Below are 57,671 nucleotides of genomic sequence, written 5' to 3' on the forward strand. Positions count from 1 at the left end.
CTGCTGGTGCCATTGCTCAGCGGCGCACGGGTGGTGCTGCGCGCCCAGGGGCAGTGGGGCGCCGAGGAAATCTGCACGCTGATCCGCCAGCAGCAGGTCAGCGTGCTGGGCTTCACGCCGAGCTACGGCAGCCAGCTGGCGCAATGGCTGGCCAGCCGCGACGAACAGCTGCCGGTGCGCCTGTGCATCACCGGCGGCGAAGCACTGACCGGCGAGCACCTGCAACGCATTCGCGAGGCGTTCAAGCCGGCGCAGTTCTTCAATGCCTACGGCCCCACCGAAACCGTGGTGATGCCGCTGGCCTGCCTGGCACCACCGGCCCTTGAAGCGGGCGCCGGCAGCGTGCCGATCGGCCGGGTGATCGGCGCCCGCGTGGCGTACATCCTCGATGCCGACCTGGCGCTGCTGCCGCAGGGCGCCATCGGTGAGCTGTACATCGGTGGCGCAGGCCTGGCCCAGGGCTACCATGATCGACCTGGGCTGAGCGCCGAACGCTTCGTCGCCGACCCGTTCAGCCAGCGGGGCGGGCGCCTGTACCGCACCGGCGACCTGGTGCGCCAGCGCGCCGATGGGCTGGTGGAGTACATGGGGCGTATCGACCATCAGGTGAAGATCCGCGGCTTCCGTATCGAACTGGGTGAGATCGAAAGCCGCCTGCTGGAACATGCCGACGTGCGCGAGGCCGTGGTGCTGGCGCTGGACATGCCCGGCGGCAAGCAACTGGCTGCCTACCTGGTGTGCGAGCAGGCACAGGCCGGCGCCGAACAGCAGGCGGCGCTGCGCGACAGCCTCAAGGCGCAACTGCGGGTGAACCTGCCCGACTACATGGTGCCCGCCCACCTGGTGCTGCTGGATCAGATGCCGCTGACCGGCAACGGCAAGCTCGACCGTCACGCGTTGCCGCTGCCGGACAGGGAGCAGGGCCGCGAGCACTACGAGGCGCCACGCAGCGAGGTGGAGCAGCAACTGGCCGCGATCTGGCGCGATGTGCTCAACGTCGAGCGCGTGGGCCTGCAGGACAACTTCTTCGAACTGGGCGGCGACTCGATCCTGTCGATCCAGGTGGTCAGCCGCGCCCGCCAGCTGGGCCTGCACTTCAGCGCCCGCGACCTGTTCCAGCAGCAGACCGTGCAGACCCTGGCCACGGTGGTCAGCCGCAGCCAGGCCACGTTGATCGAACAGGGCCCGCTCAGCGGCGCCGCAGCGCTCACGCCGATCCAGCACTGGTTCTTCGACAGCGACGTGGTGCAACCGCAGCACTGGAACCAGGCCGTGCTGCTGGCGCCTGCCGAACGCCTGGCCGGCGAAGCGCTGGAACAGGCTCTGCAGGCGCTGGTGGCGCATCACGATGCACTGCGCCTGCGCTTTTGCGAGGGCCGCGCCAGCTACGCCCCGGCCGATACGCGCGCACTGCTGTGGCAGGCTTCGGTGGCCGATCTGCAGGATTGCCAGGCCCTGTACAGCGATGTGCAGCGCAGCCTCGACCTCGCCGACGGCCCGCTGCTGCGTGCGCTGCTGGTGGAGGACGGGCAGGGCGCCCAGCGCCTGCTGCTGGCGATCCATCACCTGGTGGTGGATGGCGTGTCGTGGCGCGTGCTGCTCGAAGACCTGCAGGCGCTGTACCGTGGCCAGCCGCTGGCAGCCAAGACCAGCGCGATGAGCCACTGGGCCGCACGCCTGGCCACCTATGCCGGCAGCGACTCGCTGCGTGACGAGCAGCACTGGTGGCAGGCGCAGCTCAGTGCCGCCACCCGCGAGCTGCCGTGCGACCACCCCCAGGGTGCCAACCTGCACCGCCAGGCGCACACCGTCAGCGTGCAACTGAGCCAGGGGCAGACGCGCCAGTTGCTGCAGCAGGCCCCCGCGGCCTACCGCACCCAGGTCAACGACCTGTTGCTGACCGCGCTGGCCCGGGTGCTGTGCCGCTGGAGCGGCGATACCTCGGTGTTGGTGCAGCTCGAAGGGCATGGCCGCGAGACCCTGTTCGACGAGATCGACCTGAGCCGCAGCGTCGGCTGGTTCACCAGCGCCTACCCGCTGCGCCTGAGCCCGCTGAACATCGAGGAGGCCGCCGGGCAGGCGGCCTCGATCAAGGCGATCAAGGAGCAACTGCGCAGCGTGCCGCACAAGGGCCTGGGGTATGGGGTACTGCGCTACCTGGCCGATGACGCCACCCGCGAAGCCATGGCCGCGCTGCCCCAGGCGCGCATCACCTTCAACTACCTGGGCCAGTTCGACCAGCAGTTCGGCAGTGCGGCGCTGTATCAGCCGGTGGACGAACCCGCGGGCCTGGCCCACGACCTCGACGCACCGCTGCCCAACTGGCTGAGCGTCGACGGCCAGGTGTACGGCGGCCAGTTGCAGCTGCGCTGGACCTTCAGCCGCGAGCGCTTCGACACCCAGACCATCGAAGAGCTGGCCCGCGCCTACCTCGGCGAGCTGGCGAGCCTGATCGTCCATTGCCTGGATGACGCCAACGGCAGCTTCACGCCGTCGGACTTCCCGCTGGCGCGCCTGACCCAGGCACAGATCGACAGCCTGCCGGTGCCCGCCGCGCAGATCGAGGACGTATACCCGCTGACCCCGATGCAGGAGGGCATGCTGCTGCACACCCTGCTCGAACCGGGCACGGGCATCTACTACATGCAGGACCGCTACCGCATCAACAGCGAGATCGACCCGCAGCGCTTCGCCCAGGCCTGGCAGGCGGTGGTGGCGCGGCACGAAGCCCTGCGCGCCTCGTTCTGCTGGAATGCCGGCGAAGGCATGCTGCAGATCATTCACAAGCCCGGCACCACGCCCATCGACTATCAGGACTGGAGCGCCGACCCGCAGGCCGATCACGAAGCACGCCTGCAGGCCCTGCACAAGCAGGAGCGCGAGGCCGGTTTCGAGCTGTTGCAGCAGGCGCCGTTCCACCTGCGCCTGATCCGCGTGGGCCAGGCGCAGTACTGGTTCATGATGAGCAACCACCACATCCTCATCGATGCCTGGTGCCGCTCGCTGCTGATGAACGACTTCTTCGAGCTCTACCTGGCCCTGGGCGAGGGCCGTGAGGCGCAGCTGGCGACGCCGCCGCGCTACCGCGACTACATCGGCTGGCTGCAGCACCAGAGCCTGGACGAGGCGCGCCAGTGGTGGCGGCAGAACCTGCAGGGCTTCGAGCGCACCACCTACCTTCCAAGCGACCGCCCGCTGCTGCGCGAGCACGCGGGCGATCACGGCGGCATGCAGGTGGGCGACTGCTACACGCGCCTGGCGGTGGAGGACGGGGTACGCCTGCGCGAGCTGGCCCAGGCCCATCAGCTGACCGTCAACACCTTCGCCCAGGCGGCCTGGGCGCTGGTGCTCAGCCGCTTCAGCGGCGAGCGTGACGTGGTGTTCGGCGTGACCGTGGCCGGGCGCCCGGTCAGCCTGCCGCAGATGCAGCACACCGTGGGCCTGTTCATCAACAGCATCGCACTGCGTGTCACACTGCCGGCCCCCGGCGAGCGGTGTTCGGTGCGCCAGTGGCTGCAGGGCCTGCTGGAACGCAACATGGAGGTGCGCGAGTACGAGTACCTGCCGCTGGTCAACATCCAGGAATGCAGCGAACTGCCCAAGGGCCAGCCGCTGTTCGACAGCCTGTTCGTGTTCGAGAACGCCCCGGTCGAAGTGGCGGTGCTGGACCGCGCCCAGAGCCTGAATGCAACCTCCGACTCGGGCCGCACCCACACCAACTTCCCGCTCACGGCGGTGTGCTACCCCGGCGACGACCTGGGCCTGCACCTGTCGTTCGACCAGCGCTACTTCGACCGCGCCACCGTCGAACGCCTGCTGGGCGAATTCAAGCGCCTGCTGCTGGCGCTGATGGAGGGCTTGCACGGCGATGTGGCGCAGCTGGCACTGCTGGGCGAGCAGGAACAGCGCTTCCTGCTGCAGGACTGCAACCGCAGCGAGCATGCCTATCCGCTGCAGCAGAGCTACGCGGCGTTGTTCGAGGCGAGGGTGGCGGCGCATCCCGATCGGGTGGTCGCACGCTGCCTCGAACAGCAGTGCAGCTACGCCGAGCTGAACTGCCAGGCCAACCGCCTCGGGCATGCCCTGGTGGCGGCCGGGGTGCAGGTCGACCAGCCGGTGGCACTGCTGGCCGAGCGCGGGCTGGCGCTGCTGGGCATGATCGTCGGCAGCTTCAAGGCCGGCGCCGGCTACCTGCCGCTGGACCCGGGCCTGCCCGGCGCGCGTCTGCAACGCATCGTCGAGCTCAGCCGCACCCCGGTGATCGTCTGCACCCGGGCCTGCCTGGCCCAGGCACAGGCCCTGCTCGACGAACTGGGGTGTGCCGGGCGGCCGCGCCTGCTGGTGTGGGAGGACATTCAGGCCGGCGACGGCAGCGAAGCCAACCCGGGCATCTACAGCGCGCCGGAGAACCTCGCCTACGTGATCTACACCTCCGGCTCCACCGGCCTGCCCAAGGGCGTGATGGTCGAGCAGCGCGGCATGCTCAACAACCAGCTGAGCAAGGTGCCGTACCTGCAACTGGGCGAGGCGGACGTGATCGCGCAGACCGCCTCGCAGAGCTTCGATATCTCGGTGTGGCAGTTCCTTGCCGCGCCGCTGTTCGGCGCGCAGGTGGCCATCGTGCCCAATGCCATCGCGCACGATCCGCAAGGGCTGCTGGAGCATGTGCAGGCCGCCGGCATCACGGTGCTCGAAAGCGTGCCGTCGCTGATCCAGGGCATGCTGGGCAACGAGCGCCAGCACCTGAGCGGCCTGCGCTGGATGCTGCCCACCGGCGAGGCGATGCCGCCGGAGCTGGCCTGGCAGTGGCTGGAGCGCTACCCGCAGGTCGGCCTGGTGAATGCCTACGGCCCGGCCGAGTGCTCCGATGACGTGGCGTTCTTCCGCGTCGATGCGGCCTCCACCCAGGGCAGCTACCTGCCGATCGGCACGCCGACCGACAACAACCGCCTGTACCTGTTCGGTGAAGATCACGAGCTGGTGCCGCTGGGCGCGGTGGGCGAGCTGTGCGTGGCCGGCACCGGGGTAGGGCGCGGCTACGTGGGCGACACGCTGCGCACGGCCCAGGCGTTCATCCCGCACCCGTTCGGCGCCCCGGGCGAGCGCCTGTACCGCACCGGCGACCTGGCACGCCGGCGTGCCGACGGGGTGCTGGAGTACGTGGGGCGCATCGATCACCAGGTGAAGATTCGCGGCTACCGCATCGAACTGGGCGAAATCGAGGCACGCCTGCATGAACAGGTCCAGGTGCGTGACGCGGCGGTGGGCGTGCAGGAGGGTGCAAACGGCAAGCACCTGGTCGGCTACCTGGTGGCGGCCGACAGCCGTGCCGACACGGCGCCATTGCTGGAACAGGTTCGCCAGCGCCTGCGCGCCGAACTGCCGGAGTACATGGTGCCGCTGCACTGGGCGTGGCTGGCCGAGTTGCCGCGCAACGCCAACGGCAAGCTCGACCGCAAGGCGCTGCCGGCCATCGAGTTCGGCCAGCAGCACAGCCAGGCCTACCTGGCGCCGCGCAGCGAACTGGAGCAGCAACTGGCTGACATCTGGGCCGATGTGCTCAAGGTCGAGCGGGTGGGGGTGCGCGACAACTTCTTCGAGTTGGGCGGGCATTCGCTGCTGGCCACCCAGATTGCTTCGCGGGTGCAGAAGGTGCTGCAGCTGAACGTGCCGCTGCGGGCCATGTTCGAATGCAGCAGCGTGGAGGAACTGGCGATCTATGTGGAGGGCCTCGAGGCCACGGTGCTGAGCGACGACAAGGTCGACCGGCTGAGTGACCTGATGGCTTCGCTGGAGGCGTTGTAGGCAGCCGAGCGGGGCATTTTGGTTTAGCATCCATGCTTCGCTCATGCGCGCCAGCCTTCGGGCTGGCGCGCTGCTGTTCATCTGCACACGGTCGGTATCGATGCGCCTTTTCCCTGCTTTGTTTCGTGGTTGTTCCTGTCTGTCGCTGCTGGCGGCCCTCTTGTTGCTGTGCCTGCCGGGCATCGCCAGCGCCGCCGAGGTCGATGGCGCGCGCATGGGCCTGCTGTGGGGCGTGCCGTTTGCCGGCATCCTGCTGAGCATCGCCTTGCTGCCCATCGTGGCCGCACCGCTGTGGCATCACCATTTCGGCAAGATCACCCTGGGCTGGACGCTGCTGTTCGCGCTGCCGTTCTGCTTTGCCTTCGGCTGGCACGCCAGCCTGGGGCTGGGCGTGCACGTACTGCTGGCCGAGTACCTGCCGTTCATCATCCTGCTGTTTGCGCTGTTCACCATTTCGGGCGGGATCGTGGTGGAGGGCAACCTGCATGGCTCGCCGTGGCTCAACACGCGGTTGCTGGCGCTGGGGGCGGTGCTGGCCTCGGTGATGGGCACCACGGGGGCGGCGATGCTGCTGATCCGCCCGCTGCTGCGTGCCAACGACAACCGCAAGCACACCGCGCACGTGGTGGTGTTCTTCATCTTTCTGGTGGCCAACGTCGGCGGCGGCCTGACCCCGTTGGGCGACCCGCCGTTGTTCCTGGGTTTTCTCAAGGGTGTGAGCTTTGCCTGGACCCTGCAGCACATGGCCTTGCCGGTGGTGCTGCTGGCGGTGCCGTTGCTGGGCGTGTTCTACCTGATCGACCGCTACTACTATCGCCGCGAAAACGAGATGCTGGCCGAAGACCCGACGCCGGATGCGCCGTTGCGCCTGCTGGGCAAGCGCAACTTCCTGCTGTTGGCGGGCGTGGTGCTGGCGGTGTTGATGTCGGGCCTCTGGAAGCCGGGGATTGGCGTCGAGCTGATGGGCACTCGGGTCGAGGTGCAGAACCTGTTGCGTGACGGCCTGCTGGTGGTACTGGCCTTGCTGTCGTTGTGGTTCACCCCGCGCGGCCTGCGGGTTGCCAACGAGTTCGACTGGGGGCCGATCGTCGAGGTGGCCAAGTTGTTTGCGGGCATCTTTCTCACCATTGCCCCGGTGATTGCGATATTGCGGGCCGGCAGTGACGGCCAGTTGGCGTGGTTGGTGGCGAGCGTGAGTGGTGCGCAGGGCGAGCCGATCGACAGCATGTACTTCTGGTTGAGCGGGACCTTGTCGAGCTTCCTGGACAATGCGCCGACCTATTTGTTGTTCTTCAACATGGCGGCTGGGGATGCGCAGGTGTTGATGGAGCGCATGCCGCAGACCTTGCTGGCGATCTCCATGGGTTCGGTGTTCATGGGGGCGATGACCTACATTGGCAACGCGCCGAACTTCATGGTCAAGGCGATAGCTGAGCAGCGCGGGGTGAAGATGCCGAGCTTCTTCGGGTACATGGCGTGGTCGTGTGCGGTGCTGTTGCCGTTGCTGGTGGTGTTGACGCTGGTGATGCTGTAGCGCCACCCCAACCCCCAAAGGCCATGATGGCCCTACTGCGATCTTCGGCCGAACAAACAAGGCTGACAACACCGATCCTGCAGGCCATGGCCTGTGGGATTTGCATCGCCAGCCCTGGTGCCCGGCTTCAGGTTTTTGTCGTCCCAACAACCTCAACGCTTGCCCAGTATCTTCCCCAACATCTCTGGCCGCGGCGCACCCTGCTGGGTCTGCAGCTGCCCCTTGTCATCCAGGTAGAAGATCGCCGGCGTAGCCGACAATCCCAGCTCCTCCATCAGCGCCAGGTTCGCATCCAGCTTGGCCTGCACCTGCGCCGGAATCTTCGCCAGCGGCTTGAGGGTGCTGGCCTTGCCCGCGCTTTCATGGGTCTGCAAGGCCTTCTGCGGGTCGGCGCTGGCCAGCAACGCGGCCGACTTGGCCGGGCTGTCGGCGCGGATGATGCCGACCATGATGTGGCGCAACTGCACCTTGCCCGAGTCCACCCACGGCCGTGCCTGCTGCCAGAACATGTTGCAGTACGGGCAGTTGGGGTCGCTGAACAGGTACACCACCCGCGGTGCATCGGCCTTGCCATCGGCAATCCACGCGGTCTTGTCGAGCTTGGCCCACACCTGCTTGGCCATGGGTGCATACACCAGCTTCTCCAGCGGCGCCTCGCTCAGGTCCTGGCCCTGTTCGTCGAACAGGCTGCCAACCAGCACGTGCTTGCCGTCCGGGGTCAGGTACAGGGCCACGCCACGGTTCTGGAACTGCGCGGCATAGCCTTTCAGGCCATTGGGCGCATCGAAGCTGCCGGTGACCTTGGCGCCCTTGGCCTCGATCTGCTGCACGGCCTTGGGCAATTCTTCGGCGACGGCCAGTTGGGTGGCGAACATGCCCAGGGCGAGGGTAATGGCGGAAACTTTCATGGTGTCGTCCTTGCTGGAACGGTGGGAGCGAGCGCGGTATCGCGGTCGAAGGATTCGAGGGCATGGCGCAGGCTGGCACGGGACAGCTCCCCCAGGTGGCTGCCCACCAGGCGCCCCTCGGCGTCGTAGAACAGGGTGGTGGGCAGCGCCATGGAGCCGACCTGCTGGGCCAGCTGGCCACCGGTATCGAACAGTACATGGGACAGGTTCAGGCCGGTGGTGGCCAGGAAGTTGGTGACGATCTGCGGGGTTTCGCCCTGGTTGACGAACAGGAAGGTCACGTCCGGATAATCATGCTGGGCCTGTTGCAGCACCGGCATCTCGCGCCGGCACGGCGGGCACCAGGTGGCCCACAGGTTGATCACCAACGGCCGGCCGCGGTGGCTGTGCAGCGCCACCGAATGGCCCTGGGCATCGCGCAGGGCCAGGTCCGGCAGTTGCGTGCCCTGTTCGTAGAGGTGGCTGGCCCAGCTGGCCAGCAACCAGAACAGCGTGCCGCTGAACAGGCCCCAGCCCAGTGGCCGGCGCAGGCTCGCCTGGCGCCAGGCGTACCAGGCCGCCCCCAGCAGCACCGCCACCAGGCCGGCCCAGGGCAAAAAGCCGCCATCGCGGATGTCGATGATCTGCACCGGGTCTTCGGCATACATCGACCAGTAGCGCGCCACGAACCCCAGCCGGGCGCACAGCAGGCCGAGCAGGAACAGGCGAAACAGTGCGGCCTCGGGGTTGTCGCCGCCGCGCCTGGCCACCCGCCAGCCCACCAGCGTGGCCAGGCCCAGGGCGCAGAGCAGCAGCAGGTGGTCGAGGGCGATGGTCAGGGGGCCCAGGTTAACGGTCAGCATCAGCCTTGGCTCCGGGTGGCGGTCCAGTGTTGCAGGAAGGTGGCGGCGTTGACTTCACCGGTGATGCGCCTGGCCCGGCGCTCGTCACCCTCGGGGCCGATCCACAGCATGCTCGGCGGGCCGGGCACCTGGTAGCGCTGCAGCAGCTGCTGGCTGGCCGGGGCATCGGCGGTCACGTCCAGGCGTACCAGGCGCACGCCTTCCAGCGCGGCGAGCACGTCGGGGCGGGCGAACACCTGTTTTTCCATGACCTTGCACGACACGCACCAGTCGGCGTAGTAATCCAGGAACACCCACTGCCCCTGGGCCTTGGCGGCGTCCAGCTGCGCCTGCAGCTCGGCCGGGGTGCGCACCGTGGTGAAGGCGTCGGCGTGGGGCGCAGCCACGGCATTGCCGGTGCCACCGGCATAGGGTTGCAGGGGCTGCAGCAGGTTGCTCGCGCCACCGGCCGCGCCCACCACCAGCAAGGCGCCCCACAGGCCCGCCAGCAGCACGGCCGGTTGCAGGGCGCGCAGGGTGTGGACCGCGGGCCAGGCGCCCCAGGCCAGCGCGATCAGCCAGGCCCCGCACAGGCCCAGCCACAGCGCAGGGTCGAGCACCGCGCGCAGGGTGTACAGCGCCATGCCCAGGAACACGAAGCCGAACACCGCCTTGACCCGGTTCATCCAGGCCCCCGGACGTGGCAGGTAGCGGTTGCCCACGGTCACCAGCAGCAACAGCGGCAGGCCCATGCCCAGCCCCAGGCTGAACAGCACCAGCGCCCCATGCACGGCATTGCCGCTCTGCGCGATGTACAGCAGCGCGCCGGCCAGCGGGGCGGTCATGCACGGCCCCATCAGCAGGCCCGACAAGGCCCCCAGCAGTACCGCGCCATACAGATTGCCGCCACGGGTGTTGCGGCCTGCGCGCTCCAGGCGGTCGCGCACGAAGGTGGGCAGCTGCAGCTCGAAGGCGCCGAACATCGGCAGGGCCAGCAGCACGAACAGCGCGGCCAGGCTGCCCAGCAGCCAAGGCTGCTGCAGCCATGCCTGCAGGCTGGCGCCAAGCAGTGCGGCGACCACGCCCAGGGCGGCATACACCAGCGCCATGCTCAGCACGTAGGCGCCTGCCAGCACCAGCCCGCGGCGGGTGCTGGCGCCGTTGCCCATCACCAGCCCGGCCAGGATCGGCAGCATCGGCAACGAACAGGGGGTAAAGGCCAGCAGCAGTCCCAGGCCGAAGAAGGCCAGCAGGCTCCAGGCCAGCGGGTGTTCGCCGAGGCTGCCGGCCAGGGCCTGGTCGCTGGCCTGCTCGGCGCCAGCGGCCTGCCCGCCCAGGTCGACCGGGCTGGTTTGGGGCGGGTAGCACAGCCCCGCGTCGGCACAGCCCTGCCAGCCCATGCGCAACTGGCCGGTGGCGTTGGCCGGTATCAGCAGCTCGAGTTCGCCGCGGTACACCTGGGTTTCGCCGAAGTACTCGTCGCTGTGGGGCAGGGCCGGCGGCAATGGTGGTACCGCCTCGGGGGCCAGGCCGTCGAACTTCAGACGCTTCTGGTACAGGTAGTAGCCGTCGCTGATCTGCCAGTGCAGGCGCATCTGCCCCGAGGGCAGGCGCTCGCTGCTGAACACGAAGGCCTTTTCCACGGGCAGGAATTCGCTCTGGGCAAAAGGGTTGTTGAAGGGCTGGGCCTGGCTCAGCGAACTGAACAGCCACAGCAGGGCTAGCAGAAATACGCGCATGTCGACGCCTTGGCAGTGCGATAAGCCCGCAAGACTGACCGGCATGGATTAACCCAGGGTTAACCGATGGGCAGCCGTCGCCTCGCAGGCGACGTGTGCGCCTGGGCGCGGCATAATCCCCGGTTAATCCGCCTGTGGCCCACTGGGCCTTTCTGCCAACGACCGAGCCCGCCCCATGCACGTACTGCTCTGTGAAGACGATGACCTGATCGCCAGCGGCATCATTGCCGGCCTGAGTGCCCAGGGCCTGACCGTCGACCGCGTGGCCAGCGCCAGTGCGGCGCGGGCGATGCTGCAGGCCGCGCATTTCGACGTGATGGTGCTGGACCTGGGGCTGCCCGACGAAGACGGCCTCAAGCTGCTGCAACGCCTGCGCCAGCAGGGCCACAGCCTGCCGGTGCTGATCCTGACCGCGCGCGATGCGGTCACCGACCGGGTCGACGGGCTGCAGGCCGGCGCCGACGACTACCTGCTCAAACCCTTCGATCTGCGCGAGCTGGCCGCGCGCCTGCACACCCTGCTGCGCCGCGTGGCCGGGCGCTGTGTCAACGTCATCGAACACGGCCCGCTGAGCTTCGACCCCTCCAGCTGCGAAGCGCACCTGGCCGGTCAGCCGGTGGACCTGTCGCGCCGCGAACAGGCGCTGCTCCAGGCCCTGCTGCAGAACCGCGGCCGGGTGCTGTCCAGCGAGCAGCTCAAGGACAGCGTCTACGGCTTTGGCGACGAGGTCGAAAGCAATGCCCTGAACGTGCACATCCATCACCTGCGCCGCAAGCTGGGCAACGGCATCGTCGAGACCGTGCGCGGCCTGGGTTATCGCCTGGGGCCGGCCCAGGTGCCGCAGGCGTTGCAACGATGAGCCTGCGCCTGCGCCTGAGCCTGATTCTGGGCACTGCCTTCATCCTGATCTGGGCCCTGGCCGCGACGTGGATGCTGTGCGACCTGCGTCAGCAGATGATGTTCTCCCTCGACCAGCGCCTGGTGGCGTCGGCGCGCATGGTCGCCGGGCTGATCGACCAGTTGCCGCAGCCGCTGACCAGCAAGGGCGAGGGCACGCGCCTGAGCACCGACCAGTTCAGCATCCCCGACGGCATGGCCTGCCAGGTCAGCTCGCTGCGCGGCGAGATCCTGGCGCGCAGCCACAACCATGCCGACCAGACCCTCGACGATCAGCGCAGCGGCTTTCACGACCAGATGATCGATGGCGCACTGTGGCGCAGCTTCACCTATGCACGCGGTGATGTGCGCATCACCACTGCCGACCGGCACCTGGAGCGCGAGGCGCTGAACCGCTCGATCCTGCTGGCGGCCTCGGCACCCGTGCTGGTGGCGTTGCTGGGCAGCCTCGGGCTGCTGTGGCTGGGGGTGGGCAAGGGCCTGGCGCCGCTCAACCGCATGCGCGACGCACTGCGCAGGCGCAGCCCCGATTCGCTGGAGCCGTTGCAGGTGCGTGCCCTGCCCAGCGAATTGCAGCCGTTGCTCGAAACCCAGAACCAGCTGTTCCAGCGCATCGGCCAGACCATCGAGCGCGAACGGCGCCTGACCGGCGATGCCGCGCATGAACTGCGCAGCCCGCTGACGGCGATCAAGACCCACCTGCAAGTGGCCCGCATGACCGATGGCAAGGTGCGCGAGCAGGCCCTGGAGCATGCCGAGCAGGGCGCCGATCGCCTGCACCGTACCCTGGAGCAGCTGCTGTTGCTGGCGCGGGTGGAGGGCAGCCTGTCGTTCGATGATGGCGTGCAGTACAGCGCCGAGCAGATCGCCCGCCAGGCCATCCAGGATGCGGGCCTGGGCGACAACCGGCGCATCGTGCTGCAGGCTGCGGCGCCGGCGGCCCAGGTGTTTCCCGACATGCCCGCGGCGCTGGCGGTGGCGGCCTTGCGCAACCTGCTGGACAACGCCCTGCGCCACAGCGCCGCCGATGCGCCGGTGGAGCTGCAGGTTCAGGTCGAGGCGAACACCGTGGGCTTTCTGGTACGCGACCATGGGCCGGGCATCGATGCACAGAACCTGCAGCATGTGACCCAGCGTTTCTGGCGCAATGGCCATAGCGAAGGCTGTGGCCTGGGCCTGGCGATCGTGCAGGCGATCGTGCAGCGCTGCGCCTGCTCGCTGACGTTCGACAGCCACGCCGACGGCTTGCGCGTGTTGCTGCAGATGCCGTTGCGTGCACATCAAATGTAACCCCGCCGGCCTCGTCAGGCGCCGGTCGCCCCCGTAAGGTGTGGACCGCACAGCACCAGGGAGCACTCATGGACGAACGGATTCGCATTGCCAGGGCCCGGCCGGCCGAGGCCGCCCTGATCGAGCGGCTGATGCAGCAGAGCATCGCCACCGCAGCCGACCAGGACCATCACGGTGACCTGCAGGTGATCGACGCCTGGTCGCGCAGCAAGCAGCGTGCGCAGATCACCGACTGGCTGGGCGACCCGGCCCTGTACCTGAACCTGGGGCGCTGGCAGGGTCGCCCGGTGGCTACCGCGCTGGCCTTGCGCAGCGGCGAGATCTGCCAGTGCTTCGTGCAGCGCGACTACACAGGGCATGGCATCGGTCGGGCACTGGTGCTGGACCTGGAACACGCCTTGCGCCGCTGGGGCTGTACCCATGCATCGCTGTACAGCACCGCCTCGGCCCAGGATTTTTTCGCACGCCTGGGTTATTCGCCCAGCGGTGAGGCGCTGGGATTTCATGGCCTGCACCTGCAACTGATGCACAAAACCTTCTAGAAGACCGCCCCGCGCGCTAAATCCGCAGGGCGTTGGTGCGTCTTTCAAGCGAGTACACATCCCGACACAACGCTGGCCATCGGCGCGTGGCGGGACCATCCGCTTGCTTGCGAGGGTTACTTCCGATGTCAGTCGCTACCTGCCTTGCCCAGGCACAGCCGGCTTCTTCAGCCGACGAGCCTGGCGAAACGCTTTATCACTTCGAAGATTCGCCGCTGCTGACGCGACAGAAGCAGCAGGAGTCCAATGCACGCAGTTACCCGCGGCGCATTCCGCTGGCGCTCAAGCGTGCCCAGGGGCTTTACGTCGAAGACGTCGAGGGCCGCCAGTTCATCGACTGCCTGGCCGGCGCCGGCACCCTGGCCCTGGGCCACAACCACCCGGTGGTGATCGAGGCGATCCAGCAGGTGCTGGCCGACGGCCTGCCGCTGCATACCCTGGACCTGACCACGCCGGTCAAGGACCAGTTCGTGCAGGACCTGTTCGGCCTGCTGCCACCGGCCTTCAGCGCCCAGGCCCGGATCCAGTTCTGCGGGCCGACCGGCACCGATGCGGTGGAGGCCGCGCTCAAGCTGGTACGCACTGCCACCGGGCGCAGCACGGTGCTGTCGTTCCAGGGCGGCTACCACGGCATGAGCCTGGGCGCGCTGAGCCTGATGGGCAGCCTGGGGCCGAAGAAACCGATGGGCGCGCTGCTGGGCAACGGCGTTCAGTTCCTGCCATACCCCTACGACTACCGCTGTCCGTTCGGGCTGGGCGGCGAGCAGGGCGTGCAGGTCAACCTGCGCTACCTGGAAAACCTGCTGAGCGACCCCGAAGGCGGCGTGCAGTTGCCGGCGGCGGTGATCGTCGAGGTGGTGCAGGGCGAGGGCGGCATGATCCCGGCCGACCTCGACTGGCTGCGCGGCGTGCGGCGCATCACCGAGCAGGCGGGCGTGGCGCTGATCGTCGACGAGATCCAGAGCGGCTTTGCCCGTACCGGCAGGATGTTCGCCTTCGAGCACGCCGGCATCGTGCCGGACGTGGTGGTGCTGTCCAAGGCCATCGGCGGCAGCCTGCCGCTGGCAGTGGTGGTGTACCGCGACTGGCTCGACACCTGGCTGCCGGGTGCCCACGCCGGCACCTTCCGTGGCAACCAGATGGCCATGGCTGCAGGCTCGGCGGTGATGCGTTATCTCAAGGAACACGACGTGGCTGCCCACGCCGAGGCCATGGGCGCACGGCTGTGCGAGCACCTGGCGGTGCTGCAGCGCGACTTCCCGCAACTGGGCGACATTCGCGGTCGCGGGCTGATGCTCGGCGTCGAGGTGGTGGACCCGCAAGGGGCCGCCGATGCGCTGGGGCATGCGCCGGGGTTCGGCAAGCTGGCCTCGCTGATCCAGAACGAATGCCTCAAGCGCGGGCTGATCATCGAACTGGGTGGGCGCAACGGTTGCGTGGTGCGCTTTCTGCCGCCGCTGATCATTACCGCCGCGCAGGTGGACGACGTGGCCGAGCGCTTCGCCCGCGCCGTGCCGGCGGCCCTGCAGCGTCTGTAAGGCGCGCGGGTGCGATCAGCCCTGGCCGGTGCGCAGGGCCTCGATGTAGCGCATCACCGCGGGCGCCTTCTCGAAACGCCGATGCAGCACGGTGAGGCACGAGGTGGGTTGGCTGTCGGCGATGCGCCGGTAGCTGACCTGCGGCAGGGTGATGTGTTGCAGCACCGACTCGGGCACCAGCGCCACGCCCTGGCCCAGCGAAACCAGGGTGATGACCGCCACCAGGCTACCCGGCTGCGGCCCCAGGCGCGGCACGAAGCCACCCTGGGCGGCGACGGCCAGGGTGCCGGAGATCTGCTCGGGCAAGATGAAGGTTTCGGTGGCCAGGCGTGCGGCCATGATCTGCGGCAGCTCGTTCAACCGCGAGCTGGCCGGCAGGGCCAGGACAAAGCCTTCTTCGTGCAGGTCCATCGCGACCAGTTCGTCGGGCAGGTCCATCGGCGTGCGCACGTAGGCGATATCCAGCACACCGTCACGCACCAGCGCGGGGGACTCGGCCATGGGTTGCTCGCGGATGTTCAGCACCACCCCCGGGTGCGACTGGCTGAAGCGCGTCACCTGCTGCTGGAGCAGCCCCGAAAAGGCTGCCGAGGCCACATACCCCAACTCGATACGCCCCACGTCACCGCGCCCGGCCCGTTGTGCGCCCAGCTGCGCGGCATCGAACTGGCGCACCGCCTGTTCGGCCTCGGGCAGCAGCGCCTCGCCGGCGGCGGTCAGGCACACCTCGCGCTGGCTGCGCTCGAACAGGCGCACACCCAGCTGCCTTTCCATGTCCTGGATCTGCCGGCTCAGGGTCGGCGGGGCGATGCCCAGTTGCTCGGCGGCGCGGGTGAAGTGGCCGAGGCGGGCGACGCTGAGAAAATAGCGGAAATGGCGGATTTCCATGGGGTCTCGTTAGCTGCAGGCTAATGACGCAGGCGATCCTGGCTAACAAGGCCAGGCCGTTGCGGCGGTAATGTGTAGTAACACTACAAGATGCGTGACGTGGCGGCAAAGCCGCTGCGCCTATGAGCATCCGGTGGCTACACCGGCCCTGTCGCGGCAGCCTGCTCGGACACCGCGACACTGGCCCCAGATCGCCTTGCACGGGAGCCTTGCAATGTCCTCCGCCCGTTTCACCCTGTTCACGGCTTCGGCCGTGTGCGCCCTGATCATCCTCGACACCAATATCGTCGCCGTCAGCCTGCCTAGCATCGCCCGCGACCTGTCCGGCTCGTTCGCCGACATCGAATGGGTGGTCAGCGCCTACCTGCTGGCCTTCGCCGCACTGCTGCTGCCCGCCGGCAGCCTGGCCGACCGCTTCGGGCGCCGGCGCATGCTGCAACTGGGCCTGGGCCTGTTCGGCCTCGCCTCGCTGGCCTGCGGCGCGGCGCCCACCCTGGTGTTCCTCGACATCGCACGGGCCGCCAAGGGCGTGGGCGCGGCGTTGCTGCTGACCTCGGCACTGGCTGCCATCGGCCACCGCTTCCACGAGCCCGAGGCGCGCATGCGGGCCTGGGCGTTCTGGGGCGCGTGCATGGGCGCGACCATCACCTTCGCGCCGCTGCTGGGCGGGCTGATCGCCAGCACCCTGGGCTGGCGCTGGATCTTCTACATCAACCTGCCGCTGGTGGCGGTGCTGGCGGTGATGGTGCGGCGCAGTGTCGAGGAGTCCCGCGATAGCGCCGCCGCGCGGCTGGACCCGTTTGGCAGCCTGACCTTCGCCGGCAGCCTGGGCTACCTGATCTGGGCGCTGATCGATGCCAACCAGGTCGGCTGGGGCAGTGCCCAGACCCTTGGGCGCCTGGTGATCGCAGCGTTCCTGTTCGGCCTGTTCATTCTGGTGGAGCGCAATCAGGCGCGGCCGATGATCGACCTGCAACTGATGCGCAGCGCACGCTTCATCGGTGCATTGCTGGGCATGTTCGCCTACGCCGCCTGCGCCCAGGTGATGATGACCCTGCTGCCGCTGTACCTGCAGAACGGCCTGCAACTGTCGGCCTTGGCCGCCGGCGCGGGCATGCTGCCGTTTGCCCTGGCGATGCTGCTGACCCCGCGCCTGGGCATGCGCCTGTCGGCGCGGCTGAGCAGCGCCCAGGTGTTCGCCCTGGGCCTGCTGCTGGTGGGCGCGGGCAACCTGCTGTGCGGCGCGGCGGCCAGCTATGGCGGCTACCTGAGCTTCGCCCTGGCCAGCATCGTGCTGGGCGCCGGGGCCGGGCTGCTCAACGGCGACACGCAGAAGAACATCATGGCCTGCGTGCCGCGCGAGCGCACCGGCATGGCCTCGGGCCTGAGCACTACCACGCGCTTTGGTGCCATCGTGCTGGCCATCGGCATTCTGGGCGGTATCCTGGCGGCGCGCAGCGGGCAGTTGCTGCGCGAGGCGGTGGCAGGGGTGGCGCCTGGGCAACTGGACAAGGTCGGCGACATGGCCACCCGGGTTGCCGCCGGTGACCTGCCGGCAGCGCTGGCTATGGTCGACCCGGCACTGCGCGAAACCCTCGCGCCGCTGGCGCAGCACGCCTTCATCGGCGGCTTCGAGACGGTGCTGCAAAGCGCCGGGGTGGCGGCGCTGGTGTTCGCCGTGGTGGTCGGTGTGCTGCTTGGCAGGCCGCTGCCGGTGCCGCAACCGCTGCCGGCGCGCTGATCGCGCGCACGCGGGCGTTCGGCGCAACTGAAAAGCCCCAGGCGTTGCGCACTGGGGCTTTGTTTTTGCCGACCTTCAGGCCTTCGCGGCGAGTGCCTTGATCACTTCATCGATACTGCCCTGCAGTTCGCTCACCGGATTTTCGCCGCCGCCCTCCAGCACCAGCAGGCGGCTGCCGGCCTTGGCGACTGCCGCAGCTACCGCCTCGCTCGGCTGGCGGTGGTCGAGCACCAGTGCCACGTCGTTGTCCTTGAGCAGGGCGGTCAGCTGCTGCAGTGCCTCGGGGGTCCACTGGTCTTCGGCGGGTACGCTGTAGGCCACCTGCTCCAGGTTCAGCCCGCCGATCAGGTAACCGAAGCGCTCCGACAGGCTTACCACGCTGAGGTTGTCGACTTCGCCCAGGCGCGCTTCGCTGTCGGCACTGAGCTTGAGCAACTGCTGCTTGAGCGTGGCCAGGTTGGCCTCGATTTTCGGCTTGGCGGCCGGCGCCAGGCGCACCAGGTCGGCGGCGGTCACGTCGGCCATGCGCCCCAGGTTGTTGCTCGACAGCCACGGCTGGCTGTTCAGGCCGTCCTTTGGCGCCCCCGGCTGCACCGCAATGCCGGGCAGGCTGCCATCCACCGGGCGTGCGGCATCCACTTCAACGATGCGGATATTGCTGCGCCGCGCCATCGGGTACAGCGGGTCGTCCGCCCATACCGAGCGCAGGCCGATCACCGCATCGGCGTTCACGGCCAGCTTCTGCAGGGCCGGCGCCCCACGCCCGCTGAAGTAGGCGGTCTGGCGCGAGCCGGGCAGGTTGGCCGCGGCGGCGCGTTGCAGCTTCACCTCGCTGCCGTCGAGCAGCAACTGGCCAAGGCCGTAGGTGATGGGCAGGGACGCCAGTACCTGCACCGGGCGCGCGGCTTCGGCGGCCTGTGCGGCAACACTGAAGGCGCCGCTCAGGGCCAGTACCAGGGTCAGTTGGCGAAATGTCGGCTTCATCCGATGTTTCCTTTCAGGCTGGGCAGGGTGCCACGGGCGATGGCGGCCAGGGCGAAGGCCATGCCGGCGACCAGGATGATCGCGGCGCCCGAGGGCAGCGGCAGGTCGAACACGATCGGCAGCAGGATGCCGCTCAGGGTGCTGAGGGTGGCGATCACCACCGAGGTCCAGAAAAAACCCTTGAGCGACTGGCTCAGCAGGCGGGCGGCAGCGGCCGGGATCACCAGCAGTGCGCCCACCAGGATCGCGCCGATGACCTTCACCGCGGCCACGGTGATCAGCGTCACCAGCACCACGAACAGGTAGTCCAGGGTCTTCACTGCCACCCCGCGCACTGCCGCCAGCTGCGGGTTGAAGCTGGCCAGCATGATGCGGTTGTACAGCGGCAGGCTCAGGCCCAGCACCAGCGCGCCGACGATGGCCAGCACCAGCAGGTCGTTGCCGTTGACCGTCAGCACCGAGCCGAACAGCACGTTCTCCAGGATGTGCACGTTGATCTTGCCCGCCAGTATCAGCAGCAGGCTTGCGCCCAGCGCCAGCGACACCGACAGGAACACCCCGATCAGGGTGTCCGGGGCCAGCCCGGTGCGGTTGCGCAGGTAGTTGAGCAGCACGCCGAACAGCAGGCAATAGCCGAACAGGCTGCCGTAGGGGCCGGTATAGGGTTCGCCGAGCAGGATGCCGATGGCCACCCCGGTCAGGGCCGCGTGGCCCACCGCCTCGGAGAAGAACGCAAAGCGCTTGACCACCACCAGCGTGCCCAGCCCGCCCAGCACCGGCCCGATCAGCAGGCCGGCGAGCAGCGCGTTGACCACGAAGCCATAGGCCAGGGCTTCGGGCAGGTAGCCCGAGGACGCCAGGCCCTGGATCATCAGGCGAAATTCTTCATAGTTCATCAGGCGTGGCTCCCGGTCACCGCAGCGCTGCGCGGGTGGGTGGAAAACAGTTGCAGCAGCGCCTCCGGGCGCAGGGCCTGCTCGGGCGGCGCGTCGAACAGGATGCGCCGGTTGAGGCCGGTGACGTGATCGGCCAGGCGTTTCACCGCCTCCAGGTCGTGTTCGATCCACAGCACGGTGGTGCCGCTGGTGCGCCAGTCCAGCAGCAGTTGTTCGAAGATGCGGATGCCGGCTTCATCCAGCGCCGACATCGGTTCGTCCAGCACCAGCAGTTGCGGCGCCGGAATCAGCCCCTGGGCCAGCAGCACGCGCTGACGCTCGCCGCCGGAGAGGGCGCCCATGCGCCGCTTGCGCTTGTCCTGCATGCCCACGCGCTCCAGCGCCTGGCCGATGCTCGCCGCGTAGTGGCGCGACAGCCCCAGGAACGCCGGGCGGCGCTGGCACATGGCGGCCATGAAGTCGTCCACGGTCATCGGCAGGCCACGGTCGAATTCCAGGGCCTGCGGCACGTAGCCGATGCAGCCGGGGGCGCCGGCCCAGTGCAGGTTCAGGCGGCCGTGGTGGGGCATCTGGCCGAGCAGGGTCTTGATCAGCGAACTCTTGCCGCCGCCGTTGGGCCCCACCAGCGCATGCACGCTGCCAGGGCGCACCTTGAAGCTCACCTGGTCGAGGATGGTGGTGCGGCCCAGGGTCAGGCCAACGGCGTCGAACTCCACGCCGGGGCCCTGGCTGGCAAGGGTGATCGGCTCGATGGCGCTCATGCCCCGGCCTCCTGGATCGCGCGCACCACGGTATCGAGGTTGCTGGTCATCTCCTTTTCGTACTTTTCGGCGCTGTAGTCGCCGTAGGAGATGTGCGACAGCGGGTACAGGCGCACGCCGGACTCACGCTGGATGGTGTCCACATAGGTGGACGGGAAGTCGAGCTCCGAGAAGATCACCTTCACGTCCAGGTCGCGCAGCTGGTTGATGGTCTTCTTCAGCTGGCTGGGGCTCGGTTCGATGCCATGGGCGGGCTCGACCACGGCGGTGACTTCCAGGCCGAATTCACGCAGCAGGTAGTCGTAGGCCGCGTGCACGGTGGCCACGCGCAGGTCGGCATTGGGCGCGCTGGTGAGCTTGGCCAGGGCCTCGGCACGCAGCTGGCGCAGGCGCTTGCCATAGGCGCGGGCATTGGCGGTGTAGGCCTTGGCGTTGGCCGGGTCGAGCTTGCCCAGCTCGCGGGCGATGTTGTTGACCTGGGCGATCGAGGCGCTTATCGACAGGAAGGTGTGCGGGTTGACCACCTTGCCCGCGCCGCGTGCGGCGATGCCGGTGGCCGCCAGCAGCGGCACGTTGGCGTTGGCCTCGATGGTGGCCACGCCAGGCTTTTCGCTGGCCTCGATCATGCGGTCGGCAAAATCGTCATGCCCCACGCCGTTGAGCACCACCACGTCCAGCGTGCCGATGCGCTTGATGTCCTCGGCGCGTGGCTCGTAGGCGTGCGGGTTGAAGCCTGCCGGAATCAGCGGCACCACCTCGGCCTTGTCGCCGACGATGTTGGCCACGTAGCTGTAGTAGGGGTGCAGGGTGATGCCGATACGCAGGCGCTTGGCCTCTTCGGCGTGCGCCAGGGGCGCCAGGCACAGGGCGAGCATGCCGGCCAGGATGCGTCGGCGGTTGACCAGAAACGATGAAATAGACATGGGCAGGCGGTCTTCTCTCAAGTGTATCCGTGGGTTCAGTGCCGATGCTGGCGAGTGACCCCGGCATCGAATTGCGCGACGACCTGTTGCCAGCCCGCAGCGCTCAAGGCGGCGTCGCTGAGGTCGTGGGGGGCGGTGAGGTCGGTGCTGCGGTTGAGCCAGATATCGGCCGGGCTGTCGGGCTGTGCGCCCAGGCGCATCAGGAACGAGCCGGCCACTTCGCTGGCCTGGCTGAGCCCCAGGTAGGCGCCGCCTTCGAGCAACTGCCAGGTGTGGCCGCCACGGCTCACGGCGCTGGCGTCGCGGGCGAACGGGGCGTAGCCCTCGGCATCCAGCTCGGCCGGGGTGGGCAGGCGCTGTTCTTCCTGCTGACGCAGCTGGATCTCCTCCAGGGTAACCCGCAGGTCGGCGTATACCCCTTGCTCGCCGGCCGTGAGGTCGCGGCGCGCATCGAACTGATGGGCCGCCACTTCGCTGGTTTCGGTGGTTTCGCCGCGCCAGCTGACCACCGCGCCGGCCACCAGCAGCACCAGGGCGCAGAACAGCAGCACGTACAGCGTTTCATGGCCGGCACCGGCCGGGCGGATGGTCTGGGTCGTGGTCGGGGTGCTCATGGTGCCTCGATGTCGGCCTGGTCGATTTCCACCACATGACCGGGGCCTGCGTCGAACAGCACGTAGAACTCGGCATCGGGGCGCTTGAAGGTGAGCTTGGAGTCTTCGCCCAGCTTGCCGGGCACCAGGATGCTTTCGTCGTAGCCGATCACGTCGAGGGTTACGCCGGGGGCGCCGCTGCCGTCGGAAAAGCCGCCGATGCACTGGATCTGGCCGCCTTCGATCTGCTTGCATTCGCAGATCGGGTTGTGGGCCAGCGCCAGGTTGCTGAAGGTGGCGAGCGAAGTGAGCAGTGCCGCGCCACCCAGGCGACGCAGCAGGTCAGAAACAGGCATCATTTGCCTCCTTGTTTTTGAAGCCAGGCGACAGTGCTTGGCGAGGCCTTGCTGAGCGGGACCGAACCCTGGTGCATGCTGCCGTCCCAGCCTTCCATGGTCACCCATAGTTCGGCGTCGGGGCTGGTCTTGAGCGGCACCGGCACCGTGGCGCCCATGCGGTAAGGGGAACCGAAGAAGATTCCGCCGGCGGCGCGCAAGCTGCGCGGCTTGCCAATACGCAGGTAGGTGGCCTTGACCTGTGGGATACAGGCTTCGCACAGGCTGGCGTTGAAGCTCTTCATGTAGCCGGCCGGCCCGTCCTGGCGCGGCGCCTCGTTGCGCAGCTCGGCCAGCTTCAGGCTCCAGGGGCCGACCTGGACCTCGCCGATCTCGCGTTCGCCCAGGCCCACGTCACCGCGAAACAAGGCCGCATCAGCAAAGTACTTGGGCATGAAACCCAGCGGTACCAACAACAGCAGTATGTTGATGTGAAAACGCCATTTCAGCCAGAACTGGCGCAGGCGCGAAGGCGGTTGTGCAGCGATTGCCTTGCTCATGCCTGGCTCTCCGAAGGGGTAGGGGTGGCAGCGGCGGCGCGCTTGGCGCGTGCCGGTTTTTCGCTGCGCTTGAGCGCAGCGGCGGTGGCGATGGCGGTGCGCTTGGTCCAGATCAGCAGGCCGCTGAGCACCATCATGCTCAGCAGCAGGCCGAACACGAACCAGATCAGCTTGATCCAGATACCGCCGAAATCGCCGGTATGCAGCGGGCGCATCGACTCGGTGACGAATTCGAGCTTGCTGCGGTCGGACAGCAGCTCATGGGCCTCGACCACGCCACTGTAGGGGTTGACCGATGCGGTCTGGAACATCAGCGGGTACCAGCTGCGCCCACCCACTTCGGTGTGGCTGTAGGCGTTGCTCGGCAGGCTGATGAAGCTCACGTCCAGCCCCGGGATCTTGTCGATGGCGATCTTTTCGATGGCATCCAGGCTCAGCACCGGGGCCGGCTGGCCGGCGGGCGCGGTGGGCACGTTCTCGCGGGCGATCACCGGCAGCACCTGGTTGCTGGAAATCGAGATCTGGTTGTCGAACAGAATCGCCTGGATCAGGAACCAGGTACCGGTGATCGAGATGACCGCGATGAACCAGATCGACCAGATCCCGCTCAGGCGGTGGAAGTCGCCCCAGAAAATCCGCGCACCGTGCTTCAGGCGCAGGGTCGGCTTGAGAAAGCCCTTCCAGAAGCGCTTGTACACCACCAGCCCGGTGACCAGCGAGGCCAGCATCGGCAGCCCCAGCAGCGACACCAGGTACCAGCCCCAGCTGTAGCCATTGGTGAACGGCACCAGCCACCAGCCGTGCAGGGCGCGGGTAAAGGCCTGGAAGTTGAACTGCGCCGCCTCGCCCTGGACCACCCCGGTGTACGGGTTGACGTAGAGCGTGGTGGAGCGCGAGTCGGGGTAGGTGACGCTGACGGTCAGGGCGAAATGCGATTCGTCCGGGCGCACGATGGTGCTGACATACACCCCCGGCTGCGCGGCCTCGACGGCGGCGCGCACCTGGTCGAAGCCCAGCATCGGCGGGTCGCCGTCGGGTTTGGAGGCGCGGACCTCGGGCTGCGCCAGCCAGACGATTTCCTGGCTGACCACGGCCAGCGTCCCGGTGAAGCAGACGATCAGCACGAAGAACCAGATCGGCAGGGCTAGCCAGCTGTGGACCAGAAACCAGAGTTTTGAACGTGACTTTTTCGACATTGGGCAGGCAACTTCGATTCGGAGTGTGGTGAGCATGAGGTTCCGGAGCACGGGGTGTCTGGGCTCAGGCTCGCTCGAAAGGGTGCAGTGGTAATTGTTAGGACGAATGAGAAGCAGAAATCCTGCACTAAAAAATGCAAGCAAATGTTTCCAAGGCTCCCGGCCTGCCGCCGGGAGCCCTGTTGAACCCCGCTGGTGCTACTCGAACGTACGCCCGGCGCGCCAGTAGCCCATCAGGGTCAGCGCGTTGCGGTCCAGGCCCTGTTCGTTGATCAGAAAGCGCCGGATCTGCATCACCGCAGCCGATTCCCCGGCCACCCAGGCGTAGAAGCTCTGGTGGCTGGCGCTGGCACGTTCCCAGAGGATCTGCTGGTCGATGTCCACCTCCTCGAGGCGCGTGTCGGCGGGCGGGCGTCTGGCGGGCAGGGTGGCCAGCTGGGTCACGGCATGCACCATGGCCTGGCCCTGGATACGCTGTTGCTGGTCGCGTGGCAGCCAGTGCAGGGTGGTGCTGGCATTGCAGCGCAGGGCCAGGCAGTCCTGTTGCAGCGGCACCTCTACATAGGCTTCGACCTGGGGCGGGTCATCTTGCCCGGCGAGGGTTTCGAGAATGCCGGCAATGGCTGGCAAGGCGGTTTCATCGCCCACCAGCAGAATGTTGCGCACCCCGGCGGGCGGGTTCCATTCGTAGCCCCCGGGGTCGCCGGCGAAGGCCAGGTTGGGTGCCAGGATCTGCAGACGGTCGCCTGTGCGGGCGTGGGTGGCCCAGGCCGAGGCGGGGCCGTTGACCCCGTGCAGTACGAAATCGATATCCACCTCGGCCTGTTCGCGGCGCAGGGCACGGATGGTGTAGGTGCGCATGGGCGGGCGGCTGGCCTCGGCCAGGGCGCGGCGGGCTTCGTTCCAGTGCAGGTCGTTGGGCAGTTCGGGCGGGCTGCCGTCGGCGGCGGGGAAGAACAACTTGACCCGTTGATCGGCAGCCAGGGTGTGCATCCGGGCCACGTCCGGGCCGGTGAACACCAGGCGGCTCAGCGACGGGCTCAGTTGGATGCGTTGCTTGAGGGTGACATCGAACAGGCGGTAGGCGCGCTCGGGCTGTGCGCCGGCCAGCTTGCGCAGGCCGCGCCCGACGGCGCGGGTCAGGGAGGAGGCGGAAGTCATGGCATGCACCTTCTTGCTACGGGTTCCCTAGATAGACGGCTAGCGGCACGGCTGATTTAGCCGCGAGCAATGAACGGGGGCCGTGGCGGTGTTTAATTTTTCCTGGGGTGTATCCGTTTCGTAGGGATAACCGGGGCGCTGCCCGCTATCCACCCTGCACGGAAACCATTCGATGAATGCTGAGAAGTCCCTCCAACTGGCCTGTCGTTTCATCGAGCTGGCGCCGGAAAAGCGCAGCCTGTTTCTGCAGGCCCTGAGCAAGGAAGGCCTGGACTTTTCGCAGTTCCCGATTCCTGCCGGGGTCCAGGTGCCGGACCGCCAGGCGTTGTCCTATGCGCAGCAGCGCATGTGGTTTCTGTGGCAGCTGGACCCGCACAGCGGCGCCTACAACCTGCCGGGTGCGGTACGCCTGAACGGCGTGCTGGATGTGGCGGCCCTGGAGCGTGCGTTCAGCCTGCTGGTGGCGCGTCACGAGGTGCTGCGCACGGTGTTCCGCTCGCAGCCCGATGGCAGCGTGCAGCAGGTGCCGTTGGAGCATGCGGTGCGCCTGGAGCAACTGGACCTGAGCGCGGTGCCGGCCGCTGCGCGTGAAGCGCGGGTGCAGCACGAGGCGCAGCAGGAGTCGCTGCGTGCATTCGATCTGGCACAGGGCCCGCTGCTGCGCCTGCGCCTGCTCAAGCTGGATGAACAGGCGCACGTGCTGTTGCTGACCTTGCATCACATCGTCGCCGATGGCTGGTCGATGAATATCCTGATCGACGAGTTCGCGCGCGGCTATGACGCCTGTGCCCAAGGCCTTGCGCCGCAGTTCGAGGCGCTGCCGATCCAGTACGCCGACTACGGCCTGTGGCAGCGTCGCTGGCTGGAGGCCGGCGAGCAGGCGCGGCAACTGGCGTACTGGCGTGAAAAACTCGGCGACGAGCATCCGGTGCTGGAACTGCCGCTTGATTGCCCGCGCCCCTCGTCGCCCAGCTTCGACGGCGAGCGCCATTGCCTGACGCTGGACGCAGGGCTGGCCGAGCAGGTGCGTGGCTTTGCCCGGCAACACAACGTGTCGTTGTTCATGGTGCTGCTGGCGGTCTTCAACGTGCTGCTCTATCGCTACACCGGGCAGACCGACGTGCGCTTCGGCAGCCCCGTGGCCAACCGCAATCGCAGCGAGCTGGAAGGCCTGGTCGGCTTCTTCGTCAACACCCAGGTGTTGCGCACCCCGCTGGCAGGGCACATGAGTTTTCTCGAGTTGCTGCAGGCTACCCGCGACACGGTGAGCGGCGCGCAGTCGCACCAGGACCTGCCATTCGAGCGCCTGGTCGAAGGGTTGCAACTGGAGCGCAGCCTGAGCCATTCGCCGTTGTTCCAGGTGATGTTCAACCACCAGCCGCACGTGGCCGATGTGTCCGCGCTCAAGCTGGCCGGGGGCCTGCAACTGTCGATGCTCGACTGGCGCAGCCGTACCACCGAGTTTGACCTGAGCCTGGACACCTACGAGCAGGGCGGCCAGTTGCAGGTGGCCTGGACCTATGCCAGCGACCTGTTCAAGGCCGCGACCATCGAGCGCATGGCACGCCACTGGGTGGCCCTGCTGCAGGCCGTGGTCGCCACCCCGACGTGTCGCCTCGACGAACTGGCGTTGCTCTCGAGCGAGGAGCGCGAGTGTCTGCTCGAGCAATGGGGGCGTGCACCGCTGACCTGTCCCGACCTGCGCGTGCACCAGCGTTTCGAGGCGCAGGTGGCGCAGCGCCCGCAGGCCCTGGCGCTGATCTTCGAGTCGACGCAACTGAGCTATGCCGAGCTCAACCAGCGTGCCAACCGCCTGGCGCGCCACCTGGTGGCGTGCGGGGTAGGGCCGGAGGTGCCGGTCGGCATCGCGGTGGAGCGCGGCATCGACATGATCGTCGGGCTGCTGGCGGTGCTCAAGGCCGGTGGCGCCTATGTGCCGCTGGACCCGCAGTACCCGCAGGACCGCCTGCTGTGCATGATCGAGGACAGCGCCACGCCGCTGGTGCTGACCCAGACCCCGTTGCTGGCGCGCCTGGGCCTGCCGTGCGGGGTGCGCAGCCTGTGCCTGGACCAGGATGCGGCCTGGCGCCAGCTCGACGCCAGCGACCTGGCCAATACCGCCCATGCGCACAACCTGGCGTATGTGATGTTCACCTCCGGCTCCACCGGGCGCCCCAAGGGGGTGGGCATCAGCCACCTGGCGCTGGCCGGGCATGCGCAGGTCGCGCGTGAGTTCTCCAGGCTCGGGCCGGACGACCGGATCCTGCAGTTTGCCACCTTCAACTTCGATGCCTTCGTCGAGCAGTTCTACCCTGCGCTGATCTGCGGCGCTGCCGTGGTGCTGCGCGGCCAGGAACTCTGGGACAGCGAACGCTACTACCACGAGGTCATCGACAAGCAGGTCAGCGTTTCCGACCTGTCCACCGCCTACTGGAACCTGCTGGCCAAGGACTTTGCCGCCGCTGGCCCACGCGATTACGGCAAGCTCAGGCGCGTGCACATCGGCGGCGAGGCAATGCCACCTGAAGGGGTGGCAGCGTGGCGCCAGGCCGGATTGTCGCAGGTGGCGCTGCTCAACACCTATGGCCCCACCGAGGCCACGGTCTGTGTCACCACCCTCGAATGCGATGATTATGTCAGCGGTGTGCGCAGCACCCCGTTGAGCATGCCGATCGGTCGGGTGCTCGGCGGGCGCAGCCTCCATGTGCTGGATGCAAGCGGCGCACCGACGCCGGTAGGGGTGGTGGGGGAGCTGGTGATCGGCGGCGAGTTGCTCGCCCGTGGCTACTTCAACCGCCCGGGCCTGACGGCCGAGCGTTTCATCCCCGACCCGTTCGCCGCGCAGCCGGGTGGGCGCCTGTACCGCAGTGGCGACCTGGCCCGCTTCAATGCCGAAGGGGTGCTCGAGTACGCCGGGCGTATCGATCATCAGGTCAAGATTCGCGGGTTTCGCATTGAGTTGGGCGAAGTCGAGGCGCGCCTGCTCGAACAACCGGGCATTCGCGAGGCGGTGGTGTTGGCCCAGCCCGCTGCCGACGGCCTGCAGCTGGTTGCCTATGTGGTGCCCGGCGACAGCCGCCAGGCACTGGAGGCGCAGGCCCAGGCGGCGTTGCGCGAAGCGATCGGCGCACACTTGCGCGCGGTGCTGCCCGCCTACATGGTGCCGGCGTACCTGCTGTTTCTTGAACGTTTGCCGCTGAGCCCCAACGGCAAGCTGGACCGCAAGGCCCTGCCACCGGTCGATGCCAGCCAGGCCCAGCACACCTACGTGGCGCCGCAAAGCGCGTTGGAACAACAGGTGGCGGCGATCTGGCAGGACGTGCTCAAGCTGGAGCGGGTAGGGCTTGACGATGCGTTCTTCGAGATCGGCGGGCACTCGTTGCTGGCCACCCAGGTGGTGTCGCGGGTGCGTCAGGTGCTGGGGCTGGAGGTTGCCTTGCGTACCCTGTTCGAGCGCAGCCGGCTGGGCGACTTCGTGGCAGCGCTGGGGGGGCGGCAGGCCGCCGGCGAGCCCCCGTTCACCTGTGTCGAGCGCGGCCGGCCATTGCCGCTGTCGTATGCCCAGGAGCGCCAGTGGTTCCTCTGGCAGCTGGACCCGCAGAGCAGTGCCTATCACCTGCCGGCCGCCCTGCGCCTGCGCGGGGCGCTGGACGTTGCGGCGCTGCAGCGCAGTTTCGACAGCCTGCTGGCGCGGCACGAAAGCCTGCGCACCACATTCGTCGAGGTGCAGGGCGAGCCGCGTCAGCTGATTGCCGAGCAGGCCCGTGTCGATATCGACCTCCAGGTGCTGTATGCAGGGGACGATCCGGCGGCGCAGATCCAGGCTTGTATCGAGGCCCAGAACGGCCGCCTGTTTGCCCTGGACCAGGGGCCGCTGCTGCGGGTCAGGCTGCTGCGGCTGGCGGCGCAAGACCATGTGTTGGTACTGGTTCAGCACCATATCGTTTCCGATGGCTGGTCGATGCAGGTGATGGTCGACGAGCTGATCGCCTTGTATGCGGGCTACAGCCAGGGGCGCGAAGTTCAGTTGCCGGCCCTGCCGATCCAGTACGCCGACTTTGCCCAGTGGCAGCGCCAGTGGATGGAGGCCGGCGAGCGCGAGCGCCAGCTCGATTACTGGTGCCGGCAACTGAGCGGCGAGCAGCCGGTGCTGGAGCTGCCGAGCGATCGACCGCGGCCGGCCACGCGCAGCTTCAAGGGCGCGAAGCTGAACATCGTGCTCGATGCCGCACTGGCCCGTAGCCTGCGCGCGCTTTCCCAGCGCGAAGGAGTGACCCCGTTCATGCTGTTGCTCGCTTCGTTCCAGACCCTGCTGCACCGCTACAGCGGCCAGGCGCAGGTGCGGGTCGGGGTGCCGGTGGCCAGCCGCAACCGTCTTGAAACCGAGCGCCTGATCGGCTTCTTCGTCAATACGCTGGTGCTGGAGGCGAGGATTGGTGCCGATCTGTCGTTCGCCGAACTGCTGCAGCAGGTGCGCCAGACCACCCTGCAGGCCCAGGCCCACCAGGACCTGCCGTTCGAGCAACTGGTGGAAGCCCTGGAACCGGGCCGCAGCCTGTCACACAGCCCGCTGTTCCAGGTGCTGTTCAACCACCACAGCGAAGATGCCGGTGAACTGCGCGCCATCGAGCGACTGCCGGGCCTGGAGGTGGAGCGTCTGGACTGGGACAACCACACTGCACAGTTCGACCTGACGCTGGACACCACGGAAACGGCCGATGGCCTTTCGGCGATTCTGGTCTACGCCACCGACCTGTTCGACGCCGCGACCATCGAGCGTCTGGCCCGGCACTGGCAGAACCTGCTGCAGGCGATTGTCGCTGACCCGCAACAGCGCGTCGGCGAACTGCCGTTGCTCGACGCCAGCGAGCAACAGGCCAACCTCCAGCAATGGAACCCGGCGCCTGCGCAGTTCGCCAGCCAGCGCTGCCTCCATGAACTGATCGAAGCCCAGGCTGCGCGTGCGCCGGGCTCCATCGCGCTGACCCTGGGTGACGCCCAGCTCAGCTACCGCGAACTCAACGAACGCGCCAACCAGATGGCCCATGCGTTGATTGCCCAGGGCATCGGGCCAGAGGTGCTGGTGGGCCTGGCCTGCGAGCGCAGCCTGGAGATGGTGGTCGGTCTGCTGGCGATCCTCAAGGCCGGCGGCGCCTATGTGCCACTGGACCCGGCGTACCCCGAGGACCGCCTGGCCTACATGATGGAAGACAGCGGCCTGAGCGTGGTGCTGGCCCAGTCGCACCTGGGTTTGCCAACGCCGGCCGGGGTGCGCACGTTGCTGCTGGACGATGACTTCACTGGTTATGCCGCCAGCAACCCAGGCCTGACGCTTGACCCGGCCAACCTGGCCTATGTGATCTATACCTCCGGCTCCACCGGCAAACCCAAGGGCGCGTTGCTCGCGCACCACAACGTGCTACGCCTGTTTGCCGCCACCGAACACTGGTTCGCCTTCGGGCCGAGTGACGTGTGGAGCCTGTTCCACTCCTATGCCTTCGACTTCTCGGTGTGGGAGATCTTTGGTGCGCTGCTGTATGGCGGCAGGCTGGTCATCGTGCCGCAGGCCACCAGCCGGGCGCCGGAAGAGTTCTTCCAGTTGCTGTGCGAGCAGGGGGTCACCGTGCTCAACCAGACGCCATCGGCGTTCAAACAGCTGATGCAGGTGGCCTGTGCGCCGGCGCAAGCCGAGATGAAGCCCGCCCTGCGCTACGTGGTGTTCGGTGGCGAAGCTCTCGACGTGCACAGCCTGCGCCCTTGGTTCGAGCGCTTTGGCGATCAGCAGCCGCAACTGATCAACATGTACGGCATCACCGAGACCACGGTGCACGTCACTTACCGTCCTGTGTCGCTGGCCGATCTGGCCGGCGATGCGGCAAGCCCGATTGGCGAGCCGATCCCGGACCTGTCGTGGTACCTGCTCGATGCCGACCTGAACCCGGTGCCCAAAGGCGCCATCGGCGAGCTGTATGTGGGCCAGGCCGGCCTGGCGCGTGGTTATCTCAAGCGTGCCGATCTCACCGCCACGCGCTTCGTGCCCGACCCGTTCTCGGCTCGCGGCGAGCGCCTGTACCGCACGGGCGACCTGGCGCGTTATCGCCAGGATGGCATCGTCGAATACGTCGGCCGCATCGACCATCAGGTCAAGATCCGCGGCTTCCGCATCGAACTGGGTGAGATCGAGGCACGTCTGGTGCAACAGGCTGCGGTGCGCGAAGCGCTGGTGCTGGCGGTGGACGGGCCGAGCGGCCAGCAACTGGTGGGTTATGTACTGCCCCACGATAACGACGCCGACCCCACGGCCCTGCGGGAAGAACTGAAAACCCGACTCAAGGCCGAACTGCCGGACTACATGGTGCCCACGCACCTGTTGTTCCTGGAGCAATGGCCACTGACGGCCAACGGCAAGCTCGACCGCGGCGCCTTGCCGGCGCCGGATGCGAGCCTGCTGCAGGCCGAGTACGTGGCGCCGCAGGGCGAACTTGAACAACAGATCGCCGCCCTCTGGCAACAGATGCTCGGCTGCGAGCGTATCGGCCGTACCGACGATTTCTTCGAGTTGGGCGGGCATTCGCTGCTGGCCACCCAGGTGATCTCGCGGGTGCGTCAGGTGCTGGGCTTCGACGTGGCCTTGCGCACGCTGTTCGAACACAGTCGCCTGGCGGATTTCGTCGCCACGCTGGATGCATTGAAGCGCATTGACGAGCCTGCGCTGGTCGCGGTCGAACGCGGCGTGCCGCTGCCGCTGTCCTACGCCCAGGAGCGCCAGTGGTTCCTCTGGCAGCTGGACCCGCAGAGCAGTGCCTATCACCTGCCGGCGGCCCTGCGCCTGCGCGGGCCGCTGGATGTGCCGGCGTTGCAGCGCAGCTTCGATGCGCTGGTTGCGCGGCATGAGCCGTTGCGCACCCGGTTCGTCCAGGTGGACGCCCATGTCAGGCAGGTCATAGACCCAGCGGCGCCGCTGCCTATCGACTTCGAGGTGCTGGCGCATGTGGCTGATCGCACGGCGCAGATCCAGGCTAGTGTCGCGGCTGAAAGCAGCCGCCTGTTTGCCCTGGACCAGGGGCCGCTGCTACGGGTCAAGCTGCTGCGCCTGGCCGAGGACGACCATGTACTGGTGCTCACCCAGCACCATATCGTCTCGGACGGCTGGTCGATGCAGGTGATGATCGACGAACTGATCCGTCGCTATGGCGCTGGCATCAGCGCTCAGGAACTGGTGCTGCCGGAACTGCCGATCCAGTACGCCGATTTCGCCCAGTGGCAGCGTCAGTGGCTGGAGGCAGGCGAGCGCGAACGTCAGTTGCGCTACTGGCTGGAGCAACTGGGGGGCGAGCAGCCGACGCTGCAGTTGCCCACCGACCGTGCCCACCCCGCCCAGCGCAGTTTCCACGGCGCCAGGCGCGATGTGGCGTTGGACGCCGGTCTGACACGCGGGCTGCTGCAACTGGCCCGCGAGTGCGGGGTTACCCCGTTCATGCTGTTGTTGGCCTCGTTCCAGGCGCTGCTGCACCGCTATAGCGGCCAGGACGATATTCGTGTCGGAGTGCCGGTGGCCAACCGCAACCGCCTGGAAACCGAGGGCCTGATCGGCTTCTTCGTCAACACCCTGGTACTCAAGGCTCAGGTGAGCGGGCGACAGGCGTTCACTGCGCTGCTGGAGCAGGTGCGCCAGGCCACCCTGCAGGCCCATGCGCACCAGGACCTGCCGTTCGAGCAATTGGTGGAGGCGCTGCAGCTGGGCCGCAACCTGGGGCGCAGCCCGTTGTTCCAGGTGCTGTTCAACTACCAGGCGCAAACCCGGAACGGGCAGGGGCTGCAGCCGTTGCCGCACCTGCAGGTGGAGGCGTTGCAGTGGGATACCCATACCGCACAGTTCGACCTGTCGCTGGAGGTGTTCGAGCGTGAGGAGGGCATAGCGGCTTCGCTGACCTTTGCCACCGACGTGTTCGAGGCCCACACCATCGAACAGATGCTGGGGCACTGGCAGAACCTGCTGCAGGCGATTGTCGCTGACCCGCAACAGCGCGTCGGCGAACTGCCGTTGCTCGATGCCCGCGAGCAACAGGCCAACCTCCAGCAATGGAACCCGGCGCCTGCGCAGTTCGCCAGCCAGCGCTGCCTCCATGAACTGATCGAAGCCCAGGCTGCGCGTGCGCCGGGCTCCATCGCGCTGACCCTGGGTGACGCCCAGCTCAGCTACCGCGAACTCAACAAGCGCGCCAACCAGATGGCCCATGCGTTGATTGCCCAGGGCATCGGGCCAGAGGTGCTGGTGGGCCTGGCCTGCGAGCGCAGCCTGGAGATGGTGGTCGGCCTGCTGGCGATCCTCAAGGCCGGCGGTGCGTATGTGCCACTGGACCCGGCGTACCCCGAGGACCGCCTGGCCTACATGATGGAGGACAGCGGGCTGAGTGTGGTGCTGGCCCAGTCGCACCTGGGTTTGCCAACGCCGGCCGGGGTGCGCACGTTGCTGCTGGACGATGACTTCACTGGTTATGCCGCCAGCAACCCAGGCCTGACGCTTGACCCTGCCAACCTGGCCTACGTGATCTACACCTCCGGCTCCACCGGCAAGCCCAAGGGCGCGTTGCTCGCGCACCACAACGTGCTACGCCTGTTTGCCGCCACCGAACACTGGTTCGCCTTCGGGCCGAGTGACGTGTGGAGCCTGTTCCACTCCTATGCCTTCGACTTCTCGGTGTGGGAGATCTTTGGTGCGCTGCTGTATGGCGGCAGGCTGGTCATCGTGCCGCAGGCCACCAGCCGGGCACCGGAAGAGTTCTTCCAACTGCTGTGCGAGCAGGGGGTCACCGTGCTCAACCAGACGCCATCGGCGTTCAAACAGCTGATGCAGGTGGCCTGTGCCCCCGCCAATGCAGCAGCCAAACCCGCCCTGCGCTACGTGGTATTCGGTGGTGAAGCTCTCGACGTGCATAGCCTGCGCCCTTGGTTCGAGCGCTTCGGCGATCAGCAGCCGCAACTGATCAACATGTACGGCATCACCGAGACCACGGTGCACGTCACTTACCGTCCTGTGTCGCTGGCCGATCTGGCCGGCGATGCGGCAAGCCCCATCGGCGAGCCGATCCCGGACCTGTCGTGGTACCTGCTCGATGCCGACCTGAACCCGGTGCCAAAAGGCGCCATCGGCGAGCTGTATGTGGGCCAGGCCGGCCTGGCGCGTGGTTATCTCAAGCGTGCCGATCTCACCGCCACGCGCTTCGTGCCCGACCCGTTCTCGGCCCGCGGCGAGCGCCTGTACAGCACGGGCGACCTGGCGCGTTATCGCCAGGATGGCATCGTCGAATACGTCGGCCGCATCGACCATCAGGTCAAGATCCGGGGCTTCCGCATCGAACTGGGTGAGATCGAGGCACGTCTGGCGCAACAGGCTGCGGTGCGCGAGGCGTTGGTGCTGGCGGTGGACGGGCCGAGCGGCCAGCAACTGGTGGGTTATGTACTGCCCCACGATAACGCCGCCGACCCCACGGCCCTGCGGGAAGACCTGAAAACCCGGCTCAAGGCCGAACTGCCGGACTACATGGTGCCCACGCACTTGTTGTTCCTGGAGCAATGGCCACTGACGGCCAACGGCAAGCTCGACCGCCGCGCCCTGCCGGCGCCGGATGCGAGCCTGTTGCAGCGTGAGTATCTGGCGCCGCAGACCGAGCTGCAGCAGCGCATCGCCGCCATCTGGCAGCAGGTGCTGGGCTGCGCGCAGGTCGGCCTGGCCGACAGCTTCTTCGAGCTCGGGGGGCACTCGCTGCTGGCCACCCAGGTGATCGTGCGCCTGCGCGAGCAGTTGGGACTGGAGGTACCGCTCAAGGACCTGTTCATTGCCGAGGATCTGCTGGCGTTCAGCGCCAGCGTGCAAGCCTTGCAGGTCGACACCCAGCCGGTGGAGGACGAATTGGCTAAATCTTTGGCTGCCCTCAAACGTTTATCAGCTGAAGAGCTCGAGAAGCTGATTTCATAACCAGGAGTAGTGGCGTGCAAGAATTGATCGGGGCGGTGGGCGAGCTGTCACCAAGGGAGCGCAAGGCCTTGGCGATAATGCTCAAACAGAAGGGCATCAACCTTTTTGGCATTGCCCCGGTATTCAAGCGAAAACCCGAAGAGCCGCTGTTGCTGTCGTACGCCCAGGAACGCCAGTGGTTCCTCTGGCAGCTGGACCCCGATAGCGCGGCCTATCACCTGTCCAGCGCGCTGTCGCTGGACGGCGATCTGAACGTCGAGGCCCTGGAGCGCAGCTTTGCAGCGCTGCTGGAGCGTCATGAAGCGCTGCGCACCACCTTTGTCCAGCACGCCGAGCAGACCCTGCAGCAGATTGCCGAGCACGTGCCGTTCAGCCTTGGCCGGGCGACCCTGGCCAAGGCCGACGCGGCGGCGATCAAGGCCTTCGTCGAGGCGCAGACGCGCAGCCTGTTCGACCTGCAGCAGGGCCCGCTGGTGCGTGCCACGCTGCTGCAGGTGAGTGCGACGCAGCATGTGCTGGTGATCGTGCAGCACCATATCGTTTCCGACGGCTGGTCGATGCAGATCATGGTCGACGAACTGATGCGCCTGTATGCCGCACATAGCCAGGGCCGGACCCTGGAGCTGCCCGCCCTGAAGATCCAGTATGCCGACTACGCCCTGTGGCAGCGCCAATGGATGGAGGCCGGCGAACGTGACCGCCAACTGGCCTACTGGACCACGCAACTGGGGGGGGAGCAGCCGGTCCTGGAGCTTCCCCTGGACCGCACACGCCCGGCCGAGCAGAGCTTCAGGGGCGCGCAACTGGGTATCGAGGTGCCCGTCGAACTGGGTGCAGGGCTAAAGCGCCTGGCCCAGGCCGAGGGCGTGACCCTGTTCATGCTGCTGCTGGCTTCGTTCCAGACCCTGCTGCACCGCTACAGCGGCCAGCCCGACATTCGCGTGGGCGTGCCGGTGGCCAACCGCAACCGGGTCGAGACCGAAGGCCTGATCGGGTTCTTCGTCAATACGCAGATCCTCAAGGCGCAGTTCGACGCGCCCCTGACGTTTCGCGCGCTGTTGCAGCAGGTACGCCAGTGTGTGCTGGCTGCGCAGGACCACCAGGACCTGCCCTTCGAGCAACTGGTGGACGCGTTGCAGCCGCAGCGCAACCTGAGCCATAACGCGCTGTTCCAGGTGATGTACAACCACCAGGGCGAGGCCCAGGGCAACCCGGCGGCGCAACTGCCGGGCCTGACCCTGGCGCCGCTGCACTGGGACAACCCCACCGCGCAGTTCGACCTGACCCTCAACACCTACGACAACCCTGAAGGCCTGGCGGCAGCGCTGACCTACGCCACCGACCTGTTCGAGGCAAGCACCGCCGCGCGCATGGGCCGGCACTGGCTGAACCTGTTGCAGGCGATCCTCGCCAACCCGGCCGGGCGCATCGACGAGTTGCCCCTGCTGGGCCCGGCCGAGCAGCAGGCAACCCTGCGCCAGTGGAATGGCCAGCCCCGTGCGTTCCCGGTCACACAGTGCCTGCACCAGATGATCGAGGCCCAGGTCGAGCGGACGCCGCAGGCGATTGCGCTGTGCTGCGGCGAGGCCCGGCTCAGCTATGGTGAACTCAACGAGCGTGCCAACCGTCTGGCCCACCGCCTGATCGAACAGGGCGTGGGCGCCGATGTGCGGGTCGGCCTGGCGGTCGAGCGCAGCCTGGAGATGCTGGTGGGGCTGCTGGCCATCCTCAAGGCCGGCGGTGCCTATGTGCCGCTGGACCCGGCCTACCCGAGCGAGCGCCTGGCCTACATGATCGAGGACAGCGGCATCGGTCTGCTGCTGACCCAGCCATCGCTGCTGGCGCAGTTGCCGCTTGACGGCGGTGTGCAGTGCCTGTTGCTGAGCGACGATACAAGCGGCTACAGCCCGCACAATCCACAGGTGGTGCTGACCCCGGCCAACCTGGCCTACGTGATCTATACCTCGGGCTCCACCGGCAAGCCCAAGGGCACCTTGCTTGCCCATCACAACGTGCTGCGCCTGTTCGCCGCCACCGAGCACTGGTTCGCGTTCGGCCCGGACGATGTGTGGAGCCTGTTCCATTCCTACGCCTTCGACTTCTCGGTGTGGGAGATCTTCGGCGCGTTGCTGTATGGCGGGCGCCTGGTGGTGGTGCCACATGATGTCAGCCGCTCGCCGGAGGACTTTAATGCCTTGCTGCTCAAGGAGGGTGTCACGGTACTCAACCAGACCCCTTCGGCCTTCAGTCAGTTGATGCAGGTGGCCTGTGCGCCCGAGCATGCCGGCGCACGCAACGCCTTGCGCCACGTGGTGTTCGGTGGCGAGGCGCTGGAGGTGAAGAGCCTGCGCCCGTGGTTCGAGCGCTTCGGCGACCGGCAGCCGCAATTGACCAACATGTACGGCATCACCGAAACCACGGTACATGTGAGCTACCGTCCGCTGCGCCTGGCAGACCTGGCGGGGGAGGCCGGCAGCCCGATCGGCGAGGCGATCCCGGACCTGTCCTGGTACCTGCTCGACCGCGCGCTCAACCCGGTGGCCAGGGGCTGCATCGGTGAGTTGTACATCGGCCAGGCGGGTCTGGCGCGTGGTTACCTCAATCGCGGCGACCTGACGGCCACGCGCTTTGTCCCCGACCCGTTCGGCGCTGCGGGCGAGCGCCTGTATCGCACCGGCGACCTGGCCCGCTATCGCGCCGACGGGGTGATCGAGTACATCGGGCGCATCGACCATCAGGTCAAGATCCGTGGCTTCCGTATCGAGCTGGGCGAGATCGAGGCCAGGCTGCAGGCACTGTCGCAGGTGCGCCAGGCCGTGGTGCTGGCCCAGGCGGGGGCCAGTGGCGCGCAACTGGTCGGCTACGTGGTGCCGCGCACGCCGGGCATCGACCCGGGCGAACTGCGCGAGGCGCTGAAGGCGCAGCTGCGCGAGGACCTGCCCGAGCACATGGTGCCGGCGCACCTGCTGTTCCTCGAGCAGTTGCCGTTGACCAGCAACGGCAAACTCGATCGCAAGGCCCTGCCGCAACCCGATGCCAGCTTGCTGCAGAGCGTCTACGTGGCCCCGCAGAGCGATCTGGAACAGCGCCTGGCGAGCATCTGGCAGGACGTGCTCAAGCTCGAGCAGGTAGGCCTGACCGATAACTTCTTCGAGCTTGGTGGGGATTCGATCATCTCGATCCAGGTGGTCAGCCGTGCACGTCAGGCGGGCATCCGTATCAGCCCCAAGGATCTGTTCCAGCACCAGACCGTGCAAAGCCTGGCCACGGTGGCGCAGGTCGGCACCGCCGGCACCGCGCCGGAACAGGTAGCACTGGTCGGCCCGACACCGCTGCTGCCGATGCAGCAGCTGTTCTTCGACAGTGTGCAGGTGCATCGTCACCACTGGAACCAATCGGTGCTGCTCAAGCCGTCGCAGGCACTCGACGCGTCGCTGCTCGAGCGTGCCTTGCAGGCGGTGGTCGCGCATCACGATGCGCTGCGCCTGCGCTTCGAGCAGCGGGCCGACGGCTGGCACGCCCACGCCGTCGCCGAGCCGGGCATGGCGCTGCTGTGGCATCGCGAGGCGGCGTCGCTGCACGAGCTCGACAGTTTGGGCGAGGCCGCGCAGGCCAGCCTGGACCTGCAGCATGGCCCGCTGTTGCGCGGCCTGCTGGTCGACCTGGCGCAGGGCGAGCAGCGCCTGCTGCTGGTGATCCATCACCTGGCGGTGGACGGCGTATCGTGGCGCATCCTGTTCGAGGACCTGCAACAGGCCTACGCCGCCTTGCGTGACGGGCAGGCCGTGCAGCTGCCGCCCAGGACCACATCGATCAGACGCTGGGCGCAGTGGCTCCAGCAGCATGCGCGCAGTGAAGCGGTGCAGGCCCAGCTGGATTACTGGCAGCACCAGTTGCAGGGGGTGGCGCTGGCGTTACCGTGCGAGCACCCGCAAGGCGACCTGAGCAACCGCCAGGCTGCCAGTGTCAGTACGCGCCTGGACCTGGCGCAGACCCGTCAGTTGCTGCAGCAAGCGCCCGCCGCCTACCGCACCCAGGTCAACGACCTGCTGCTGACCGCGCTGGCCCGGGTGCTGACCCGCTGGACGCAGGCCCCGGCAGTGGCGCTGCAACTGGAAGGGCATGGCCGCGAGGAGCTGTTCGAGGACCAGGACCTGACCCGCACCGTGGGCTGGTTCACCAGCGTGTTCCCGCTCAAGCTGACCCCGGCCGCAGGCCTGGGTGACTCGATCAAGGCAATCAAGCAGCAGCTGCGCGCCATCCCCGACAAGGGCATCGGCTTCGGCGCCCTGCGCTACCTGGGCGACGAGGCGGCGCGCCGTGCGCTGGGCGAGCTGCCGACGCCGCGCATCACCTTCAACTACCTGGGCCAGTTCGATGCCAGCTTCGCCGACGCCACCGCGTTGTTCACGCCCTGCGGCGATGCGGCCGGCAACCCGCAAAGCGCCGAGGCGCCGCTGGACAACTGGCTGAGCATCAATGGCCAGGTCTACAAGGGCGAGCTGGAACTGAACTGGACCTTCAGCCGCGCCATGTTCGATACCGCCAGCGTGCAGCGCCTGGCCGATGCTTATGGCCACGAACTGTGCCTGCTGATCGCGCATTGCTGCAGCCCCGAGGCCGGTGGCGTGACGCCGTCGGACTTCCCGCTGGCGGGACTCGAGCAGGCCCAGCTGGATGCCTTGCCGATTGCCGCGCCTACCCTCAAGGACCTCTACCCGCTGTCGCCGATGCAGCAAGGCATGCTGTTCCACAGCCTGTACCAGCAGGACAGTGCCGACTACATCACGCAGATGAGCCTGGAGATCGACGGGCTCGACCCCGTGCGCTTTGCACGCGCCTGGCAGGATGCGGTGGACGCGCACGACATCCTGCGTACCGCATTTCTCTGGCAGCCGCCGCTGCTGCAGCCGTTGCAGGCGGTGCTGCGCCAGGCCACGCTGAGTTTCGAGGTGCACGACTGGCGTGAGCGCGACGACCTGGCACAGGCGGTGGCCGCGCTGGCTGGCAACGAGCGCCGCCGCGGCTTCGAGCTGGGCCACGCGCCGCTGTTGCGCCTGCACCTGGTGCAGAGCGGGGCGCAGCGCTACCACCTGATCTATACCCACCACCACATCCTGATGGATGGCTGGAGCAATTCGCAGTTGCTGGGCGAGGTGCTGCAACGCTATTGCGGGCAGGCACCGCAGGTCGCCGTTGGCAACTACAGCGACTACATCGCCTGGTTGCAGCGCCAGGACCGTCAGCGCAGCGAAGCCTTCTGGGGCGAGCAGTTGCGCGACTTGCAGGAGCCGACACGCCTGGCCCGGGTATCGACGCCTGCCGGCGATGGCTATGCCAATCACCACCTGACCCTGAAGGCCGCCGACACCGGGCGCCTGCAACGCTTTGCCCGTGAACAGAAAGTCACCGTCAATACCCTGCTGCAGGCGGCCTGGCTGTTGCTGTTGCAACGCTATACCGGGCAAGCATGCGTGGCCTTCGGCGCCACGGTGGCGGGGCGCCCAGCCGAGCTCAAGGGGGTCGAGCAGCATATCGGGCTGTTCATCAACACCTTGCCGGTGGTCGCCAGCCCGCGCCCGGAGCTGACGGTCGGCCAGTGGCTGCAGCAGGTCCAGGCACAGAACCTGAGCCTGCGCGAGCATGAGCACACACCGCTGTTCGAAGTGCAGCGCTGGGCCGGCAAGGGTGGTGAGGCGCTGTTCGACAATATCCTGGTGTTCGAGAACTACCCGGTGGCCGAGGTACTGGAGCAGGCGGCGCCAGAGGGCCTGCGCTTCGGCGCGATGGAGCAGCACGAACAGACCAACTACCCGTTGACCCTGGCCGTGGGGCTTGGCGACGAACTGTCGTTGCACATGAGCTACGACCTGGCGCACTTCGCACCGGCCACGATCGAGCAGATCGCCGCGCAGCTGGGCCACCTGCTGCTGGCCATGCCCTCGGCGGCTGATCGGCCCCTGGGCACATTGGCGCTGATGGAGCAGGCCGAGCAGCGCGAGGTGCTGGCCGAATGGAACCCGGCGCCTGCGCAGTTCGCCAGCCAGCGCTGCCTCCATGAACTGATCGAAGCCCAGGCTGCGCGTGCGCCGGGCTCCATCGCGCTAACCCTGGGTGACGCCCAGCTCAGCTACCGCGAACTCAACGAACGTGCCAACCAGATGGCCCATGCGTTGATTGCCCAGGGCATCGGGCCAGAGGTGCTGGTGGGCCTGGCCTGCGAGCGTAGCCTGGAGATGGTGGTCGGCCTGCTGGCGATCCTCAAGGCTGGCGGCGCCTATGTGCCACTGGACCCGGCGTACCCCGAGGACCGCCTGGCCTACATGATGGAGGACAGCGGCCTGAGTGTGGTGCTGGCCCAGTCGCACCTGCAACTGCCAGTTCCGCAAGGCGTGCGCACGTTGCTGCTGGACGATGACTTCGGCGCCTTCGCCATGCACAACCCGGCACTCTCGCTGGACCCTGCCAACCTGGCCTATGTGATCTACACCTCCGGCTCCACCGGCAAGCCCAAGGGCGCGTTGCTCGCGCACCACAACGTGCTACGCCTGTTTGCCGCCACCGAACACTGGTTCGCCTTCGGGCCGAGTGACGTGTGGAGCCTGTTCCACTCCTATGCCTTCGACTTCTCGGTGTGGGAGATCTTTGGTGCGCTGCTGTATGGCGGCAGGCTGGTCATCGTGCCGCAGGCCACCAGCCGGGCACCGGAAGAGTTCTTCCAGTTGCTGTGCGAGCAGGGGGTCACCGTGCTCAACCAGACGCCATCGGCGTTCAAACAGCTGATGCAGGTGGCCTGTGCCCCCGTCAATGCAGCAGCCAAACCCGCCCTGCGTTACGTGGTGTTCGGTGGCGAAGCTCTCGACGTGCACAGCCTGCGCCCTTGGTTCGAGCGCTTCGGCGATCAGCAGCCGCAACTGATCAACATGTACGGCATCACCGAGACCACGGTGCACGTCACTTACCGTCCAGTCAGCCTTGAAGACCTGGCCGGCGATGCGGCAAGCCCGATTGGCGAGCCGATCCCGGACCTGTCGTGGTACCTGCTCGATGCCGACCTGAACCCGGTGCCAAAAGGCGCCATCGGCGAGCTGTATGTGGGCCAGGCCGGCCTGGCGCGTGGTTATCTCAAGCGTGCCGATCTCACCGCCACGCGCTTCGTGCCCGACCCGTTCTCGGCTCGCGGCGAGCGCCTGTACCGCACGGGCGACCTGGCGCGTTATCGCCAGGATGGCATCGTCGAATACGTCGGCCGCATCGACCATCAGGTCAAGATCCGCGGCTTCCGCATCGAACTGGGTGAGATCGAGGCACGTCTGGTGCAACAGGCTGCGGTGCGCGAAGCGCTGGTGCTGGCGGTGGACGGGCCGAGCGGCCAGCAACTGGTGGGTTATGTACTGCCCCACGATAACGCCGCCGACCCCACGGCCCTGCGGGAAGAACTGAAAACCCGGCTCAAGGCCGAACTGCCGGACTACATGGTGCCCACGCACTTGTTGTTCCTGGAGCAATGGCCACTGACGGCCAACGGCAAGCTCGACCGCCGCGCCCTGCCGGCCCCGGATGCGAGCCTGCTGCAGGCCGAGTACGTGGCGCCGCAAGGTGATCTGGAGCAGAGGATTGCCCAGGTCTGGCAGCAGGTGCTGGAGCTGTCGCGGATTGGTCGCGACGACAACTTTTTCGAGCTGGGTGGCCATTCGTTGCTGGCTACCCAGGTGGTGGCGCGGCTGCGTCAGGTGCTGAGTGTCGAGGTGGGTTTGCGTGACCTGTTCGGCACGCCGACCCTCGGTGCCTTCGCCGCCTTGCTGGCTCAGCGCGATGGCCGGTCGCGCGCGGCGCTGCCGAGCCTGCAGGCCTACGGCGAGCGCGCCACGGCGCCGCTGTCGCTGGCCCAGCGTCGGCTGTGGGTGGTCGAGCAGTTCGCCGCGCCCAGCGGCGCTTATGGCATGCCCCTGGCGCTGCGCCTGGAAGGCGAACTGTCGGTGCCGCTGCTCGAAGCCAGCCTGGCGCAGTTGATCAGGCGCCATGAAGTACTGCGTACCGCGTATGTGGCCGATGACGACGGTGATCCACTGGCAGTGGTCAGCACAGACGTGCCGCTGCCTCTGCCGCTGCTGGATCTGTCGATGCTGCCAGCAGGGGAGCAGGAGGCGAGGGTGGCCGAGGCGATCGAGCACAATGCCCGCCAGCCCATCAGCCTGGTGCAGGCACCGCTGTTGCGTGGCCAGGTGATACGCCTGGGTCAGGAGCGCCACGTGCTGCTGTTCTGCATGCACCACATCATCTCCGATGGCTGGTCGCTGGCGCTGCTGAGCAACGAAGTGGTCGAGGCTTACGCCCGCCTCAAGGCCGGGATCCAGACGCCGTTGCCGCCCTTGCCCTTGCAGTATTCCGATTATGCCCAGTGGCAGCAGGCCCTGGAGCAGGCGGGAGTGATGCGCGAACAGGCTGCCTTCTGGCAGCGCACCCTGGCCGGTCACGACGGGCTGCTGGTGTTGCCGGCCGACCACCCGCGCAAGCCCCAGGCCAGCCATGCCGGTCGCGACCTGCACTTCAGCCTGCCGACGGCCCTGCACGAGCAGCTCAAGGGCCTGTCACGTGCCGCCGGGGTCACCCTTTACAGCACCTTGCTGGCGGCATTCCAGGTGATGTTGCACCGGCTCAGTGGCAGCCACGACGTGCTGGTCGGGGCGGACGTGGCGGGGCGCTCGCAGCCTGAACTGGAAGGCCTGATCGGCTTTTTCATCAACGTGCTGCCGCTGCGTTCACGCTGGCAGGAGCAGCTGTCGGTGCGCGAGTACCTGGCCCAGGTCCAGGACACCGCACTGAGTGCGTTCGAACACCAGGAGTTGCCATTCGACCAGATCGTCGAGGCTGCCGCGACGCCTCGGCACAAGGGCGCCAACCCGCTGGTGCAGGTGCTGTTCGTGATGAACAACCTGCCGGTGCGCCAGGCGGCGATGGACGCGGTGCGGGTCGAGGCACTGCCGATGGGCGGTGGCTACTCCAAGTTCGACATGGCCCTGTTCATCGACCAGGAGGCCGACCAGTTGCATGGCACCTGGCAGTACGCCAGCGACTTATTCCAACAAGAACGTATCGAGCTCTGCGTGAAAGGCTGGATGACCATTCTCGAACAGATGGTGCGTGATCCAGATAAACGTCTAGGGGAAATCAACATGCCTACCCATACCGCGGCCCCTGTGGCTGCGCCTGCAACACCCGCTGCACCGAGCAAGGCCGACAAACTGGGCAAGTTTCTGAAGAAGGCCCAGGGGCCGGCAGCGCGCCCTGCGGTAGCCTCCATGCGCGAGAGCCTGATGGTGCCGGGCCAGGCGTTCCCGCTGCTGTGGGAACCGACCGACCCGGGGCTGGACCTGATCCAGTGGATCGAGCACAACCGCCCACTGGTGGAGCACAAGCTTGCCCAGCATGCCGGCATCCTGTTCCGTGGTTTCGCCCTGCGCGATATCCACGCCTTCGAAGCCTTTGCCGAAGCGGTGCAGCCTGGCCTGTATGGCCAGTACGGTGACCTGCCGAAGAAGGAAGGCGGCAAGAACACCTACCGTTCGACGCCGTATCCGGAGAAGAAGATGATTCTTTTCCACAACGAAAGCGCGCATCAGGATCGCTGGCCGCGCAAGCAGCTGTTCTTCTGTGAGCAGCCTTCACCCGTGGGGGGCGCCACCCCGGTGGTGGACTGCCGTCTGATGTACCAGAAGCTGCCGACCGAGCTGCGTGAGCGCTTCGAGGGCAAGGGCCTGCTATACGTGCGCACCTTTGCCGACAAGCTCGATGTGTCGTGGCAGCACTTCTTCAAGACCGAGGTGCGTGCCGAGGTCGAGGCGCGCTGCAGTGCGGCGGGCATCCAGTGGACCTGGCTGGACAACGACGAACTGCAGATCCGCACGCCGTGCCCGGCGATCATCAGCCACCCGGTCACGGGCGAGAAGAGCTTCTTCAACCAGGTGCAGTTGCACCACATCTACTGCCTGGACCCGGATGTGCGCGAAGACCTGCTGGCACTGTTCGGCGAGCAGCGCATGCCCCGTCATGTTTACTACGGCGACGGTTCGCCGATCGAGGACGAGGTCATGCAGCAGATCGGCGACCTGTACGAGGAATGCGCGGTGCGTTTCGAGTGGCGCAAGGGTGATGTGATTCTGCTCGACAACATGCTTGCCGCCCATGCTCGCGACCCCTTCGAGGGGCCGCGCAAGATTGTCGTGGCGATGGGCGAGATGATCGAACGCAGTGCCCTGGAGGCGCTGCCTGACACACAACAGCGGACGATGGCAAAGGACGAGGCGGGCGCATGAGCACGGCACAGCTGGAAACACAGGACACAGGCCTGGCCCTGCTTCCCGAGCAGGAAACCTGGGTCGCGGCATTGAATGCCGGTGCACGGCGCGAGGCCATCGCGCATTGCCTGCGCGTCGATATCCACGGCGAGCCGGATGTGCCGCGCCTGCAGCAGGCACTGGACAGCCTGCTGGCGCGACACGCCGCCCTGGCCATGCGCCTGGGCAGCGTGGCCGGCTATCACGGCCAGCGCCAGTTCATGCCCGAGGCATCGGCGCAGGCGTTCGACCTGCAGGTGCAGCCGGATGTGGCGCCCGAGGCGTGGCTCGCCGAACCCTGGCCTGCGGCAGGCCCGTACGTGCAGGCCTTGCTGTCGCGTGTGACGCAGGGGCGGTGGGTGCTGGTGCTGGCGCTGGCCCGCTTTGTCGGTGATGCCGGCAGCCTCAAGGTAATGTTCGACGCGCTGGTACAGGCCTACCTGCACGCTGCTGCGGTCGACGACGAGGAACCGGGGCAATTTGCGCAATACCTGGAGTGGCGCAGCGAAGTGCTGTTCGACGAAGATGCCGACACCGCCAAGGCGTACTGGCAGGCGCACCTGCCGGCCAGCGAAGCGTGCGTTGCGCCCTGTTTGCCATACCGCCGTGCCACGGCCCAGCCCGCAGCCGCGCTCAAGCTTGAGGCTACGCTGGAGGCGCCGTTGCAGGCGCAGCTGGCTGGCCTGGCGCAACGCCTGGGGGTAACGCTGGACACCGTGCTGCAGGCAGCCTGGTGGACGCTGCTGGCACGCATCAGCGGGCGCCATCGGTTTGTCGGTGGCTGGCGCCACGACGGGCGCAAGGATTACGCGTTCTTCGAGAACAGCATCGGGGTGTTCGAGAAAACCCTGCCGCTGGTAGTGCATGTGGATCAGGAGCAACCCTTCGAAGCGTGGGTTACCGACCTGGCGGCGCAGCTCGAGCAGCATGCAACCTGGCAGGAATATGCCGCAGGCAACCTGCCGGTGGCGTATGAAAACCCGCTTTACGGCTTTGCCGCGCGCGCTGCCTTGCTGGAGCAGGTTGTCGGCACTGCGCAGTGGCAGGCGACCCGCCTGGCCGAAGCACAGCCCCGGTTCGAGTTGCTGCTGAGCGTCAGCGACACGGCCTTGCGTCTTGACGCCGAAGCGGGGCGCTACAGCCAGGTCGGTCTTGAAGTGCTGCTCGGACAGTACCAGGCGCTGCTGCACAGCATCGCCGCGCACAGTCGACAGGCCCTGGGCCGGCTCAACCTCTCGGGGGCTGCGGACAACGCCGCGCTGCTTGCCCTCAACCCCGCAGTGCGTGCGCTGGAAGACCGGGTGCTGTTACCCGAACGCATCGCCCAGTGGGCCGCCATCACCCCGGACGCTCCGGCGCTGGTCAGTGCCGGCGTGACCCTGAGCTACGCCGAACTTGAACAGCGCGTGGCACGCCTGGCGTTCGACCTGGTGACACTCGGCGTGGGCCAGGGTGGGCGGGTAGGGCTGGCCTTGCCACGTTCGACGCAATGGGTGGTGGCCATGCTGGCCTGTTGGCGGGTGGGCGCCGCGTACTTGCCGCTGGACCCGCAATGGCCGGTTGCACGGCAGTTGCAGATGCTGGAACAGGCACAGCCAGGCCTGGTGCTGACCGAGCAGGCGCATCTGGCCCAACTGGCCGGGCAGGGTATGGTCGTGCAGGACATCGCGCTGCTGGGCCACGTCGACGGCGATGTGGCCAGCCCTGCGCTCAGTGCGACCGATGTCGCCTATGTGCTGTTCACCTCCGGCTCCAGCGGCACGCCCAAAGGCGTGGTGGTGGAGCATCAGCAGTTGCTCAACTACGCCGCCGGGGTGTGCCAGCAACTGCAACTCGATGCATGCCGTCACTTCGCCCTGAGTTCCACGGTGGCTGCCGACCTTGGCAACACCGCGCTGCTGGGCGCGCTGTACCTGGGTGCAGCGCTGCATGTAGCCGACGACGACAGCATCCAGTCGCCCGAGGCGTTCGCGCATTTCATGCGTGAACAGGCCATCGACTGCCTGAAGATCGTGCCCTCGCACCTGGCCGCGTTGCTCGAAGCCCAGGCGCCGCACCTGCCGGCGACCCTGGTGCTGGGCGGTGAAGCGATCGGCGTCTCGCTGCTGCAGCGCATTGCCGAGATTCGTCCGGACTGTCGCGTGTTCAACCACTATGGGCCTACCGAAACCACCGTGGGTGTGTTGGTGCATCGGGTGACAGCGGCGGATATGGACGCAGGGAGTGTGCCCTTGACCGAGGTGCTGCCCAACAATCAGGTGCTGGTGCTGGATGAGCACCTTCAGGCGGTGGCCATTGGTGAACTGGGCGAGCTGTACATCGGTGGACGACAACTGGCGCGTGGCTACCTGAATGCGCCCGAGCAGACGGCACAGGTGTTCATCGAGCATCCGCTGCAGCCGGGTGAGCGGCTGTACCGCAGCGGCGACCTGGCACGCTACCGTCCCGAGGGCGGTGTACAGCTGTATGGCCGGCGCGACCAGCAGGTCAAGGTGCGAGGGTTTCGTATCGAACTGGCGGAAATCGAAGTGCAGCTGGCCAGCCTGGCGCAGGTCAGCGAGGCGGTTGCGGTGCTGGTCGACGCCGAGCCGGTGGCCTTCTTGGTGCTGCGTGAGGGCGCAGGTCAGGAGGCGGCTGCCGCAGTGACGGCGCAACTGGCCCTGAGGCTGCCGGCGCCGATGCTGCCACGCCATGTACAGGTGCTGGCGCAGATGCCGCGCCTGGCCAATGGCAAGGTCGATCGACAAACATTGCAGCAGCGTCCGTTGGCCACTGCCGAGGTGGCCTGTGTGGCGCCGCGCGATGCCGTCGAGGAACTGCTGGCCAGCCGCATGGCGCAACTGCTGGGGCTGGAGCGCCTGAGCGTGGAGCAGGACTTCTTCGCTGCCGGTGGGCACTCGTTGCTGGTGATCAAGCTGGTGGCGGGCATTCGCAAGTTGCTGCAGTGCGATGTGCACCCCGGCGTGGTGTTCGACAACCCCAGCGTGGCAGCGTTGGCGCAGGCGTTGCGCTCGCAGGAGGCCGCCCCCGGGCAACTGGAAAAACTGGCGGCGGCACGGTTACGTCTGGACAGCATGACCCCCGAGCAGCGTGCACAGTTGCTGGCCAAGGCGCAGAACGCCAGCGCCTGAGGCGCGTCCGTGTTGCCGGAGCCCATCGACGTCGATGGGCTCCGTTCGCTGTGACGTTTCAGCTGCCGTGCAAGACGGTGCGCTATCTTTTTTCAGTATGTCTGTACTGAAAATGTGAACGATTCCTAAATTTTTCATTTTTAATTCGTCTTCCATTGGGTTCCACGAAGAATCCGATGGAAGTCCGGCCTGCGTGCCCCTTAGGCATTGGCGCGGAAGTGGCAGCAAGGAATGCCCATTGACTGATCAGTGGCCCTGAAGAGGCGACGATCTTCCGACGAATGATATCTGGGGTGATCCAACACTATGAAGGTTGAGCAAAAAAGGCGTGCACCACGTGTGCTGAAAAATTCACTGGCCACCTGGCGTACTTCGGCTTCCATCATCGTGTTGGGGTTGGCACTGGGTGCCAGCGGCGGTGTGTATGCACAGAGTGTGGCGGTCAATATCCCCGCCCAATCGCTGGAGAAGGCCCTGATCGATCTGGGCAACCAGACCGGTTTGCAGATTCTCTACGGGCCTGACCTGGTCACTGGCAAGAAGGCCCCGGCCGTGGTGGGCACCATGGAGCCGCAGCAGGCGCTGGAGCAGCTGCTGCGCAATGCCGGGCTGAGGTATCGCATCGAAGACAACACGGTGTTGCTGACCAATGAAGCCGCTTCAAACTCTGCGCTGGAACTGGATACCACCACCATCCAGGGCCAGGGCATGGGGCAGATGACCGAGAATACCGGTTCCTATACGCCCAGCCTGACCAGTGTCGGCTCCAAGACCCCGACCAGCCTGCGCCAGACCCCGCAGTCGGTTTCGGTCATTACCCATCAGGTGATTCAGGACAAGGGCATGGTCGATCTGACCGATGCCATGAAGATTGCACCAGGCATTACCGTGCAGAATTCCACCGACCGGCTGTCGACCTACTTTTCTCGAGGTTTTGCCATCGAGAACATCCAGATCGATGGAGCGGCGCCCATGGCCCTGGGTACCACGGCAGGCAGCTTCTACTCGAACAAGAACTACAACCTGGTAGAGTTCGATCACGTCGAAGTCCTGCGTGGGGCCTCGGGTCTTTTCGGCGGCACTGGCGATCCGGGCGGCATCATCAACCTTGTGCGCAAGCGCCCATTGGACACCTATCAATTGAAGGTCGAGGCATCGGCCGGTTCCTGGGACAACTACCGTACGCAACTGGATGTCACCGGCCCTATGGCCTTCGACGGAAAACTGCGCGGACGATTGGTCACCGCCTACACGGACCGGCAGTATTTTCTCGACGAACGAAGCACCGAGCTGCCCACGATCTACGGTGTGCTCGAGGCCGACGTGCTGCCCGGCACTCGCCTGACCGTGGGCGGGCGTTACGAGCGTATTCATGAAAACGGTTCGGGAACCGGGCTTCCGCGTTTCAGCACCGGCGGTGATCTGGGCCTGCCACGCCATACCAACCTGAGCCAGAGCTGGGCTTATCAGGATGGCCGCTCGCAGGAACTGTTCGCCAAGATCGACCATGAATTGTCTGACCGCTGGAAAGTGAACCTGAGCTATACCCAGACGCAAGATGTGGGTATGAAAAAAGGCTCCTTTTCCGTGGGCGCGCTCAACCCGGTCACCGGGCTCGGCCCGATGTGGCTCGGTTCGAACTCTCGCTATCGGAGCGACCAGCAACTGTGGGACGTGAACGTTGCCGGAAAATTCGACCTGCTGGGCCGTGAGCATGAATTCCTCATGGGCGCCGACCATCAGCGCATCACCAGCCGCTGGCAGGGTACGCCACAATTGGCCGGTGCCTTTGGCGCCATCGATGTCTACGACCCGAAGTCGACCCCCTGGATCGAACCACCTATCCGCAAGGACTGGGTCAGCGACTATGACCCCAACTCGCAAGTGCAGTACGGGCTCTACTCCACGTTGCGGATGCACGTTGCCGATCCGCTGCACCTGATCGTCGGCGCCCGGGTGCAACGCTACAAGTTCGACCAGGTCTACCGCGAGTTCGATGGCAGCACCGGGGCGTGGTCAGTGGCCTCGGACGTGTCGGTCCGTGAACCGACGAAGGTCGTGCCCTATGGCGGTGTTGTGTATGACCTGAATGAGGAGTGGTCGGCATACGCCAGCTACTCGGAAATCTTCAAGCCGCAGCAAAGCAACCTTCAAGGACCGCTGCCGGGAAGCCCGGTCGAGGCCATGACCGGTGAAACCTATGAAACCGGTATCAAGGGCGAGTTGTTCGGCGGTGCGTTGAACACCTCGATCGCGCTGTACTACACCAAGCGCGAAAACCAGGCCGTCGAAGACCCTGCCTACCCGTTGACCTCGGTGCTGTTCGGAGGCAACTGCTGCTACCTGACCCAGGGCAAGGTGGTCAGCAAGGGCATCGACCTTGAGGTCAGTGGTGAGGTGTTGCCGGACTGGAGCGTCATTGCCGGCTATACCTACAACAACAACCGTAACCGCAACAACGGTGATGTGTTCAGCGGGGTCACGCCCAAACACCTGTTCAAACTGTGGTCGACCTACCGTCTGCCGGGCGACTTCAATGACCTGAAGATAGGCGGTGGGGTCAATCTCCAGAGCGCGAACTATGTCAACGGTTCGGCATCGGTACTGGACCCTGCCACCGGCGCAGTGGTGGGCAACGAGCGCTACGAATACCGCCAGGCCGGCTATGCGGTGTGGAATGCCATGGCGGAGTACCGGCTTGATGATCACTGGTCGGTGCTTTACAACCTCAACAACGCGTTTGACAAGAAGTACTACTCCACTGTCGGCTCCTCGGCACTGGGCAACTGGTACGGCGATCCGCGCAATCACATGCTGACGTTGCGTGGTACGTTCTGGTAATCCGCACTCTTTTCGAAAAGCCCGTTCTGATGCGGGCTTTTTTGTGGGCGGTGGCGGCTTAAACGGAGGTCGTCCGCTTCCTGCATGACGCCAATGTTTTTTGATATTGCGAACGATTCTCAAAATTCGTACCCTAGCGCTCCCGCCACCTGTGCTCCTGCACATGGATCGCTCTGGAGTGTGCATTGGATAATCTGGATCGGTTGTTTCGCCTCTATCACCGCGAACTGCAGCAGATTGCCTACCGCCGCCTGGGCGATCGGGAAATGGCGGCAGACCTCACTCAGGACGCCTTCGTGCGTTACGTCGGCCTTGACCGTCAACAGCGCACGCATTCGATTGCCAATCCGCGCTTTTTCCTGATCCGCGTGCTGCGCAACCTGATCATCGACCTGGGGCGCAGCCGCACTCGGCGTGGGCCGGTCGGCTCGCTTGACGAGGTCGAGCATGAACTGCTCGATCCATGTCCGGGACCCGCCGCGCTGTTCGAGTTGCGCCAGCAACTGATGCTGTTGCAGCAGGCCCTGGACGAATTGCCCGTCAACTGCCGCCAGGCCCTGCTGCTCAATCGCCTCGAAGGGCTGGGCCATGCGGCCATCGCCGAGCGGCTCGGGGTCTCGGTGAGCATGGTCAGCAAGTACATCATGAGCGCCTTGCTGCACTGTGCTCGACGCCTCGAAATGATGGATGACTGAATGAGGCGCGAGAGCAGCGGTTTTTGTTCAGGCAAGGCATCCACAGTGCTGACCGAGCAGGCCTTGCAGTGGTTGGTCGACCTGCATTCGGGCGACGCCGAGGCGCCTGCCTGGGACGCCTACCTGCAGTGGTGCGAAACATCACCGCAACACCAGCATGCCGCCCACGCGGCGGAGCGCCTGTGGGAGCGGCTGGGCAGTGCATTGGAGCGGCCGCCTGCATCGTCGCGCAGGGTGCCGTTGTTGGGTTTGACAATAGCCTTGAGCCTTGCGGGGGGGCTCTACTGGCAGGCTCAAACCCAAGGTTGGGTAGCCGACCAGGTGACCGCTCTGGGCGAGCACCGCACGTTGAACCTGGCCGATGGCTCGCGCCTGGAGCTGGCGCCGCACACGCGTGTGGATATAGATCTGGAAGGCGATCGCCGGGTGTTGCGTTTGTACGCCGGGGAGCTCTTCGTGCAGGTCGCAGCCGATGCACAGCGCCCGTTCGAGGTACTGGCTGGCAACGGGCGGATGCGCGCGCTGGGTACCGGCTTCGATGTGCGACGCGAGGGCGAGCAGGTGCGGATGGTGGTGACCGAGCATTCGGTGCGGGTGACGCTCGAGGGGGATGCGCAGGCTGTTGACGTTGACGCCGGCCAGGCGGTGCAGTTCGGTCCGCACGGCCTGGAGGATGCGCAAGCGGTGGATATCGCATCGGCAACCGCGTGGCGTCGCGACCGCCTGGTGTTCAACCAGCAGCCGCTGGGTGAGGTGCTGGAGCAGATCGGCCACTACCACCGCGGCCTGATCTGGGTGCGCGACAACGACCTGCGCCGCTTGCCGGTCACCGGTGTCGTTGCAACCGATGACACTCACGCCCAGTTGCAATTGCTGCAGCGCACCTTGCCGCTACGCGTGCGGCAGTTCCCATGGTTGACCGTGATCGAGCGAGACGACGCACGGCAAAAGTAGGGCCTGCGCAGAAATAATTGATTGTTGCCACTGTCGGGTTTCAGAGGGCTGACGTCTTTCCTTTCGAGATTGATTTTTATTTCGCTGATTTCAGCAGGGGAGCGTTATGCCGTATCTGATCAGACAAACCGCCTTGAGCCTGGCGATCGTGACAGCGAGCTGCGTGGGTGTCAGCCTACCGGCCAGGGCGGTGGATCACCAACACGCCGTTGAGCAGGTCTTCGATGTTGCGCCAGGCCCGCTTGACCAGGCACTGACGCGGTTTGCCGATCAGGCGGGGTTGCGCCTGATGGTTGCCAGTGAAGTAGTGACCCGCCAGCATTCGCAAGGGCTGCACGGGCGTTACGCGGTACAGCAGGGGCTTGATCGATTGTTGTTGGGCAGTGGCTTGAGCGCCAGGCTCAGCGGCGATGTGATCCTGGTCGAAAGAACTCCTGCGCTGGGGGCGGCTCTGGAACTCGGTACCACCACCATCCAGGGCCAGGGCATGGGGCAGATGACCGAGAATACCGGTTCCTATACGCCCAGCCTGACCAGTGTCGGCTCCAAGACCCCGACCAGCCTGCGCCAGACACCGCAGTCGGTTTCGGTCATTACCCATCAGGTGATTCAGGACAAGGGCATGGTCGATTTGACCGATGCCATGAAGATGACGCCGGGTATCACTGTGCGCAACTCGAACGAGCGCATCAACGACTTCTACTCCCGCGGCTTTGCCATCGAGAACATCCAGATCGATGGTGCAGCCCCCATGGCGCTGGGCACTACAGCGGGCAGCTTCTATTCAAGCAAGGTCTACAACCTGGCCGAGTTCGATCACGTTGAAGTACTGCGTGGTGCTTCAGGCCTTTTTGGTGGTACGGGCGACCCCGGTGGCATCATCAACCTGGTGCGCAAGCGCCCATTGGACACCTATCAATTGAAGTTCGAGGCGTCTGCGGGTTCATGGGACAACTACCGTAGCCAGGTCGACATCACGGGGCCGATGGGCTTCGACGGCAAGCTGAGGGGGCGACTAGTAGCGGCCTATACCGACAGGCAGTACTTCATGGATGAGCGCAGTTCGCAGAGCCCTACGCTTTACGGCATCCTGGAGGCGGACGTGTTGCCCAGCACACGCCTGACCATCGGTGGACGTTCCGAGCGTATCAATGAGAACGGTGCCAGCGCCGGCCTGCCTCGCTACAGCGACGGCAAGGATCTTGGTTTGCCGCGCCATACCAACCTGAGCGAGAGCTGGGCGTTCCAGGACGGTCGGTCGGATGAGGTGTTTGCCAAGGTCGACCACGAGCTGTCGGATGACTGGAAGCTTAACGTCAGTTACACCCAGACTCAGGACTCCGGGTTGCAGAAGCGCGCGTTCAACGTGGGCAGTGTCAACCCGGTGACGGGCACCGGGGCAACGCGCTTCGGCAGTGTGGCGCGCTACCGCAGCGATCAGCAATTGGCGGACGTTAACCTGGCGGGTAAATTCAACCTGTTCGATCGCCAGCATGAGTTTTTGATGGGGGCAGATCATCAGCGAATCACCAGTCAATGGAGGGGCACCGGGCAACTGGCAGGCGCCTTCGAGCCAATCAACGTGTTCGATCCCGGTTCCACGCCGTGGCCAAACCCACCCACCACCAAGGATTGGCTGGCTGATTACAACCCCAATACCCAGATCCAGTACGGTCTCTACTCGACCCTGCGGCTGCAACTGGCCGAACCTCTGCACCTGATCGTTGGTGCTCGTGCGCAACGGTACAAGTTCTATCAGACGTATCAGGAAAGGGGCGTTGCACCGGCTTATCTTTCTACCCGAGAGCCCACCAAGGTGGTTCCATATGGTGGCGTGGTATATGACCTGAATGATGAGTGGTCGGCGTATGCCAGCTATTCGGAAATCTTCAAGCCACAGCAGAACAAACTTGAAGGCCCAACGCCTGCACCGGGTACCGAATCCAGCAATTCGATCGAACCCATGACCGGCAAGACCTACGAAACCGGTATCAAGGGGGAGCTGTGGGGCGGTGCCGTCAACACCTCCTTCGCTCTGTATTACACCAAGCGTGAGCACGAGGCTGTTCTGGACCCTGCTTATCCGGTAACGACCGTTCCGTTTGGTGGCAGCTGCTGTTATGTGACGCAGGGCGAAGTGGTCAGCAAGGGTGTGGACATGGAGGTCAGCGGTGAGCTGCTTCCCGACTGGAGCCTGATGGCGGGTTACACCTATAACCACAACCAGAATCGTAACGACGACACGGTGTTCAGCAGCCTGACCCCCAAACACCTGTTCAAGCTATGGTCCACATATCGTCTGCCAGGCGAATTCAATGACTTGAAAATCGGCGGCGGGGTGAACCTGCAGAGTGCCAACTATGTCAGTGGAACCGCAGCGGTGCTGGACAACACAGGTGCGGTCATTCGCAACGAAAGCTATGAATATCGCCAGGCAGGCTACGCCGTGTGGAACGCCATGGCCGAGTATCGTCTCGATGATCATTGGAGCCTCACCTACAACCTCAACAACGTGTTCGACAAGACCTATTATTCGACAGTAGGCTCTTCGGTTGCCGCCAACTGGTACGGTGAGCCGCGTAACCACATGCTGACGTTGCGGGGTACGTTCTGGTAATCGCCAACGCCACAAAAAAGCCCGCAACGCTGCGGGCTTTTTCATGGGCGCCACCTGCCTCGACTACAGCGAGGCCAACCAGCGGTCCACCGCCGTATAGATCGCCTCGACATCCGCCACAATCCCGCCCATGCGCAGAAAATCGTGGGTCAGCCCCTGCTGCACCTTCAACGTCACCGAAGTACCGCTGGCCTCCAGCAGGCGGGCGTATTCCAGCCCTTCGTCAAACAGCGGGTCGTATTCGGCCAGGCTCACATACGCCGGGGCCAGTTCGCCCAGCCCGCTGGCCAGCAACGGCGAGACGCGCCAGTCCAGGTGCTGCGCCGGGTCGGCACTGTAATGGTGGTAGAACCATTCCAGCGTGGCGGTCTCGAGCAGGTAGTCATGGGCATAGCGGCGATGCGAGTCGCGCTGGCGCGAGGTATCGGTGACCGGATAGAACAGTAGCTGCGCCCTGGGCTTGAGCTGCAACGCCTGTGGCTGCTTGACCGCCGTGATCGCCAGCACGGTGGCCAGGGTGGCGCCGACGCTGTCGCCCGCGAGTGTCACCCGCTGGTTGTCCAGGTGCAGCGCCGTGGCCTGTTCAGCCAGCCAGTTGGCGGCATCCAGCGCATCATGCACGGCGGTCGGGAACGGGTATTGCGGGGCCAGCCGGTAAGCCGGCGCCAGCACCGCCTGGCGCCCGCTTGCTGCCAGGCGGCGGCAGATGGAGTCATGGGAGTCCAGGCTGCCGACCACATAACCGCCACCATGAAAGAACAGCAGCGTTGGCAGCAACGCCGTGTCGCTGGCATCGGCGCGGTAAAGACGCGCCGCGATGGACTGGCCGTCGCGGGTTGGAATGCTCAGGGTAGTAACGTTGATGGCGCCTGGCGGGCAGGGGTCGAGCACTTGCGAGGTGGTTTCGAACTGCGTGCGCGCCAGTGCCAGATCAAGTTCGTGCAGCGCGCTGCTCTTGCCACTCAGGCGGCCCATCTGGGCCAGTTCCAGGAAGCCTTCGAGGTCGGGATCCAGAGGCATGTAGAGGTTCCTTGCAAAGCTATCGGTAAGCGCCGCCCCGGCTGACGGGGCGGCGGTGGTATCAACAGGTGACGCTGTGGCTTTCCTGCAACTGCTCCAGCACGCGGCGCAGCAGCTCGGGATGCTTGAGCATGTCGTAATGGCCGGCGGCCACCGGTTCGTTGAGTTGCGCCTGCACCAGGCGCAGCTGGGTCTGGCCTGCGCCGGCCCTGGCCCACCAGCACTGCGCTGGCACCTGCGTTGCGGGGAGCCCCTCGATGGTCTCGGACAATGCCTTGAGTTTCATGGCTACACGGAAGGTATGGGCCAGTTCTTCAGCGCCGATGGAGGCGAACGCCGAGGCGCTGATGACCTGGGCCTGCACCTGGGCAATCACCGTTTCGAGGTGGTTGGCAGGGCTGCTGGCGCGCACCTGCAACACCGGCAGCGCGTCACTTGGCACGCCCATGATGACACCCAGGAAGCTGCCAAGGTCTTCGCTCCAGTCCTCATCGGCTGCAGGCTGCGCAGGCGCAGATGACGGCAGAAAGCTGTCCACCAGGCCGAGGAAACCCACCCGCTGGCCCTGTTTCTCAAGCTCTTGCGCGACCAGCACCGCCAGGGTGCCGCCCAGTGACCAACCCAGCAGGTGGTAAGGACCGCTGGCCTGTTTCTGGCGGATGTACTGGGCATAGTCGATGGCCATGGCCTCGAGGGATTCGTCTTCCCAGCTACGCTCCAGCAGCATTCGACATTGCAGGCCATACACGCTGCGCTGGCCTTCCAGGCGGCGAGCCAGCGGCTCGTAGTCGAATACCGTGCCGAAGCCTGCGTGCAGGCAGAACAGCGGCCGCGCCTGTTCGACCGGGCTGTTGAGCAACAGCAACGGGTCGAGGGAAGACACCTGGGCCTCGTAGCCCGACAGCTCGGCGATGGTCGGCTTGCCGATCAGGTCGCGCAGTTTCAGTTCTATGCCCAGCTCCGGCTGGCTACGTACCCTGGACAG

General features: G+C 66.3%; 29 protein-coding genes (2 of these 29 running past the window's edge). 14 read left to right on the forward strand and 15 right to left on the reverse strand.

The features are described from left to right. Both KH389_RS09055 and KH389_RS09060 read left to right on the forward strand, forming a co-directional pair. On the forward strand, nucleotides 1-5,805 hold the end of the coding sequence (locus KH389_RS09055; protein WP_213607235.1) for a non-ribosomal peptide synthetase. The gene continues 7,146 nt to the left of window position 1, outside the view; 5,805 of the gene's 12,951 nt are visible here — the last part of the coding sequence; its start codon lies beyond the left edge, outside the window; the stop codon is at nucleotides 5,803-5,805. A 160-nt stretch (nucleotides 5,806-5,965) separates the two neighbouring features. After that, entirely contained in the window at nucleotides 5,966-7,339 is a 1,374-nt protein-coding gene (locus tag KH389_RS09060; protein WP_229590412.1) for a sodium:proton antiporter, read from the forward strand. A gap of 152 nt (nucleotides 7,340-7,491) precedes the next feature. Here KH389_RS09060 and dsbG read toward each other — a convergent pair whose 3' ends face one another. The 3 genes from dsbG to dsbD are packed head-to-tail and all read right to left on the reverse strand — an operon-like array spanning nucleotide 7,492 to nucleotide 10,807. After that, the gene (dsbG, locus tag KH389_RS09065) at nucleotides 7,492-8,247 is read right to left on the reverse strand and encodes a thiol:disulfide interchange protein DsbG (RefSeq protein WP_213607236.1); all 756 of its coding nucleotides are present in this window, start codon (nucleotides 8,245-8,247) and stop codon (nucleotides 7,492-7,494) included. After that, nucleotides 8,244-9,089 (reverse strand): TlpA family protein disulfide reductase, encoded by an 846-nt coding sequence (locus KH389_RS09070; RefSeq protein ID WP_213607237.1) that lies wholly within the window; start codon nucleotides 9,087-9,089, stop codon nucleotides 8,244-8,246. The genes dsbG and KH389_RS09070 overlap by 4 nt, the downstream gene beginning before the upstream one ends. Continuing rightward, nucleotides 9,089-10,807 carry a protein-disulfide reductase DsbD gene (gene dsbD, locus KH389_RS09075; RefSeq protein WP_210015285.1) on the reverse strand — a complete coding sequence of 573 codons (1,719 nt, stop codon included), beginning with the start codon at nucleotides 10,805-10,807 and terminating at the stop codon, nucleotides 9,089-9,091. Before dsbD ends, KH389_RS09070 begins: the two co-directional genes overlap by 1 nt. A 175-nt stretch (nucleotides 10,808-10,982) precedes the next feature. Here dsbD and KH389_RS09080 point away from each other — a divergent pair, with 175 nt between their 5' ends. The 4 genes from KH389_RS09080 to KH389_RS09095 all read left to right on the forward strand — a co-directional run bounded on the left by KH389_RS09080 (nucleotide 10,983) and on the right by KH389_RS09095 (nucleotide 15,074). Beyond that, complete coding sequence (locus KH389_RS09080; RefSeq protein ID WP_043862400.1) at nucleotides 10,983-11,666, forward strand: response regulator; 684 nt, start codon at nucleotides 10,983-10,985, stop codon at nucleotides 11,664-11,666. Continuing rightward, entirely contained in the window at nucleotides 11,663-12,994 is a 1,332-nt protein-coding gene (locus KH389_RS09085) for an ATP-binding protein (RefSeq protein ID WP_213607238.1), read from the forward strand. The genes KH389_RS09080 and KH389_RS09085 overlap by 4 nt, the downstream gene beginning before the upstream one ends. A 68-nt stretch (nucleotides 12,995-13,062) precedes the next feature. Then, entirely contained in the window at nucleotides 13,063-13,536 is a 474-nt protein-coding gene (locus KH389_RS09090; protein ID WP_043862402.1) for a GNAT family N-acetyltransferase, read from the forward strand. 125 nt (nucleotides 13,537-13,661) lie between these two features. After that, complete coding sequence (locus tag KH389_RS09095; protein ID WP_213607239.1) at nucleotides 13,662-15,074, forward strand: aspartate aminotransferase family protein; 1,413 nt, start codon at nucleotides 13,662-13,664, stop codon at nucleotides 15,072-15,074. A 15-nt stretch (nucleotides 15,075-15,089) separates the two neighbouring features. On the opposite strand, the gene KH389_RS09100 is transcribed toward KH389_RS09095, so the two are convergent. Beyond that, nucleotides 15,090-15,962, reverse strand: a complete 873-nt coding sequence (locus tag KH389_RS09100) for a LysR family transcriptional regulator (protein WP_100634398.1) — start codon at nucleotides 15,960-15,962, stop codon at nucleotides 15,090-15,092. 214 nt (nucleotides 15,963-16,176) lie between these two features. On the opposite strand from KH389_RS09100, the gene KH389_RS09105 reads away from it, so the two are divergent. After that, nucleotides 16,177-17,703 (forward strand): MFS transporter, encoded by a 1,527-nt coding sequence (locus KH389_RS09105; RefSeq protein ID WP_054915568.1) that lies wholly within the window; start codon nucleotides 16,177-16,179, stop codon nucleotides 17,701-17,703. A 75-nt stretch (nucleotides 17,704-17,778) separates the two neighbouring features. On the opposite strand, the gene KH389_RS09110 is transcribed toward KH389_RS09105, so the two are convergent. From KH389_RS09110 to KH389_RS09150, 9 genes are all read right to left on the reverse strand, one after another. Then, entirely contained in the window at nucleotides 17,779-18,687 is a 909-nt protein-coding gene (locus KH389_RS09110) for a metal ABC transporter solute-binding protein, Zn/Mn family (protein ID WP_043862406.1), read from the reverse strand. Further along, on the reverse strand, nucleotides 18,684-19,583 hold the full coding sequence (locus KH389_RS09115; RefSeq protein WP_043862407.1) for a metal ABC transporter permease: 900 nt from the start codon (nucleotides 19,581-19,583) through the stop codon (nucleotides 18,684-18,686). The genes KH389_RS09110 and KH389_RS09115 overlap by 4 nt, the downstream gene beginning before the upstream one ends. Continuing rightward, nucleotides 19,583-20,344, reverse strand: a complete 762-nt coding sequence (locus KH389_RS09120; RefSeq protein WP_213607240.1) for a metal ABC transporter ATP-binding protein — start codon at nucleotides 20,342-20,344, stop codon at nucleotides 19,583-19,585. Before KH389_RS09120 ends, KH389_RS09115 begins: the two co-directional genes overlap by 1 nt. Then, entirely contained in the window at nucleotides 20,341-21,267 is a 927-nt protein-coding gene (locus KH389_RS09125; RefSeq protein ID WP_078480231.1) for a metal ABC transporter substrate-binding protein, read from the reverse strand. The genes KH389_RS09120 and KH389_RS09125 overlap by 4 nt, the downstream gene beginning before the upstream one ends. Before the next feature lie 35 nt (nucleotides 21,268-21,302). Beyond that, a complete protein-coding gene (locus KH389_RS09130) occupies nucleotides 21,303-21,881 on the reverse strand; it encodes a DUF6162 family protein (RefSeq protein WP_054915566.1) in 579 nt (192 codons plus the stop codon). Then, nucleotides 21,878-22,216 (reverse strand): hypothetical protein, encoded by a 339-nt coding sequence (locus KH389_RS09135; RefSeq protein WP_058542015.1) that lies wholly within the window; start codon nucleotides 22,214-22,216, stop codon nucleotides 21,878-21,880. Before KH389_RS09135 ends, KH389_RS09130 begins: the two co-directional genes overlap by 4 nt. Further along, entirely contained in the window at nucleotides 22,216-22,755 is a 540-nt protein-coding gene (locus KH389_RS09140; RefSeq protein WP_078480229.1) for a thiamine pyrophosphate-binding protein, read from the reverse strand. The genes KH389_RS09135 and KH389_RS09140 overlap by 1 nt, the downstream gene beginning before the upstream one ends. Then, nucleotides 22,752-23,951 (reverse strand): PepSY-associated TM helix domain-containing protein, encoded by a 1,200-nt coding sequence (locus tag KH389_RS09145; protein ID WP_213607241.1) that lies wholly within the window; start codon nucleotides 23,949-23,951, stop codon nucleotides 22,752-22,754. The genes KH389_RS09140 and KH389_RS09145 overlap by 4 nt, the downstream gene beginning before the upstream one ends. Before the next feature lie 198 nt (nucleotides 23,952-24,149). After that, nucleotides 24,150-25,112 (reverse strand): siderophore-interacting protein, encoded by a 963-nt coding sequence (locus tag KH389_RS09150; protein ID WP_104572903.1) that lies wholly within the window; start codon nucleotides 25,110-25,112, stop codon nucleotides 24,150-24,152. Between the two features lie 172 nt (nucleotides 25,113-25,284). On the opposite strand from KH389_RS09150, the gene KH389_RS27505 reads away from it, so the two are divergent. The 7 genes from KH389_RS27505 (at nucleotide 25,285) to KH389_RS09185 (ending at nucleotide 55,666) form a co-directional block, all read left to right on the forward strand. After that, nucleotides 25,285-35,091, forward strand: coding sequence for a non-ribosomal peptide synthetase (locus tag KH389_RS27505; RefSeq protein WP_213607242.1), 9,807 nt, complete (start codon nucleotides 25,285-25,287; stop codon nucleotides 35,089-35,091). Nucleotides 35,092-35,105: 14 nt separating this feature from the next. Continuing rightward, nucleotides 35,106-45,407 carry a non-ribosomal peptide synthetase gene (locus KH389_RS09160; RefSeq protein WP_213607243.1) on the forward strand — a complete coding sequence of 3,434 codons (10,302 nt, stop codon included), beginning with the start codon at nucleotides 35,106-35,108 and terminating at the stop codon, nucleotides 45,405-45,407. After that, entirely contained in the window at nucleotides 45,404-48,559 is a 3,156-nt protein-coding gene (locus KH389_RS09165) for a non-ribosomal peptide synthetase (protein ID WP_213607244.1), read from the forward strand. Before KH389_RS09160 ends, KH389_RS09165 begins: the two co-directional genes overlap by 4 nt. 306 nt (nucleotides 48,560-48,865) lie before the next feature. Further along, a complete protein-coding gene (locus tag KH389_RS09170; RefSeq protein WP_213607245.1) occupies nucleotides 48,866-51,400 on the forward strand; it encodes a TonB-dependent siderophore receptor in 2,535 nt (844 codons plus the stop codon). 185 nt (nucleotides 51,401-51,585) lie between these two features. Next, the gene (locus tag KH389_RS09175; RefSeq protein WP_213607246.1) at nucleotides 51,586-52,095 is read left to right on the forward strand and encodes an RNA polymerase sigma factor; all 510 of its coding nucleotides are present in this window, start codon (nucleotides 51,586-51,588) and stop codon (nucleotides 52,093-52,095) included. Further along, a complete protein-coding gene (locus KH389_RS09180) occupies nucleotides 52,096-53,049 on the forward strand; it encodes a FecR family protein (protein WP_213607247.1) in 954 nt (317 codons plus the stop codon). Nucleotides 53,050-53,155: 106 nt separating this feature from the next. Beyond that, nucleotides 53,156-55,666 carry a TonB-dependent siderophore receptor gene (locus KH389_RS09185; RefSeq protein WP_116053330.1) on the forward strand — a complete coding sequence of 837 codons (2,511 nt, stop codon included), beginning with the start codon at nucleotides 53,156-53,158 and terminating at the stop codon, nucleotides 55,664-55,666. A 63-nt stretch (nucleotides 55,667-55,729) separates the two neighbouring features. Here the strand turns inward: KH389_RS09185 and KH389_RS09190 are convergent, their stop codons facing one another. Together KH389_RS09190 and KH389_RS27510 are read right to left on the reverse strand one after the other, a co-directional pair. Further along, complete coding sequence (locus tag KH389_RS09190) at nucleotides 55,730-56,686, reverse strand: alpha/beta hydrolase (protein ID WP_213607248.1); 957 nt, start codon at nucleotides 56,684-56,686, stop codon at nucleotides 55,730-55,732. Between the two features lie 61 nt (nucleotides 56,687-56,747). Continuing rightward, nucleotides 56,748-57,671 carry the 3' end of a non-ribosomal peptide synthetase gene (locus KH389_RS27510; RefSeq protein ID WP_213607249.1) on the reverse strand. It continues 10,890 nt past the right edge of the window, so only the last 924 of its 11,814 coding nucleotides appear in the window; its start codon lies off the right edge, out of view; the stop codon is at nucleotides 56,748-56,750.

The sequence above is a fragment of the Pseudomonas qingdaonensis genome, from assembly GCF_018398475.1.
Lineage (GTDB): Bacteria > Pseudomonadota > Gammaproteobacteria > Pseudomonadales > Pseudomonadaceae > Aquipseudomonas > Aquipseudomonas palmensis.

Bases quoted from the DNA above. Each gene is read 5' to 3' on its own strand.
- dsbG (WP_213607236.1), bottom strand. From the start codon at position 8,247: ATGAAAGTTTCCGCCATTACCCTCGCCCTGGGCATGTTCGCCACCCAA.
- KH389_RS09070 (WP_213607237.1), bottom strand. From the start codon at position 9,089: ATGCTGACCGTTAACCTGGGCCCCCTGACCATCGCCCTCGACCACCTG.
- dsbD (WP_210015285.1), bottom strand. From the start codon at position 10,807: ATGCGCGTATTTCTGCTAGCCCTGCTGTGGCTGTTCAGTTCGCTGAGC.
- KH389_RS09080 (WP_043862400.1), top strand. From the start codon at position 10,983: ATGCACGTACTGCTCTGTGAAGACGATGACCTGATCGCCAGCGGCATC.
- KH389_RS09085 (WP_213607238.1), top strand. From the start codon at position 11,663: ATGAGCCTGCGCCTGCGCCTGAGCCTGATTCTGGGCACTGCCTTCATC.
- KH389_RS09090 (WP_043862402.1), top strand. From the start codon at position 13,063: ATGGACGAACGGATTCGCATTGCCAGGGCCCGGCCGGCCGAGGCCGCC.
- KH389_RS09095 (WP_213607239.1), top strand. From the start codon at position 13,662: ATGTCAGTCGCTACCTGCCTTGCCCAGGCACAGCCGGCTTCTTCAGCC.
- KH389_RS09100 (WP_100634398.1), bottom strand. From the start codon at position 15,962: ATGGAAATCCGCCATTTCCGCTATTTTCTCAGCGTCGCCCGCCTCGGC.
- KH389_RS09105 (WP_054915568.1), top strand. From the start codon at position 16,177: ATGTCCTCCGCCCGTTTCACCCTGTTCACGGCTTCGGCCGTGTGCGCC.
- KH389_RS09110 (WP_043862406.1), bottom strand. From the start codon at position 18,687: ATGAAGCCGACATTTCGCCAACTGACCCTGGTACTGGCCCTGAGCGGC.
- KH389_RS09115 (WP_043862407.1), bottom strand. From the start codon at position 19,583: ATGAACTATGAAGAATTTCGCCTGATGATCCAGGGCCTGGCGTCCTCG.
- KH389_RS09120 (WP_213607240.1), bottom strand. From the start codon at position 20,344: ATGAGCGCCATCGAGCCGATCACCCTTGCCAGCCAGGGCCCCGGCGTG.
- KH389_RS09125 (WP_078480231.1), bottom strand. From the start codon at position 21,267: ATGTCTATTTCATCGTTTCTGGTCAACCGCCGACGCATCCTGGCCGGC.
- KH389_RS09130 (WP_054915566.1), bottom strand. From the start codon at position 21,881: ATGAGCACCCCGACCACGACCCAGACCATCCGCCCGGCCGGTGCCGGC.
- KH389_RS09135 (WP_058542015.1), bottom strand. From the start codon at position 22,216: ATGCCTGTTTCTGACCTGCTGCGTCGCCTGGGTGGCGCGGCACTGCTC.
- KH389_RS09140 (WP_078480229.1), bottom strand. From the start codon at position 22,755: ATGAGCAAGGCAATCGCTGCACAACCGCCTTCGCGCCTGCGCCAGTTC.
- KH389_RS09145 (WP_213607241.1), bottom strand. From the start codon at position 23,951: ATGTCGAAAAAGTCACGTTCAAAACTCTGGTTTCTGGTCCACAGCTGG.
- KH389_RS09150 (WP_104572903.1), bottom strand. From the start codon at position 25,112: ATGACTTCCGCCTCCTCCCTGACCCGCGCCGTCGGGCGCGGCCTGCGC.
- KH389_RS27505 (WP_213607242.1), top strand. From the start codon at position 25,285: ATGAATGCTGAGAAGTCCCTCCAACTGGCCTGTCGTTTCATCGAGCTG.
- KH389_RS09165 (WP_213607244.1), top strand. From the start codon at position 45,404: ATGAGCACGGCACAGCTGGAAACACAGGACACAGGCCTGGCCCTGCTT.
- KH389_RS09170 (WP_213607245.1), top strand. From the start codon at position 48,866: ATGAAGGTTGAGCAAAAAAGGCGTGCACCACGTGTGCTGAAAAATTCA.
- KH389_RS09180 (WP_213607247.1), top strand. From the start codon at position 52,096: ATGAGGCGCGAGAGCAGCGGTTTTTGTTCAGGCAAGGCATCCACAGTG.
- KH389_RS09185 (WP_116053330.1), top strand. From the start codon at position 53,156: ATGCCGTATCTGATCAGACAAACCGCCTTGAGCCTGGCGATCGTGACA.
- KH389_RS09190 (WP_213607248.1), bottom strand. From the start codon at position 56,686: ATGCCTCTGGATCCCGACCTCGAAGGCTTCCTGGAACTGGCCCAGATG.